The organism is Alteripontixanthobacter muriae, from assembly GCF_013336795.1.
Lineage (GTDB): Bacteria > Pseudomonadota > Alphaproteobacteria > Sphingomonadales > Sphingomonadaceae > Pseudopontixanthobacter > Pseudopontixanthobacter muriae.
The window spans coordinates 168664-224636 of record NZ_JAAFZT010000035.1 but is presented as its reverse complement, the minus strand read 5'-3'; the positions used below and the strand labels follow the sequence as shown (position 1 = coordinate 224636).

The window sequence follows — 55973 nt, the reverse complement described above, 5'->3', positions numbered from 1 at the left end:
AGCAGCGAAGACTGACGTGGCGTGCACTTTTGCGGAGATTGACGCCGAGGAGATCGACATAACTACGAAGAAGGTCCTTGGTGTGTTTCTTAAAAGCGCTGTGTTCGATAGCCGATCAGGCCATGTGGTCCTTTCATCAGCTTACGTTGGGCCCGACAATGACGCTAAGTGATGAGGCCCGTGCGGTGGCCAGCCGACTACTCGCTGCCAAAGGCTCGAGTTTTACAGAGCTTGTCCGGCTCTCTGGCCTAAACCCGGCGAAGGACTTCCGTGAGGCAGATCTCGCAGGTGTTGATTTCGGCACCTGTAATCTTGCTGGCTTCGATTTCACGGGCGCGGATCTCCGTTACGCTCGGCTCGACGCTGCGGATGTTCGAGGCGCAATCCTGGACGAGGCCAATCTGGAGGGCGCCATATTCGCTGCAAAGACGAGGTCGACGCGCCGCATTAGAGGTCCACTTTCCACTCGTCGTGAGAAACTCGCGCGGCACCAGACCGCAGCGCTTGAGGTTCTTCGGGCTCGGCTGCGCGAGCCACATGGGAGGGCTTTAATAAGCATGGCCGCCGGGACAGGAAAATTGGTGGTGGTTCTCGAGCTATTGGCAGATTTGCTGCAGAGCAAAGAGGTGGGGGTGGCACTCGTTCTCGCAGGCACAGCGGCAGAGCGAGAACAGATATTTGCAGCGCTATCTCGCGAATTTGGCGACGTGGTTGCTCAGCGCACTCAGGGTAATGAGATCTCCCTTGAGCGGCCACGCATTGTTGTGGGATCCGTAAGCCAGCTCTCGAAGATACGACACGGCTACGGACAGGATTTTTTGGTTCCGAGGGAAGCTGTAAGTCACCTCATTTTTTCCAACTTCGGTCCGCGATCCGCACCGTCTCTGAGACCAATCAGCGAGGCATTCTATGATGCCCGCATCGCAGCGATCACATCTATCTCTCCGAACATGGGCGTCGGAGCGGGTCGTTCTCTTAAGAAATTGATGGAAGTCTTCGAAGAATTTCACTTTATCTATGGGGCTGACTATGCAGTCGAAGATGGGTGGCTCCGCCCCTCACGCATTGTAAGGCGTTCGACGGATGATGTGATCCCTTCGAACAGGAATCTAACGACCCGCGGTGGTTTTAACATCGAAGGTGTCACTAGCGCAGTGCGCCAGTTTTCCGACGATATTTCAGAGTCGGAAACCGCCAACGGGTCTCGCGTGCTTATCTGCAAAGACTTGGAAACTGCCACTTTCAGCTCGGAGCTGGTGGACAGATGGCTAGAAGACGAGGAATTTGCGACGCGCACAGGCCTCGCGAGAACTTTGGCAATCAGCTCGTACAGCTACGACAGGAACATGGCGAATGCTCTTCTAGACGCCCCAGGAACACTGCTTTGCATGACTCCTGGAATCGCTAGCTCCGCGGATTGGTCGCGCGTGGGAATCGTCGGCCTGCTTGCGGCGGTTGAAGATACTCTCGCTCAGGACCTACAGTTCACACCGCAGTACGGACACTCGGCCCGAGACCCTCTCGTCGTGCTCGACTATGTGGATTCCTTGCAGCCTCGTGGCGGAGGTTTCCTGAAGCGGTAAGCGGCACCGGCGTCCCGGGTGACTTTACCGTCATGGCTGTGTTCCCTTCGCTCAATCCTATGAAAGACGAACGCAAGGCGCATGAAAAACTCTCTCGCTCTAACATGGCGAAGGAGCACTTTGAACTCGATGCGGTAACCGCAGTGATCCGAGTAAGGTCGATCCTGAAACGTGAACCCGCTTTCATCCACAAGAGTATCGAGGCAGCCGTTGCAGAGCGCAGGGAAGAGCTGCGTCAGAAAGCACGCAAACGGTTTGGTGTGGATCCCGAACCCGTGAAAACTGAGCAGTCGGCACCGGGCGCAGACCGCGATCTATTCGCACCCTTGGAGCCGAAAGCTGAGGCTCAAAAGCGCGAGACCTCGGAAGTCCGTAAGAAAGGGTTTCTAGCAAACCTATTCCCTTGAACGGGCTTTTGAGGCCATAAAGTCTCACGCTTTTACAGGGTGAATTCTCCAACGGGGAAGGTAATTGCGTGCCGACAAGCCGCCTTTCGCCATGCTGGAGAGATGACGGCATCAATTACCGCAACTCTTCCAATTAGCCCCTGAATGTAATTCTGTCCGGTGAAGGCTCCGCAATGAATGCACTCATTGCAAAGGTAGCGTTCTCCTCGCTTGGTCGTTCGATATGCGAAGCGGATAGGCTCTTTGGCGCTTATCAGCAGTGCATTAAATTCAGGCCACACAGCTTCGACTTTCCCGAGTTCCCGGAGTGAGAACCAGCATCGGTCATGTTCGGTTACAAGGTTTACGTATGAAACAACGGTGCCCTCAGCGCCGCAGCGATAGCAGTAGTGCAGACCTCCCAGCAGGTGGACGCTCGCCGGGGTTCCTATGGCCGGGCCAAACCAAAAGCGACCGCCAAAGAGAGCATTGAGAAACTCGTCGATGGGGAGAACCTGGAGCCAATGCTCCGGCTCACTCCGGTGGCGCGCCGAGGCTTCTTCGTCGGCTGGCAGCAAAGCGGTCAGTTCCGGTAGCTTGCCGCCTAAAACGACCGCTGGAAGATCGCGGGAAATTGGAAATCCCGGCTGCCTTATCAGCCATACTCCCTCCACCCCGCCAGCTCGATAGCGCTCTTGCCGCTCTAGTGTCATCGTTGCGGTCTGAGAGGACCACTGTACTTCAACGGCAACCTTACGCGCATCTTTGATAGCGAGCACATCTGCCCGCCAATCGCCTATTGGTGAGGTGCCTTGAACTTCCGGAACTGCGTTCCACCCATCCCGGCGGGCTGATTCCACGATCAAGCGCTTCAGAAGCATATGCTCTTCAGTCTCGGGTGCGGTGGTACACTCGCCCCGCCGCACGTGGGCAAAGAAAGGAGTGCCGCGACGAGACCTTTTCAGCGAAACAGCTGCATTACAGCATGGCATGTGCAGGTGCCGCCGGAATTTATTCTCTGTCGCGAGAGCATCCCACTCCGGTCTGCTCAGATCGAAGGAATAGATGGAAGCTCCGGCATTGTCGCTGCACCTAACCGGCACGTCGTCATCCTCAATATTGTTGCTTGTCTGGTATCACCCCTCGAACGCCTCCTCTCGGATCTGCGACATCTCCGGACTGTCGCGGGATGAGGTGCACTTGACAGTGAAAGACTGTCTGACCGGCGGACGCACCTGCGTTCATGCCAATGTTGAACCCGCTGACAGCGGCATCACTTAGCTCGATCGACCTTCTCTGCTCCTGGAGCAGCAACTGGATGGCATTTCGCTCTGGCTGAAATAGATCGAAGTAATCGGCGACATGTCGGCGCGGGACGATCAAGGTGTGCTGATCGGTGACCGGAAAGCCATCCCTAAAGGCAATCGCTAAGGCGTTCTCAGCTACAATGCGCTTGGCAGGGAGTTCACAAAAAGGGCAGCCCTCCGAACGGTCTTCATATTTTGCGGCCACATCGCGAAAGTCCGTGTCGTCGCGGTCCCTCTTCGAAGCGTTGCATGAGTAGCAGAGCGCTTGGAGGTTGATGAGATCATCCGTTCCGCCGCAGTTCCGCGGCACAATGTGGTCTACCTCCAGAGCTCTTTCGTCGGCTCGCACACCACAGAGCTCACAGTGAAACTTCGCTCGCTTCAGCACCTCATATCGCGCTGTGCCAGGAACATAGCCGACTGATTTGCGGCGATGAGCCCAAATTGCTGCCCCTCGCTTAGCAATGTAATCTCCGATCTTTCCGGCGCAGAGCGCCGCCAATGAAGCAATCTGCTCGTCGGTAAGCTCCTCGAACCCTCTCAGCCGAAAAGTGTCGCCCTCACGCTCAGTGACCTTCCGATTTCTGGTCAGAACTTTGCCGACCGTGTTCTTGGTGACTTGCTCATAATATTCGACTTGAGAGGAATCGTGAGCGAGCAGCGCTTTCGCAATCTGCTCTACTGAAGCCGTGCCTCGCGACCTCAACAGTTCCAAAAGCATGACGGGCTGGTACACGTGCGACATCCGCATGTCGTCGCGTATGAAGCGCTCAAGTGTTGCAAATGAGTTAGTCAATTGGCCCCTCATCCCAAACGCAGGATACTACTCTGAGTTATTTTCTATAACAGACAAAAGAGCAGTCATGCTCACGACGCAATCCGTCAACAACGATAAAGCTATTATGGCCTCTTTATGTTGTCGAAAATTGGCGGGATGTTTCTCGGCTGGTCAAACTGCCCGATTTTATCGTAGGTAAAGCAGGAAAACCAGGGAGGTGGGTGGCTTGAGCATAAACGAACTGACCAGCCGGGAAGCCGTGCTTGAAGCAATGTCTGAACACGATCGGCTTGGGCGAGCAGAGTTCCTGCGGAAGTACGGATACGGCGAAGCGAAGTCATATTTCGTCGAGCACGAAGGCAGGTATTACGACTCCAAAGCGATAGCGGGCGTGGCGGTTGGTAAGCAGTTTCCCGAACAAGGGCCAATGAAGAACTCGGAGTTTTCAGGTGGCGAGAGCATAAAGAGAAAGCTTGAAAGCCTAAGTTTCCGATTTGCTGACGGGGCGCATGTCACCTCAAGGGACATCGCTCTCCTCCGAAGCTCAAGGCAGAAGAGCAAATATGCGGATCTGAGCAACGAAGAGCGCGGCGCATACATAAGAGTAACGAGCGCTCTCAAAGCCTACGGAGAAGCTCTATTATATACTTTAGGTGCTGAGGATTATCGCCTCGCTCTGACATCCGGTTTTCATCTTCGAAGTGGCGTCCGTGGTTATGTACCCAAAGACCTTTGGTTTGGCATTTATGCAACCGAGAACGCAGAGCCGTTTGTAGGAAATCCTCAGCTGTTCATGATAGTATCAGAGCGAGGTGTGGAGTTCGGGTTTTCTCCCGCAACCCATCCAAGCGGATTCTCCGACAGCAAGATAAAAGCCAAAATGAGAGCGGCAGCTCCGGAGATTTTTGAGCTCATGCCCGGCGCAGAAAGTGAGCAAGTAGAAACAATTTCGAATAAGCTCGAAGCTTCGGGGGGATGGCACTTTAGGAACCAAACTCGTCTAGATCCTAACCAAGATGATCGACCCGACCTTCCAAGCTGGATCCGGTTCCTTAAGAGTAGTGAGGGCGCCCGAAATGCGGGTGGGAGCATATCAAAATACGTATTGGAGCCAGATCTCGACCACTACGACCTTATGGCGGATGCGGTAGGGATGGCACAGATTTTTGGTGAATTTCTGGACGAAGTCCGGGCTTCAAAAACTGGGTCCGTGAACCTTGGAGCTGATGAGACCAAGACTACCTTTGCAGACGCCTTCGCTGCATCACTCACAGAGTTCGAGCAAGCTAGAAGCGGCCCTTACGGCCGTGTGGAGCCACTTTGGTCGTTGATCAGCGATACTACCAACGCCCTGCAAAACCTGGCTCCGATAGGATCGCGACCACACATCAAAGTTTCATCAAGCCTTGGCAGTGGAAACTGGGCACGGGTGCCCTGGATTGGCCTACTCAATCGAAACGTGACCACCACCACAGAAAAAGGCCTCTATTGCGTCTTCTTGATCGCAGCTGACTTGTCACGTGTTTATCTCACCTTAGCACAAGGCGTGACGGAGCTCGTGAATTCGCTCGGACCGGCCGAAGGCGCGAAGGAGCTTGCCAGCCGATCTTCGACCTATAGGCAGATGATCCCTGAGCTAGGGGCCGCCGGCTTCACTCTCACCAATGATATCGACCTTGCGAGCGAGGGCAGGCTTCCTACGAATTACGAACGAAGCACCATTGCGTTTGTAGAGTTCGCAAGAGATCAGCTGCCGCCTGACGCCCAGCTTTCAAATCTCTTGGAGCCCCTTCTCGCTGCTTATGATCGGTTAGCCGAGGAAGAGGCTGTCGAGCACGTTCTCGAGCCTGACGTGGAGACATTCGAGGTGGAGAATCTTCTCCCGTACTCAATCGATGACGCCATGGACGGCCTATTCATTGAGCGGGAAGAATTCCAACGGATCCTAGCCACCTGGAGGCTGAAGAAAAATTTGGTCCTCCAAGGAGCACCTGGCGTAGGGAAATCGTACATAGCTCATCGGCTCGCTTATGCGCTAATCGGATCTAAGGATCGCAATCGTGTGGAAGCGGTGCAGTTCCATCAGTCCTATGGCTACGAAGATTTCGTTCAAGGATACAGACCTGACGGATCCGGCGGATTTGCTCGCTTTGATGGAAGTTTTTTCCGCTTCTGCATCGAAGCAATCGAGCACCCGGACAAAGATTTCGTATTTATCATTGATGAGATCAACCGCGGAAATTTGTCCAAAATTTTCGGCGAGTTAATGTTGCTGATAGAGAGCGACAAGCGGTCTCCGGATTGGGGGGTCCAGCTATCATACGCTGTGGAGGGCGAGCCACGGTTCCATATCCCTCCGAACGTATTCATTATTGGTATGATGAATACGGCCGATCGATCACTTTCGATGGTCGATTACGCCCTTCGCAGACGCTTTGCGTTCATTACGATGGACCCTCTGTTCGAGAGTGCGGGTTTCCGTAGTCACCTGCAAAAATTTGGCATTCCCTTAGATCTTGTTGGGCAGGTCATTCAGCGAATGGGAACCCTCAATGAGGCGATAACGGACGACCGTCTGAGTTTAGGAAGGGGCTACCAGATCGGGCACAGCTATTTCGTTCCGAGTTCCGAGATCTCCAATCCAGTTGATTGGTTCGAGCAGACGGTGGAAACCGAGATTCGGCCTCTGTTGGAAGAGTACTGGTTCGACGAGCCTGACAAAGCCGAGCAATGGGTAAGCAGCTTGCTGAGAGGCGGATAATGTCAATTCCGATCAGGAACTTATATTATATCTTTTGCTACGCTTGGGCGCATTTTCCTGGCGGAGAAGCGCTCGAAGTGGGCGACGATGAAGCACCTGATCTGCAGAATCTCTTCGCAAAACTTTTGATAGAAGGCTTGCACAAAATTATCAGACGCGGCCTGGCGCGCGGCTATGTTGAATTGAACGAGGACCTTCGCACTCCGCGTGGCAGGATTTTATTGAATGAGGTCATAAAGCGCCAAACACTTTTACGCGGCCAAGCTGCTTGTCGCTATGATGAATTACAAACTGACATTCTGCACAATCAGATCGTCAAGGCCACCGTTCGGCTGCTCGAACGTTCGGAGACATTGCTTTCCGAATATCGGCACGAGCTGGGAATCTTAGCTCGTCAGCTGGAGGCTGTTAGCGATATTCGTCTCTCGCCGGGCGTTTTTAGGCGAGTGCAGATTTCGCGCCACAATCGCACTTATTCCATGCTCATGAAGCTATGTGAGTTCGTATTTCAGTCAGCTCTTCCGGAAGATGGGGGCACAAATGCGCGCTTTGCGGATGTCCTGGAGGACGAGATCCGCATGTCTGCAGTTTTCGAAGATTTCCTCCGCAACTTCTATGCACACGAGCAAAGAGAATATTCGGTCAAAAGAAACAATTTTCTCTGGGATGCTGTTAGCCTCACAGAAACCGGCTCTGCTTTGTTGCCCATTATGCAAACTGACATCATGCTCAGATCCGAAGTCCGCACTATCGTAGCTGACGCAAAATTCTACAAAGAGACCCTCAGGGGACACCAGAATTCATCCCCTAAGATCCGGTCAAATCATTTGTACCAATTGTTCACTTATCTTCATCACGCGAGGATCAAAGAGCCAAAAAAAATAATCGGAGGGATGCTGATCTACCCCAGCGCTGGCTACCATGTGCAGGAGGACTACGAGATATCAGGTAGCCATGTTCGGATAGCAACTATCAATTTGGACCTAAGATGGCGTGAAATACACGCAGGGTTGCTGGACTTGCTTCAGAAAAACCCGTCTCCCGCAAAGATGGTAGCAACAGAGGGCCGAAGTTAAACGCCAGAAAAATTTTTGGAACTTTGACGTGACCCCCAGCTTTCCCCCAGCTGGTATTAGAGCCGGGCGGTTGTTTTGCGCATCTGCGCGGTTGAAGCAATGGTCTGCGTAGCGGAGCCCGTAGGGTGTAGCGAAGCAGGCCATTGCTTATCCAGTTCGGCGGCGAACGCCGCCGGGGTTGCGTAGCCAAGGGACGAGTGTGGTCTCTCCCGGTTGTAGTCCTCGACCCAAGCAGCGATCTCGACCCTTGCATGGGCAAGGCTCATGAACAGGGTCTCGTTCAGCAGTTCGTCGCGCATGCGGCCGTTGAAGCTCTCGACGTAGCCGTTCTGCATCGGCTTGCCCGGAGCGATGTAATGCCACTCCACGCCGATCTGACCGCACCATGCGAGCACGGCATTGCTGGTGAGCTCGGTGCCATTATCGCTGACGATCATGCCGGGCTTGCCCCGCTGGGCGATCAGCCGGGTCAGCTCGCGCACGACGCGGTGTCCGGAGATCGAGGTGTCCGGCACCGCTGCCAGGCACTCTCTGGTCACATCATCGACCACGTTGAGAACCCGGAACCGTCTGCCCGACGCCATCTGGTCATGAACGAAGTCCAGGCTCCAGCGCTGGTTCGGTAGGGCCAGCACCGGAGCCGGCGCTCTGATGCCCACAGCACGCTTGCGGCTGCGTCGCCGCCTCACCGCTAGACCTTCCTCCTTGTAGAGCCGCTGGGTCTTCTTGCGGTTGATCATCACGCCCTCCCGGCGCAGCAAGATATGCAGGCGGCGGTAGCCGAACCGGCGACGCTGGTTGGCCAGCTCACGCAGCTTCTCGCGCAGCGCACCATCGCCGTCCCGGATGGAACGGTAACGCACGCTCTTGCGATCGGCATCAATGACACGGCACGCCCGCCGCTCGCTCATCCCATGACATGCCTGGAGATGAGCGACCGCTTCCCGCTTCGCGACGGGCGTCACCACTTTTTTGAAAGAAGATCCTTCAACGCGACGTTGTCCAGCATCGTGTCGGCCAGCAGCCGCTTGAGCTTCGCGTTCTCGCTCTCAAGCTCCCGCAGTCGCCGGGCTTCGGATACCTCCAGCCCGCCATACTTGGCCTTCCAGTTGTAGATCGTCGCTTCAGACACCCCGTGCCGCCGGGCCAGATCAGCGGTCTTCGCGCCCGCCTCCGCTTCCTTCAGCACGCCAATGATCTGCTCTTCCGAAAACCTCTTGCGCTTCATCGTCTGTCCTTCCTTCAGGCCAGACTCTAATCGCTCGTGGAGGAAAATCAGGGGGTCACGTCAACTTGAGCGCATTCACAGGCCTCAATAATACTTGCGACGCTGTACTTGGACCCGCCGGATTTCTGTCAGATTAAAAGACCGGACGGCGTGCCATGGGCGCTTCACGCACTGGTATTGATAGACCCAGCCCACCGACAGCACTCTCAACAACATGAAGGAACCAGGGTGGGGCGGTGGGAGAAACATAAATGTCCGTCAGACATCCGTCCGGGTGAAAATTGATTTCCCAACCCCTAATGTCAGAGTCGGCATGCAACGGTGGGCCCACATCATCGACAGAACTGTTAAACAGAAAACGAACCTCCTTCTCGTGCTGAAAGCATGTCCGTTTACGGAAAAAAGGGACGTAGACGTTTGGGTTATCTAACCAATGATCGTCGTAGTTAACGTATTCTACTCGCCCCACGCTAACATAGTCGGGAAGCTGAGGGGCAATTCGGCTTACTGTCGTCCTTATGCACACTGAGCCATCCTTCTCAGCGCCGTAAAGCCGCCACATGGCGTCGTTGTCGCTTGAACCAGAGTGCCAGCAGGATACAAAAGTGCACTCCCTCTGTTCTTTGAATGTTTTAAAGAACATGTGTCGCATCTTTGACAATGAGCCGGCAGCCATCCGCCTCTCTCGCTCGGCGGCGGCATCCTTTGGCGTTGCCTCGCCTGGTTGCAGGCTAAAAGGGAGACTCCCTTCGTAAGGGTCAGCATCTAGGAGCTGATCTACCCTTGAGAACCAGATGGTGCCGCTTTGAAGCATCTGTAGCAACTTGCTCAGGCTCATGTATCGCCAAAGGGTTGTGGACGGACCTGCTACGGCTACGCCCTCCAAGTCATGTTGGACCATCAGGCCTCCCTAAGCGCATGAACGACGTCGGGCGCTCTGCCACCACAAATCGTTCCAATCAAGCTGCCCACTCTTCGGACAGGTTTAACCAGTAAAAATGAAATTGCCTTTTTGGAAAATAGGGCCTTCTCGGTCCACAAAAGAAGTGGATGCGAAGGTCCACTTTGCGCCGTCATTCCGGTCGTTTTAGCGTGCGAGACATTCCCCGAAAGCTGTAGTTCGGTGACCTTACACTCCGGGGGCAGGGCCACTGGCTCGGTTCCAGTCGGGTAATCCCAGTTTGTCACGCATACGGTGGTAGAGATTTGACCAGCGCACAAAGTCAGCTTTAATTCTGACGGTTAGATTGCGTAGGAAAGAAGCCAAAACGCCCTCTGCCCTCTTCCCCAGTAAACACAATACGATGTATATCTTCGGCTTCTGGTGGATCTGTGTTCTCCAAAATGATGATCTGGGCCTTTCCCTTCAGTGAGATCAGATGTCTGTAGAAGCTCTCTTGTAGTGTTGTTGCTTTGAGCATCTTCTCATCATCATCAAGTTCGCCATACTTTGGATTGTGCATTGGCTCGCGATAAGTGAGCAATGGTGTGTCAACAACAAGCAGTCCCGGATGCGGCAGACCCTTTTCTTGACAGAAAAGGAGCAAGGCGAGCTTCGATGCAGTGTGCAAGATAGCTCTAACGCCCTTGCCGTTCGCCGACCGAGCCTTCCCATTGATTTGGATATCCTGGCGCTCGGGATCGAAGGAAACAATCGGAGCATTCGGGAAATTCCATGCTTCTAAGACCTCTTGAACCTTCTGGGCAAACGCGTGCCCAGTCGGCCCATCTATGCCGGTTTTCAACTTATCATCGCCACGACCACGCGGAACTCTCTCAGAGAATTCGGATAGCCTTACGGCCAGCCTATCCCTTTGCTCATACAATCGCAGCTTTTCGACAACGTCATCCCTAGCGGAGGTGAGTTCGTCATACTCTTCTCGAAACTTCGCTTCTTTTGGCAATTCAGCATCAATCTTTTGCTGAAGTTCCAGAAATTTCTGGCTCAGGTGTTCGATCTCTTGGTCGCAAATTGACTGCTCTACCTTCAACTCGGCTACAGTCTCCAGGAGTTGTCCCCGTTCATTGCGAATCTTCTTCTGTTCAGCAAGGGCCGCTGTTCTGGCTAGCTCAATTTCATCTTGACCATGAGAGTGCGAGTTGGCGTCGATCTCAGACCCACAGAGCGGGCACGGACGACCGACTCGCGCGAGCAGAATGCTGCCTCCCTCATCAACCGCCTCCAATCGTTCCAGGTCGGACAGATAGACGCGATCCAGCTGAAGAAATCGCGCAATGGTCAGGCCGACTTCTTTACCTCGATCACGCGACTGAAAAATAGCGTCGCTGATTTCTCGCCTCGCGCTCGTCATCTCGTCGAGCTGTTCTTGACGTTGACGGATTTGGGTTTGAAACTGGCTCAGTCGGCTTTCGAGCTTGCCAAGCTGATTATTCAAATTTTCTCTATTGGGGGCATTCTCGCCGAGGCCTTCATCAATCTCGGCAATCATCTCCTCGATCAGATCATATTTGCCTTCTTGCTGCGCCTTCCGAATCTTCTGCGGCTGCACTGGGACAACCGCGCTATCGTCGTGGCCAGTCAGCATCAACCGCAACCCGTTCTTCTCTGCGGTTGCCTGGTTTCTATCGCCCGTGAGGAATGGACTCAACTCAGCAATGATCGCCTCTTCGTCAGCGAAGAGATAGGGCGCGAGAACTCGGACAGTGAAACTCAGGTGCGCTCCATCTTCATTCCTAACGACCTTTTTTCCGTCCAACCCAATCTCCCCCAAAAGAAGAGTCGAAATGTTCGACGAATTACGAGCATCATATGTCGGCTGGATTCTCACTCCGGGTTCGTCTGAGGGTCTTGTGAAGTGAAGGCCGTCAAAAAGCTGAAAGGCGCCACCAGCGGCGGCACGATAAAGGGTGCAATCGCCCCGCTCCGGCAGCGTCAGGCCCATCAAGACTGAATCATATTCTCGCCGTTCCTCAATTTCGGGCAACGGGCTTTGTCCCCCGAACATGAAGTTCAACAACTTTGCGGTGAAAGACTTGCCAGTATTTGATGCGCCAAAAACGACGTTTACCCCGTCGTCAAAGTTCACGCGGGCAGGCTCAAGCGATGGTCCTGTGAGTCCAATAAACCGAATGATTATACGCGAATCCGTCACAGCGCAGCACTCGTCGCCTGTTCACTCTCACGGAATTCGGCCGTCCACCTTCCGATACGGTCAGCGAAGATTTCTTCCACCTCAGCTGAGCCGAATTTTTGAAAGGTGTTCGCCACCCAATTCGCCCTCATCTTCAACTTTTGATTGTATGTCGAAGTCAGTAGGTCGATAACCGCAGGTGCTTCATCACCCGGCAGATAGTTCAATCCATCATGATAGTCCGCGATAACGAGGTGTAGCTTTCTCAGGAGCGCAATACTCTCTTCAACTAAGCGTCGACGAACAAGCATTTCTCCAACACTAGCTTCAAAATCTGGATGGAGGCTTTCTGGACCCTCCATATCGCTGGTGTGAACCACTAGGTAGTCGAACCAGGTCAGCTCATCCAAACTGCACTTTCGAGGGTGCATTGCTTCCAGCACAATCAGGGCGCGCAAGCCGGCTTCAACGGTCGAGTTGAAGGGGCTGCTCAGGTCTGCCTTTGTCACTTCCATACCAGCACCCCGTCGTTTGCAAAATGGTGGCAAGTCCCCTGCCGAACCGGGACGCGAGCATATTTGTTCAAGACACCGGTAACTGAGACCAAGGCGGCTCGCTCCATCACCGCATCCACCTTTGCCAAAGCATCCGCGTGCGCCGCGTTGTAGGTTTCGATCACTGAGTGATAAACGTCCTCTTCGAAGGACCGAAGAACGTTTTCTGGCGTGTTATCTCGATAGTATCGCTTGAAGCGAGCGGCCTCAAAAAACCTTGTGCGCTGATCCTTCAAACGCCTACCATACTCGCTGCATTTCAGTGCTGCGGATGAATCCGCGTAAAACGTTCCTCGCCGTTGACCATACGCTGCAACCAACTGCTCCAGGTATTGCGCCTCCTCAGGTTGAATTTCCTCAGGGGTGGAGCCCATCGGTGGAGCGCCTGGGTCAGCTCCAAACCAATCCACTAATACGGGCGTCATGGATGCGTCACTCGCCAACCTATTGGCGTCCAAACTACCAACGTGCGTGAAATCAAAGTCGTCAATCTCGGACACCAAACCAGGGTCCAACTTGACAACTACGCCATCAGTGATGTGGTTGGCACACACCGTATCCCAATCCTCCTTAAGTGCTGCGGCAAGCTCCGTGGGATGCGTAAGCAGACTATTGGCTGGACGCGTGATGCCTCGAGGCGCCACGAACGTGTAATTTGCAGGGAGGCTAAAGTGGCCTTGACCACTGTGGTAAAAGATCTTGGCCAGTTCGCGAAGCATACCAGGCCTTGTGAGAGAACTCTTCAGCTGCTTGCACTGGAAGTTGTCCCAAGGCCCCTCCAGCTTTGAGGCCGTTTGGTAGCCGACAACATCCCTGCCCATGTCTCCCGCACCGGCGAATATCTCGCTACTATGATACTTGGATTGCTTATGCCCGACCCAATCATCGATCAACCGCTCGAGATCGTCGTCATCGAGCGTGTAAATCTTCCTTGCGTAATTGGGTTTCATGTTTCCATTCGGCCGAAAGGATGTCCGTGGATCCAGCTTTAGCCGATATTCAACTCGAAGCAATTCCGCAAAGAAATTAGATAATTGAGTAAATCCCCGAGTGGAAAGCGGCAATTACTCGCAGGCCAGACGCCCTCCGACACAGCTTTCCCCACGAATTGCCGCATAGCTGCCTCGCAACTAGAAGGATCTGTCGGCTGATGGGACGGTCACCCGTTCGCTCTGGTCACATCGCGCTGCCGGCTTGAGAACCGAAAATCCGCTTTGCCGCAATTTTTGACGAAAGCGGTCAGCTCGATTTCGACCCAGAAACGCATCCGCCCCCGGCACTGAGATTGCCGAATATCCCCTCGCAGAACCATTAGTGAAAAGCTTGGGCCCACCCCCTGTGGGGGAGTGTGTGATGCCCCGGTGCTGCCCGGGGGCATTACAAAGCAGCTCGCGCTATACCAAGTTACTGAGAAATATGGTGCACCCGACAGGATTCGAACCTGTGACCTCTGCCTTCGGAGGGCAGCGCTCTATCCAGCTGAGCTACGGGTGCATCGGAGGGGCGTTTAGCAAAGCGCCGTGCGGCTTGCCAGCCTATAAAACAGGATCGTGGCAATTCCCTGCCCGGCGTGCACCGCGCGTGAAGATCGTTAGCACATTTGTAAGCTCATCAGCGGTATGACGCTTGCCATGAACGCCATGTCGCATAGTTTCGCCATAGCGGAAGCTCTTGCCAGAGCCAATCCCGTGTCCGGTCCGGCGCTATCATCCCTGCCCGTCGCCTTGTCCGTGCGATGGGCTGCCCTGCAGGATGCGGGTGCTGCCGTCGCCGCGCTTGCCGGGCAGGAGCCAGAAAAAGTGGATGCGAGGATGCGCAATTTTCCGGCACAGCTTCGCAATTCGAACGAATGGCAGCAGGATCTTGCCGAACAGGGCATAGCCGACCTGTCCGCGATCATGCGGCCGGGCCTCACCGCCTTGCTGGCGGTGAGCGCGCGCGGGCAGGATCCTTCCGCTGCGGCGCACCGACTTTGGAGCGAATTCACCGCCGCACGTGACGCTATCCTCGCGCTTGCTCCGGAAAGCGGTGCCATGGGACCGAGGCGCAGCGCCTGAACAAATAGTGCAAGGCTCGACAGGAGCCGCACTGGCGCTGCCAGCATCTTGACCGGGTTCTTGCTATGTTCCAATCAGGGGCATGGTTGATTCGCACATTCTCGACGCCGCGCCAGTCCCGCCGCCGCAGCTGGATGCTGCATCGGTTGCCAGAGGCATCTGCCGTCTTTTCGCGCGCAACGATATCTGGTGCCTGACGGAAATGCCGCTACGCAACGGCAGGCGGGCCGATCTGATGGGCATCGATCCCAAGGGGCGGATCATCATCGTGGAAATCAAGGTGAGCCGGTCGGACTTGCTCGGTGACGGGAAGTGGCCCGATTATCTCGAATTCTGCGATCGGTTCTACTGGGGTCTGCCGCCCATCATCGACCGGTCTCCGCTGGAGAGCGAGGATTACCGGCCCGAATGCTGCGGCGTGATCGTGGCGGATTCCTACGATGCGGAAATCGTGCGGCCAGCACCCTCCCATCCGCTGGCCGCTGCGCGCCGCAAGGTTGAAATCGAGCGATTGGCCCGAACCGCCCTGCGGCGCAATCTGGTCGGCGGCGATCCGCATTGTGCGCCCTGGGCGAACCGGGAAGGCGCAGCCTAACAGAAATTCTGCCTTCTTCTGACCACCAGCGGGCCGCATCCGAAAGCGCTGTCATAATTTAACCGTTCTCGGCATAAGACAGTGCCCATGGTCCAAGCCATAATCCTATCTGCCATCGCCATGACAGCGATCGTCGCATTACGCTATCTCGCTGCGAGCGGATTGTTCGCGATGGCAACTGCGCGCGTGCGGCCGGGGCTTTACGACAGTCTGGCCCCGCAAATCAGGCGCGAAATCCGCTGGTCGCTGATCTCTGCCGCGATTTTTGGCGTTCCGGCAGGCGTAATCGCGTGGGGATGGCGCGAGCATGGATGGACGCTCGTCTATACCGAATGGAATGCCTGGCCGCTCTGGTATCTGCCGGTGTCGCTTTTCATCTTCCTATTCCTGCACGATACCTGGTTTTACTGGACGCATCGCTGGATGCATCGGCCCAGAATCTTCCGAGCATTGCATGCCGTGCACCACGCCAGCCGCCCGCCAACGGCTTGGGCGGCGATGAGCTTCCATCCCGGCGAGGCGCTGACCGGAGCCGTCGTGATCCCCGTGCTGGTTTTCCTCGTCCCTGTCCACGTCGCGGTGCTCGGCCTCGTGCTTGCCATCATGACTGTGATGGGCGTCACGAATCATATGGGCTGGGAGATGTTTCCTCGCCGTCTCGTTCATTCAAGGTTGGGTGGCTGGTTGATAACCGCCACGCACCATCAACGACATCACGAGCGTTATACATGCAATTACGGCCTCTATTTCCGGTTCTGGGATCGCCTCTGCAAGACCGACCGGGGGCTGTCGGACAGTTTTGCGCGTTGATGGTTTCTGCAGCATGAGCTTTGCAAAGGGTACGAAGCCTCTTGCGCTGCTGGCGGCAGCCGCGATGCTGGGCGGCGGCGCCCCGATCACGCTTCATCTTCCGGGCAGCGACGTGGTGGTGCGCGTGACCGATCTTCGTTCGCATGACGGGGTGGTCCGCGCCTGCATGACGTCCGATCACAGCAAGTTTCCTCGCTGCACCAAGGGCGGCGCCTCCTACAAGACGGTCGTTCCGGCAGCAGACACCGTGACCCTGACCTTCCACGATGTCGCGCCGGGCCGCTATGCCATTGCCCTGCTCCATGACGAGAATGGCAACGGCAAGGCGGACCGCGCCCTGACGATGATCCCGCGCGAAGGGTTCGGCTTCTCACGCGATGCACCTGTGCAGATGGGTCCGCCTGCGTTCGATGCAGCGGCTTTCCACGTGCGTGAGCAGAACGTGAGGCAGACGATCCGAATGCGCTACATGCTGTAAGGCGCCCAAAGCCAAGCACTTAACATTATGTTTACCATGCTGCTTCAGAACCCGTGATGAAAGTATTACGGGGGCCTTGAAGACAGATGGATACCTTGCGCGGACATTTCGGATCGGTCGAATACGACCTTGCCGAAACCGACAGCGACTATGATCCGGCCGAGGACGATGCAGTGCTCGAAGCGCCGCCCTCGCCCGTCGGGCAGGACGAGCGCCGAATGCAGGTGCGGGCCTATAATTACTGGGCCGGGCTGCTGGAGGATGCGCCCTACCCCTCAATCGACAGCCTCGATCCCGACGATCTGCCGGATTTCGGCCCCTATAGCGTGCTGCTGGATTTCAGCACCGGAATCGAAGACCCCGCAGTCCCTTTTCTGGGCGCGAAACTGGCGCTGGAATGCGGGACGGATGGCGAGATCAACCGTCTGTCCGACGTGCCGAGCCGTTCCCTGCTGAGCCGCATTACCGACCATTACATGCAGATCCTGGCGAATCAGGCGCCAATCGGTTTCGAAGCCGAATTCGTGAACCAGCGCGGGTCCACCATTCTGTATCGCGGAATATTGCTGCCGTTTTCCAGCGATAACGATAATATCGACTTCATTCACGGCGTTATCAACTGGAAGGAAATGGCCGACCAGGCGACAACCGACGAATTGCTGCTCGAGATGGACCAGGCGCTCGAGCCGTCGCCGGAAGCCTCGGTACGCATGCACGATCCGGTAACCGAATGGGCGGATGGACCGATCGGCAATCAGGACCATGCTGCAGATGAGGCAGATGAAGATGGACTCGACGAAGCTGCTGTCGCAGCTGCGGCCTCCGCTGCCGCAAGTGAGACAGATGAGGATGAAAGCGTGGCCCCAACCGCCATGCCGCGCCCTCGCTTCGGCAGCCTCGCACTGACCGGAGATGATGCGGACGGTGACGAATATGACGATTACGGCGAGTATGATGAGGAAGAAGAGGATTTCGGCGACGAAGCCGGATATGCCTCCCTGCTGTCCTCCATGGGTGGGAGCGACGCGCCCGATGGCAGCGATGAAGCTGGCGAAGAGGCAGAAGGCACCCCATCCGTAACCGCATCGGGCGCAGCCATTCCGGCGAATTACGAACCGCCAGCGCCAACACTGGCACCATCACCGAAGATGCCGATCGACCTGTCGGCCGCGCCGTTGATCGAACCGGTTAACGCAGGCAGCGACGAAGATCACGATGCTGTGGATGCCGAAGAAGGTGCAGGCGAAGGCGGCCTTTACGATGTGCTCGCCGCCGCGCGTGAACTCGCCCTGGCTGCACGCACTACCGAAGACCGCAGCCGCAGCGCGCTCTATGCAGCAGTCGGCCGTGCCTATGACGTAAGTCTCGCCGCAGAAGATGCGCCGGAAGATTTCGCCGAACTGATGGAGGAAAACGGCCTCCAGGCACAGGACCGCGCGCGCATGACGCCGGTGGTGAAACTCGTCTTCGGAGCGGATTACGACAAGACCCGCCTGACCGAATATGCCGCCGTGCTGGGCCATGCCCACCGCATCGGTATCGCACGCGGAACTCTGGCCGGTTTTCTCATCGAGGCGGAAGGCGGGCTGAAAGGCGTCGTCCAGGCCGAACGCAAGCTGCGGCGGGAAGAAGCCGGCAAGCTGGCCGAGCCGGCGAAGCACATTCGCGAAAACCTGGCCGAGGAACTGCGCCAGATCGAAGGTATGAATTTCGACGCCCTTTCACCGGAAGGCGACGAATTCGCCGTGGTGATGATCCGCCGCGACGCCGATGGCCGCATCGTGTTGCTGGGAGAAATAAGCGACGACGTGCCTCTGATGGAACGCGTAGGGCGCAAGCTGGTTGGCTGACGCGGAGCGGCAATTGGCCGCAGGACTATTCAGCCCGGCGCATGCTCGCTAGCAGGGCGCTCATGGAATTCCTGCGCCCCCGCCCCATCCGCGTTCAACCCTATTTCGGCTATCGCAGCCAGCACCGTCTGACCATTTCCGTCCGCGCCTTGCGTTCCAAACAGGCGACCTTCGCCGGCAAGGGCCGCTGGCAGGCGTTGCGCACCATGATGGCGCAATTCGCTTCTCCGGAAGTTCCGGAGCTTCCCATTACCCTGGAAATTCGCAGCCCCTCGGGTGAGACCACACGGCACGAGGCGCATACGAATTCAGAGGGCTTTGCTCATTTCGACCTGGATCTTTCCGGAGGCTGGCCGCTGCCACGACACACGTCATGGGAGAAGGTTTCGCTCGAGTGGGATAATCGCGACGGTTCTCAGAAGGTGGACGGTAATGTGCTGGTGCCGGGATCGGAAGAAAGCCTTGGCATCATTTCCGACATTGACGACACGATCATCGAAACTGGCATCACCGGCGGCTTGCGCTCGGTGTTGCGCAATCTCAACCGGGTGCTGGCGCAATTGCCCGATGACCGGATCGCCGTTCCGGGCGCGGACGTGTTCTACGGCGCACTCGGCGGCGGGGCGGTGGCGACCGGATCGCAGAGCGCGCCGGGCACGCGAATCGACGCTACGCACCGGCCTTTCTTCTATGTCTCGTCTTCGCCGTGGAACCTGTTCTCCTATCTTGTCGCCTTTCAGCGCACGCGAAAACTCCCCCTCGGGCCTTTGCTGCTGCGCGACTGGGGACTGGATCGTGAGACACTCGGTAAATCGAGCCACGGCACGCACAAGCGCGCCGCCATCGACGATATTCTCGCGACCTTTCCGGACATGCGCTTTGCCCTGATCGGCGACGATACGCAGGGCGACCTGACGGCCTATGGCGCCGTGGTGGCCGACCACCCCGGCAGAATCGCAGCCGTATTCATCCGCACCGCCGGCGAAGAGATGACGGCTGAGGAAGTAGCGGCGGTGCAAGTGATCGAGGAAAGCGGCACGCATCTCTGGCTGGGGAATACCTATGAGATCGGGCAGGATTTCCTTGCCGATGTCGGGCTGGCGCATGACGAGGATGCCGCACATATTGTCGAGACGATCGAGAAACTGGATGTGTCCGCCGAACAGGACGCCACAGGCAGCGCAGAAGCCAGGCGGGCTTGATGGCCCGCTCGGCACGAAAGGTCGGATGCATGGGCTGGCTGCTTGGCGTTTTCCTGCTCGTTGCGCTGGTCTGTGCCGGAATCTGGTTCTGGGCGGTCAAGAACCAGTCCGTGGCGACTCTGGATACGCTGGACCGGCTGTTCGGGGGCGCAAGTGTCGATCGAATCGCCGGACCTGTCTTCTACGGCGGCGCGGAGGCGCAGAAACTGTATGTCTTTCGCGCGGAAACGCCGAGCGTCGAGGTTGATGCCGACCTGCAACCGGTCCTGGTCTTCATTCACGGCGGCAGCTGGGCGTTCGGCGACCCTGCGGATTACACCTTCGTCGCGCGGACCTTCGCGCCCGAGGGCTTCATCGTCGTCAATGCCGGCTACCGTCTTGGCGAGGAAGGCAGGTTCCCGGCCATGCTGCAGGACAGCGCCGCAGCCCTGCGCTGGGTGCATGACAATGTCGCCCGCTATGGCGGCGACCCGCAGCGCATCTACCTGATGGGCCATTCGGCGGGCGCTTACAATGTCGCGATGCTGGGGCTGGACCCGCAATGGCTTGCGGCAGAGGGGCTGGAGACAGGCGCTGTTCAGGGCATCGTCGGACTGGCAGGTCCTTACGATTTCTATCCCTTCGACAGCGATTCCAGCCGCGCCGCCTTCGGCTCCGCTCCCGATCCGCTTGCGACACAGCCCGTGCACTTTGCCCGTGCCGATCCCCCGCCGATGTTGCTTGCGACAGGCAGCGCCGATGACAGGGTCAAGCCGCGCAACAGCCGTGCGCTGGCCGCCGCCCTGACTGCCGAAGGCATGCCGACCGAGGCGGTCGTGTTTGACGGAATGACCCATTCGGGGATCATCATGGCGCTCGCCAGCCCGTTCGACCGGGACGGGACGGTAAAGGATCGTATCCTGCGTTTCATCGGGCAGAGGGAAACGGGCGCAAGCACCTCCCTCGGCCGCACAGGCGAATAGTCGCTTTCAGTTCCGGTTCAGCGGAAAGGCCGGTATAGCCAGTTCCCATGCGAAAGCCCGCCCCCATGCTTGCTGCCTTTGTGCCCCGGTTGTTCGCCATTGCCGCTGCATTCGCGCTGCTGGCCCAGCCTGCCGCCGCACAGTCCATATTGCGGGATGCGGAGACCGAGGCCCTGCTGAACGAGATGGCCGCGCCGCTGATCGAAGCCGCTGGACTCGCGCCGGGTAATGTCTCCATCGTCCTTATCAACGATCCGTCCATCAACGCCTTCGTCGCCGGCGGTCAGGCGGTTTATATCCATAGCGGCCTTATCGATGCCGCCGACACGGCGAATGAGGTGCAGGGCGTCATCGCGCATGAGCTGGGCCATATCACCGGCGGGCACATCATTCGCGGCGGCGAGGCGGTGGGCACTGCCACCAGCATTTCGCTGGTCTCCATGCTTCTCGGGGTTGCTGCGGCGGTGGCGGGTGCGGGCGATGCAGCCATGGGCGTCATCATGGCGGGCCAGCAGGCGGCAATGGGCAAGTTCCTTGCTTTTACGAGGGTACAGGAATCCAGCGCCGACGCAGCCGGTGCAGCCTATCTTTCGAAGGCTGGCATTTCGGGCCGCGGTTCGCTCGCTTTCTTCGGCAAGTTGCAGAACCAGGAATTCCGCTATGGCTACAGTCAGAAGGACGAGGCGACGTTCGGGCGGACGCACCCGCTTTCCGGAGACCGGATCGCGACCCTGCGCGAAGATTACATCGACGACCCCGCCTGGGACAAACCCGACGATCCGGTACTGCAAGGGCGCTTCGAACGGGTGAAGGCCAAGCTTTTCGGCTATCTGGCGCGGCCCGAACGCACCTTGCGCGATTACCCTGAGAGCATGACCGGCGTGCCGGCGCGCTATGCCCGCGCCTACGCCTATCACAAGAACGCCATGATCCCGCAGGCCCTGGCGGAAACCGATGCCTTGCTCGCGATGAATCCTGCCGACCCTTATTTCCTGGAGCTGAAAGGGCAGGTCCTGCTGGAATCCGGCCGGCCGAACGAGGCGCTGGAACCGCTGCGCAAGGCTGCGGCAATGACCAATAACGAGCCGCTGATTGCAGCCGTCTTCGGTCACGCCCTGATCGCGACGGAAGACAAGAGCCATTTCGAAGAGGCGGAAGGGGTGCTGAGAGCCGCCGTGGCGCGCGACCGGCTTAACCCTTTCGCATGGTATCAGCTTGGCGTCGTCTACGCAGCGCGCGGCGATATGCCGCGGGCGCGACTCGCCAGCGCGGAACAGCAGGTGATGAGCCGCCAGTACGAAACCGCGCTGCGTAGCGCGCAGGCTGCCGAGGCCGGGCTTCCGCACGGCTCGCCGGATTGGCTGCGGGCGCAGGACATTGCGATGCAGGCCCGCGCCATGCTGGAGCAGGACGTTAAGAACCGCTAAGGGCCGTCAGATGAAGCGACAGTTCGGAACATGGATCGTGGCGGCGCTGCTCGGCGTCCTTGGCGGATTCGCCGGAGCGGCAATCTGGTCGTCCACCGGCATGGGGCAGGCGGATACGCGGGCCTATCTGGTCGCCAATCCCGATATCCTGCCGGAAATGGCTGAAGCCTACGAACGACAGCGCAGCGAGGATCGGCTCGCTGGCGTGTCGGAGGATGTGAAGGCGCCGTTCGAAGGGGCGGTTCTGGGCAACCCGAATGGTTCGGTCACGCTGGTGGAATTCACCGATTACGCTTGCGGCTATTGCCGTGCCAGTGCCGAAGATGTCCGCGCCCTGATCGCGAGTAATCCCGATCTGCGGGTGGTGGTGAGGGAATGGCCGATCTTCGAAGGCAGCGACGCTGCAGCGCGCATGGCTCTGGCGGCGGCCAAGCAGGACCGATATGCCGCATTTCACGATGCCCTGTTCGCTGCGGGTAACCCGACGGAAGCCAATATAGCCGCCGCGGCGCAGCAGGCAGGCCTCGACATGGAACGTGCGCAGGCCTTTGCCGCATCTGATGCTGCCGAATACGAATTGACCAAGAACATGGCCCTGGCCCGGCAACTCGGCTTTACCGGCACGCCGAGCTGGATTGTAGGCGACGAAGTGATCGAGGGCGCCGTGGGGCAGGAAGCGCTTGCCGCAGCTATCGCTCGGGCCGCGAAGTCGTGATGCTGCGCCGTTTTGCCGCCTGCCTGCTGGTGCTTGGTCCGATGCTGGCACCGGTTGCAGCCGCGCATGCTGCCACCGGCAGCGAATTAGCCGAAACCCGCGCCGCGCTTGCAGCACTGCAGGCTGATGACCTGCGGCTGCAGTCGGTCGGATGGCGGCTCGCCAGCGGGAATGCCCCGTTCTGCCGCGATGCGCCCATGGCTATCGGGCTGCTGATGCAGGATATGGCCGGATATGGCCGGCCCGATGCGATCCGCAGCGCCGCTGGTATCGCCGGTGACGTTGCAGTGCAGGCAAGCGCGGCGGGTTCTCCTGCTGCCCTCGCGAGATTGCAGGCAAACACCGAGATCCTTGCGATCGGCGATTTTGAGGTCGCCAATCTGCCCCGGGCCGACTCCAGGAACTGGCAGCGACTGCTGACGCTGAACGAGCATCTGGACAGGGCCCTGAGCCTCGGGCCCGCAACCCTCACCCTGCGCGAAAACGGCGTTGCGATCACCCGGGAGATCACGGGTGTTCCGGCCTGTCGCAGCCGCTTCGAACTGCTGGATAACGGCGGCCGTGCTGCTGCCGATGGCCATCGCGTGGTAATCGGGCGCGAATTCGCCGGGATCGAATATGCGGAACAGGAATTTGCCGCTGCCGTCGCCCATGAACTGGCCCACAATGTGCTTTATCACCGCCTCTGGCTGGAAGAAAACGGGCGCAAGCGCCGCAATATACGCCTGACCGAGCGCGAAGCGGACCGGCTGATGCCTTGGCTGCTGGCGAATGCGGGTTACGATCCCGCCGCCGCTGCCGACTTCATGCGGCGATGGGGGCCCCGGCACGATGGCGGGCTGTTCCGCGCCCGCAGCCACGATGGCTGGGACGAACGCGTCGATTATATCGAGGCCGAGCTGCCCGCCATCCGCGCTGCCATGACAGCGGACGGCCAGGCCGACTGGGCAACGCTGTTCAGGCGCGAAATCGCCGGCCCGCGCTAGACACGCCGTTCAGGCGTCCGCGTACAAAGATTTCAGCGGCTTCGCCATAATTCGGCGCACCATGGGTTCGAAGAATTCCAGGCGCTCGCTCTCGTAATCGGGGTCGAAGGCAGACTGGTCGTATTTTTCGCAGAATTCCGCGCAGGCTTCGAAATGCGGATGGCCGCGGAACTGTTCGCGCACGTCCTTGTCCATGCCCAAGTGGTGGAAGTAGTAATAGCCCTGAAACGCGCCGTGGTTCTGGCAAATCCAGTGCTCTTCCTCTGTTACGAAGGGCTTGACGATGCTGGCTGCGACTTCGGGATGATTAAAGGTGCCGAGCGTATCGCCGATGTCATGCAGCAGCGCCATGACGACATAGCTCTCGCCTCGCCCGTCGCGATGGGCGCGGGTCGCCGTCTGCAGGCAATGTTCGAGGCGGCAGATCGGAAATCCGCCGAAATCGCCCTCCAGCAGGGTGAGGTGCTTCAGCACCCGGTCAGGCAGACCACGGGCGAATTCACGAAAATTCCCGCCGATCAGCGCCCAGTCCTCGGCAGTGCCTTCCTTCATCTCGCGAAACTTGGCCCGTTCGGCCATGCCGTGCCGCGTCTGTTCCTTGACTTCCATCGTCACTCTCCTTGGCGGTCAGTCTATCGCACTTGCCGGGCGCGAACAAATTATCTGACGCAAGGCTCGCTTATGGGCTAGAGGAGCGAAATGGCCGTCCTGCCCGCCCTGCCTTTTCAGCCCTCGCCCTTCTTCGCGGACAAGAACCGGGCATTCTGGAACCTGCAGTTCGCCGGCTGGGGCGGTGCGATGCTGCTGCGCGCGATGTCGGCGCTGGCCGGGCAGCAGGATTTCGACTTCCTGATACTGGTGGTGATCGCCACCGTCACGGGCTTTTCCATCAGCCTGATCCTGTCGGTCATCTACCGCCAGCTCATCAACCGCAGGCCGCTGGTGACATGGGGCGTAACGGCCGCCGCGCTGGCGGCTGCCGTCGCGCTCTACGCCTTCGTCGACGGCTGGGTGCTGTCGCTGTACCGGCCCGACAACACGACTCCGCTGGTCCAGAGGCTGCTCGGCTATTTCTACCTCGACCTGACGCTGCTGGGAGCGTGGTCGGCGCTTTACTACGCCATCAACTACTTTCTTCAGGTGGAGGAGCAGGCCGACCGGCTGGAGCGGCTGGAGGCGCAGGCAACAAGCGCGCAACTGGCCATGCTGCGCTACCAGCTGAACCCGCATTTCCTGTTCAACACTCTCAATTCCATCAGCACGCTGGTGCTGCTGAAGCAGACCGCACCCGCCAATGCGATGCTGACGCGGCTGTCGTCCTTCCTCCGTCACACTCTGGTCGCGCAACCGGGCGGCAAGGTGACGCTGGCGCAGGAGGTGGAAACGCTGAAGCTGTATCTCGACATCGAACTGATGCGGTTCGAGGAGCGGCTGCGCACCGAATTTCGCATCGAGGAAGATGCCAGCATCGCCTGCCTGCCTTCCATGCTGCTGCAGCCTCTGGTCGAGAACGCAATTAAATATGCGGTCTCGGTGCAGGAGGAAGGGGCGAAAATCATTGTCGCCGCGCAGGTTCTGGGCCAGCGCTTGCGCCTGACCGTATCCGATACCGGACCCGGCATGGGAAATTCGGGTCTCGATCCCGCGCTTCAGCTTTCGCGGCCGCCCGATCGGCCCGAATCGACGGGGGTCGGGCTTGCCAACATTCGCGACCGGCTGGCACAAGCCTATGGTAACGATCACCGGTTCGAAATCCGCTCCCCCCGCGACAAGGGCTTCACCGTCGTGATCGAAATCCCTTACGAGCCGGAACAAGCACCGGAAAAGCTGCCGTTTGCTTCACCTGCCAGACAGGGAACGGCTTCCACACGTAACGCGTCTGACCAACACGCGCCTGCCGGGCGCCCCATCGGAACAAAGACATGACCATTCGCACAATCATCGTCGATGACGAAAAACTTGCCATCCAGGGGCTGCAGTTGCGGCTGGAGCCGTTCGAAGATGTGGAGATCATCGAAACCTGCTCCAACGGGCGGGAAGCCATTCGCAAGATCAAGACGGAAAAGCCCGACCTCGTCTTCCTCGACATCCAAATGCCCGGCTTCGACGGGTTCTCCGTCGTCAAGGGCGTGATGGAGATCGAACCGCCGCTGTTCGTCTTCGTCACCGCCTACCAGGAACACGCCATCCGCGCCTTTGAGGCCAATGCCGTCAATTATCTGATGAAGCCGGTGGACGAGGACAAGCTGGCCGACACGCTGGAACGCGTCCGCATTCGCCTGAGCGAAAAGCGCAGCGCCGAAGAGGCTGAAAAGCTGAAGAACGTGCTTTCCGAGGTGGCCCCCGGCGCGGCCGAGGAATATGCCGAGGGCGAGGGCGAAAGCGCCGATCGTTTCGAAAAGCTCATCAACATCAAGGATCGCGGGCAGATCTTCCGGGTCGAGGTCGAATCCATCGAATATATCGAGGCCGCCGGCGATTACATGTGCATCTATACCGGCGACAATTCGCTGATCCTTCGCGAAACGATGAAGGATCTGGAACGCAGACTCGACCCGCGCAGGTTCCAGCGCGTGCACCGTTCCGCCATCGTCAATCTCAACCAGGTGCGGCAGGTGAAGCCGCATACGAATGGCGAATGTTTCCTGGTTCTCGATTCCGGCGCCGAGGTGAAGGTCTCACGCTCCTACCGCGACGTGGTGGCGCGGTTCGTTCACTGACGGTACGCCCTTCGAGCCGCCGCGCCCTGATCCTTTCCGCCGGAGACTGCCGACTTGTCCTTTACCCTTGCCGGATTCGATCTGGATAGCTTCATAGACCGCACCCTTGCCGAAGATCTGGGCGAAGGGATCGAGGGCGGTGGACGCGACGTTACGGCTGAAAGCGTGATACCGGCAGATGCGCGCTTTTCCGGCGTGATGGACAGCCGGGATGCGATCGTGCTGGCCGGCCTTCCGGTGGCCGCCGCGTTCTTCAGGCGGCTGGACCCTGACGCCAAGGTCGAGATGCTGGCGCAGGACGGGGACGAAGTTGAAGCCGGAAGCGATCTGATGCGAATCGTCGGCAACGCCCGCGCCCTGCTGACCGCCGAACGGAGCGCGCTCAACACCGTGCAGCACCTGTCGGGCATCGCGACGATGACCCGCGCCTATGTCACGGCGATGCGTCGGGGCGGCGCAGCCGACACGGTGCTGCTCGATACGCGCAAGACCATCCCTGGACTCCGGCGGCTGGAGAAATATGCGACCCGCACAGGCGGCGCACAGAACCACCGCATGGGACTGTGGGATGCGGCGATGATCAAGGACAATCACATTGCGGTCGCCGGCAACGTGCACGAGGCCGTGCGCCGGGCGCGCGACGCGGGCGTGCGGGATATCATCTGCGAGGCCGACCGGATCGACCAGATAGAACCCGCTCTTTCCGCTGGCGCCACCCATATCCTCCTCGACAATATGGATGCCGCTACTCTGCGCCATGCTGTCGCGCTGATCGGCGGGCGGGCGAAGACTGAGGCTTCTGGCGGGATCGACCTCGATACCATTGCCGCAAAGGCAGCGACAGGCGTGGACTACGTATCGGTCGGACGCCTGACCCAGAGTGCGCCTGCCGCAGATATCGGCCTGGATTTCACGCCTCTTTGATCTGCTGCGCGCATGACGCTTGCGATTCGCCGCAAAGGCGGTCAGAAAAGTGAAAGTCCCATGATTGAAGGCAGGAGGCGCGTATGACCGGCAGACCCCGCTCGATCCTTATCTTCGAAAGGCTCTTCCTCGCTTCCATGATCGGGAGCATCATCGGCTTCGTCCTGTCCTATGACGCCATCGCGGATGCCATCGGCGCGGAACCCGATCTCGTCAGGGTCGGAATCAGCCCTGCCTCGGCCATCGCTTTCTTCGCTCTTACTACGGCGATCTGGCTGCTTCTGTACTGGCTGGTGGCGCACCGGGCGAGCAATGCGGCGAAATGGGTGCTTACCGTGCTCACCGGGCTGGGTCTGCTGATGGTCCCGCTGACGCTGGCTTCGGAAGCGAACTTCGCGATGTTCTTCTCGCTGATGGTCACGGCTCTTGGCGTCGGAGCGGTCCTCGCCCTGTTTCGCCCGGATGCGCGTGACTGGCTGGAAGGCGGTTCGGGCGTCGAGGACGCCGACACCTACTGACTCACCCCGTTCAGCGACGGGCGCGGAAGAAATTGCGGAGCAAGGCAGCGCAGCGCGCTTCTTCTATGCCGGCATAGATTTCGGGACGATGCAGGCAATTGGGCGCGGCGAACACATGGGCGCCATGCTCGACAGCCCCGCCTTTCGGATCCGCCGCACCGTAGCAGAGCTTGGCCAGACGCGCATGGACGATGGCGCCAGCGCACATGGCGCAAGGCTCGAGGGTGACCCACAACTCGCAGCCTTCCAGCCTTTCCGACCCGGTGAAAAGGGCTGCCTCCCGGATCGCGACTATTTCGGCATGCAGGCTGGGATCGCGCATCTCGCGGGTGCGGTTCCGGCCTTCGCCGACGATCTCCCCGCGTCGGCTGATCACCGCACCCACCGGCACTTCGCCGGCCGCGGCGGCCTCTGCCGCCAGTTCCATGGCTCGCAACATGAAAGGGGCCGGAAAGGGTGAAGGTTGCGTCATCGCATCCCTGCTCCTGTCCAGCCCCTCGGCATTCAGATCGACCCGTCGCTCAGGCGACGAGCGCAGCAAAATCACTCGCTCCGATCGGTGACCGGCTCGCCAGCTGCGTCGTCCTGGTTCACTTCGACATCCATGGTCGGGACTTCGATGGTTTCGGTACCTGTGGTTACGTCCACGTCGGCGGGTTCGACATCATATTCGGGCAGGTTGCCACCTTCCACTTCGGGCAGGCTGCCTTCTTCGGTCTGGTCCACGTCGCAAGCGGCAAGCGAAAGTGCGAGGCCGGTAGCGGCGAGAATCGCGAAAGACTTTTTCATGTGAACACCCTCTTGTTGGTTCATGCGACGGGATATAGGCGGTTCGCATCTTTGGCAATCGCCATGGCAGGCGCCGTTCCGGCACCGGAATGAGAGCGGATCGGGCTCAGTGTCCTTGACTGGTGGGCCGGCAGGCGGTAAGCGGCCCCCTTCCCGGACATACCCGGTAAAACATTCATCATGTAAGAGATTGATCATGTCGCGCATCTGCGAACTGACCGGCAAGGGCCGCCAGGTAGGCAACAACGTTAGCCACGCCAACAATAAGACCAAGCGGGTATTCCTGCCCAATCTGCAGAACGTCACGCTGCTTAGCGAGATGCTGGACCGCGGCTTCAAGTTCCGCGTGTCGACCAACGGTCTGCGTTCGGTCGAGCATAATGGCGGCCTCGACAACTGGCTCCTGAAGACCAAGGACGAAAAGCTCAGCGCCCGCGCCCTCCGGGTAAAGCGCGATCTGAAGAAGGCGAAGAAAGCCGCCGACTCCGATCAGAAGGCCGCCGCCTGACGCGGGTTTGACGGCGCGGTTCGCCGCCCTGGTTCAATTCAGTCAATGTGAAGGCGCGTGGCTTGTTCACGCGCCCTTCTTGCTGCCCTTATTCGGCGGGGCGGTTCGGCAGTTCCCATAGCAGCTGCAGCAGCAGCGTACGCTGAAACATGCCGCCATTATCGTCGGATATCAGCCAGATCGCGACCTTTCCGCCTTCGAGATCCTCGATCGCCATTCCTTCGTAATTGTCAGTCGGCAGGTCGCCCGCGATCATGGCGATGGTCCTGCCCCGCCAGATGCGGCCCGACGCAATATCCTGGGGTTCGGCAAGCACCAGCTTCGTTTCGAAATCTGGCGGCAGATCCAGCACGAGCTTGCGCATGAGGATGAGCACCTGCCCGTCCGGCAATTGCGCCATGTCGACAGGGCGAAAGCCGTCGGGACCCTGAAAGCGAAATTGGATTGCAGCGGTTCCGCTCACCGGATCGCCGCCGAAGAGCAACGCCGGGAAGCTATCCGCGAACCAGCTCCTGCTTCCCTCGGCAATGGTGATGAACGACCCGTCAGACAGCAGTACGAGCGATTCGGGCCCGGCGTTCGACGGCCAGCCAGCCATGGCTTCGGGTCGGCTGCGGCCCAGCAAACGCATATCGGCATCAAGGGCGATGATGGCATTACGCCCTTCGTAGGCAGCCCAGATTCTCCCAGTTGCGGGATCGCGAGTGAGCGCCTCGAGGTCCGACAGGCTCTTGCTGCCATCGTCATCGGCGAAGATACGACGCAAATCAGGATCGGTCCCGCCCAATCCGAACTCCAGCAAGGCGCCGCGGTCGCTGCCCGCCAGGAAGCGCGCCTCCGGCAGCAGCAGCAGTGCACTGTAACTGCCGAATACGCTGTTGGGGCTGGTCAACTGCCACGCCGCATTCAGCACGGGAGCGCCTGTCGCTCGCTCCCCGCCCTCTGCCGAATTCAGGCGGATGCGCGGTATTTCCAGCTTGCGAATGGTCAGCTGCTGCGGATAATCAGGCGGCGGCGGAGCGCTGCGCAACCATGTGCCGGGGGCAAGTCCGGCCGCCACCAGCCCTAAAAGCGCGAGCCGCAGCAGGTGGCTCTTCCGGCGCTCGCCTATGGCATCGGTCCTGTGAAAAGCAGCGGGTCGAGCCGGGCGTCACGCCATTTGAGACTCCAGTGCAGATGCGGCCCCGTGGCCCGGCCGCTTGAACCGATGTTGCCGATATATTGCCCCTGCCTCACCCGGTCACCTTCGCGGACCGCTATATCGGACATGTGCAGGAAGGCGCTGTTCAGCCCCATGCCGTGGTCGATGATGAGCAGATACCCTTCCAGTGAGAACGGCCTGTCCGTGGCCAGCGTGACGACTCCGTCGGCGGGAGCGACGAAGGGCGTCCCCGATTCGCCGGTCGCTATGTCGATGCCGGAGTGATAACTTCCGGGTTCGCCGCGATAGATGCGCTGGCTGCCGAAACGCCCGGAGATCCGGCCCGCTACCGGCCAGATGAAATTCTGCCGCCAACCGTCGCTCGGCGCATCGACTGCGCGGGCCGCGACGATCTGCGCCAGTTCGGGGCGGCGAATCCGCATGAAGCTTTCGCTGGCCCCGCCAGCGCGCCGGGCGACATTCACCCTCTCGATGTTCCAGTCGCGCGGGGCGACCGTGAGCGGGCTTTCGATGGTTCGCCCGTCGGCAAGCGTGGCAGAGAGGGTCGCCACCGGCCCGCTGTCCCGGTCAAAAGCCGCGAAGAAGCGCCCTTCCCGATCCAGAACCAGTTCCTGATCATCAAGCCGCGCGGACACCGCACCTCCCGGTGCCTCGCCCCGTAGCCAGCCGCCCTGTTCAAGCGCACCATCGAAAACAAACGCTTCCGGACGCGCGGGTGTGGCCGGCACCGCAAGGCGGATTTCCGGAACGGGCGGCTGCGAGCGTGCCGGCTGCATGTCTGCCGTATTGCGCACCGTTTCAGGCGGAGCCTGCCCTGCCGGAACTACGCTGCACCCGATAAGGGCAATGGCCACTGCGCTTGCCAGTGCCGCCTGCGTGGCGGCGGATTGGCCGGTCACGCCTGCTCCATCAGTCGCCGCGTCGCGATCTCGGGGCTGGCATAGGCCTCCTGCCGCTCCACACTCCAGTAACGCAGTTCTTCCAGCGGAATCGGCTCGCCGGTAACGGCGCAGAGTACGAAATGTCCCGGCCGCATGACGCGGAAATCGTTGGGACCGAAGGCGAGTTTGGCAGGTTCGCTGCCCGATGACATCAACATGGGAATGCTTCTAGCAAAGCTGCTTCATCCGAACAAATCATCCTGCGCCGCTGCGGACGCTGATTTGGCACGTTTTGCCTTGCGCGATGGAGGCAGGGGCGCGCTCGGCTGAGGCGGATCGGCATGGGCTTGCGGAACCACCGCCAGCGTACCGTCGGCGAACTTGACCTCGAGCAGCGGCTGCGTGGCTCCGACCGTGCGGGATCGAACCAGACGACCGTCCGCATCCTTCACCAGCACGAAGCCGCGCTGCAGCGGCGCTTCGGGGTCGAGTGAGGCGTAAAGTCTCGCCAGCGCATCGAAGCGTTGCCGGTCGCCGGCAAGGCGGCGCTGCGGAAGCGTGGGCACCAGACGTGCCGCCGCCAGCCGGTCCCGCGCACTGGTCCAGCGCGCACGCAGCAGCGGTCCACTGAGCTTGGCGCTGTCGCCCTGCAGCCTTTCGCGTGCCTGCACGGCACGGTCCTTCAACCCGCGCTTCAGCCGCTCGGCCATCTCGTCCAGACGTTGTGTCTGCGCCTGCAACAGCGATTCGGGCCGGGGCAACCGACCGGCGCGAGCCTCCAGCCGCTCACGCCCCAAGGTGACCGGACGCGATGCGCAGCGCTTCTTGCGATGCGCCAGATCGTCAATGGCGGCCTGCAGTTCACTTCGGACGGGCACCGCGATTTCGGCTGCAGCCGTCGGCGTCGGTGCGCGGCGGTCGGCGGCGTAGTCGCATAGAGTCGTGTCGGTTTCATGGCCGACCGCGCTGATGATCGGAATGGTGCTTTCCGCGATGGCGCGGACGACCATCTCGTCATTAAAACCCCAGAGATCCTCTACCGAGCCACCGCCTCGGGCGACGATGACGAGGTCTGGTCGCGGCACCTTCCCTCCCCGCTCGATAGACGAAAAGCCGCGCACAGCATTCGCCACCTGCTCCGCTGCGCCCTGCCCCTGCACCAGTACCGGCCAGACGATCACATGGCTTGGGAAGCGATCCGCCAGCCGGTGCAGAATGTCACGAATTACGGCGCCGGTGGGCGAAGTGACCACGCCGATGGTCTGGGGCAGGAACGGCAGCGCACGCTTTCGCGCAGGATCGAACAGCCCTTCCGCTTCCAGCCGCAACCGTGTCTTTTCCAGCAGGGCCAGCAAGGCGCCCTCGCCCGCGATCTCCATGCTGTCGATCACGATCTGGTATTTCGAACGGCCCGCATAGGTCGTGACCTTGCCGGTCGCGACCACCTCGATGCCGTCCTCGGGCACGAACGGCAGCGCCCCGGCGGCACCCTTCCACATGACCCCGTCGATGACGGCCTTGTCGTCCTTCAACGCGCAATAAAGGTGACCCGATGCCGCGCGCTTCACGCCCGACAGTTCGCCGCGCAGGCGCACATGGCCAAATCTGTCCTCCACCGTGCGTTTCAGCGAGGCGGAAATCTGGGTGATGGTCAGCGGCTCGGCGTTGTCGCCCCGGCGCGAGCGCGCTACCAGCCCTGACTGTTCGGGTTCACCCTTGGACTCGAAAAGCGGAGGCTGAGGCATGAATATCCTGTTGCTGGGATCGGGCGGGCGCGAACATGCGCTGGCATGGAAGCTGGCGCAATCCCGTTTGCTGTCGGAAACCGGCGATAGGCTTTATGCCGCGCCGGGCAACCCCGGCATCGCCGATCATGCTGAACTGGTGAAGATCGACGCAGGCGATCATGCCGATGTGGTTCGTTTCTGTGACGAAAAGCAGATCGGCATGGTGGTCGTCGGGCCGGAAGCGCCGCTGGTGGACGGCCTGGCCGATAGCCTGCGCGCGGCAGGAGTTCGCGTGTTCGGCCCCACCGCAGCGGCAGCCCAGCTGGAGGGCAGCAAGGGCTTCACCAAGGATCTGTGTGCCAGAGCAGGTATCCCGACTGCGAAATATGTTCGCGCCAGTACCCTGCAGGATGCATTGGCGGCACTGGGCGGCTTCGAAGCGCCTTACGTTCTCAAAGCCGATGGCCTCGCCGCTGGCAAGGGCGTCATCATCGCAGAGACCCGTGCCGATGCCGAAGCCGCGCTTGCCGACATGTTCGATGGCAAATTCGTCGATTCGGCCTCAGACACAGGCGCGGAAGTGGTCGTCGAGGAATTCCTGAAGGGCGAGGAAGCGAGCTTCTTCGCGCTTACGGACGGGGCAAGCATCATGGCCTTCGGCACGGCTCAGGATCACAAGCGGGTCGGGGAAGGGGACACCGGCCCGAATACCGGCGGTATGGGAGCCTACAGCCCCGCACCGGTTCTGGATGCCATGCGCCGGGGGGAGGCGCTGGAGCGGATCATCGCCCCGACGGTGCGCGCCATGGCCGATGCCGGAATGCCCTATTCAGGCGTGCTCTATGCCGGATTGATGCTGACGGACGAAGGGCCGAAGCTGATCGAATACAACTGCCGTTTCGGGGATCCCGAATGCCAGGTGCTGATGATGCGCCTGCAATCGGACCTCGGCGAATTGATGCTGGCTTGTGCGGAAAACCGCCTCTCGCGCAGCGAAGCCGCGCGCTTTTCCGCCGAAACGGCGCTGACCGTGGTGATGGCGGCCGACGGCTATCCCGGAACCCCGAAAAAAGGCGGCAGTATCCGTCTTGACGGAGCGGGTGGCGAGGAGGTGAAGATCTTTCACGCCGGCATCGCTCGTGATGAACATGGCGGTCTCGTTGCAAATGGCGGGCGGGTTCTGAACGTCAGCGCAAGGGGCGCGAATGTCACCGCCGCTCGGCAGAAAGCCTATGAGGCGGTCGACGCGATCCATTTCCCCAGTGGCTTCTGCCGCCGCGACATCGGCTGGCGGGAAATCGCGCGCGAGGCGGAATGAAGCACCATTCCCCGCCGCACCTGGCGGCGGGGAATGGCCCAATATGTCAGGCGAGCCGCTTGGCGACCAGTTTCTTCAGATCGGCTTCGGGCCGCGCCCCGTAGTGCGAAATGATTTCCGCGGCCGCCACGGCTCCCATGGTCAGGCACTCTTCCGGGCTGCGCCCCTTGGCGTGGCCGGCCAGGAAACCGGCTGCGAAAAGATCACCCGCTCCGGTCGTGTCCACGACCTCGCCAACAGCTTCGGCATCCACGCGGCAGGTCTTCCCTTCGGTCACGACTACCGCACCGTTAGGCCCGCGCGTGGCGACCAGAACCGGCACCTTGCCCGCCAGGTTCGCGAGTCCGTCGTCGAAGCTTGCCTTGCCGGTCAGAGTCGCCAACTCGCTCTCGTTGACAAACAGGATGTCGATCAGCCCGTCTTCGATGAGATTGCGGAAGTCATCGCCATGCCGTTCGATCACGAAGCTTTCGCTGGCGGTGAAGGCGACCTTGCGTCCGGCGTCCCGCGCCACACCAATGGCCCGGCGCATGGCGGCGCGCGGTTCTTCCGGATCCCAAAGATAGCCTTCGAGATAGAGGATACCAGCGCCGCGAATGGCATCTTCGTCAAGCGCGCTGGCCGGCAGATATTGCGATGCGCCGAGAAAGGTGTTCATCGTACGCTCGCCATCGGGCGTCACGAAGATGAGGCAGCGGCCCGTCGGCGGATCGCCTGCGCACGTATCGGTGCCAAAAGCGATCCCGGCAGCACGGATGTCGTGACTGAACACTTCCCCGAGCTGATCGTCGGCCACCTGGCCGATGAACTGGCACTTCATGCCCAGCGCGGCGAGGCCGGCGAGGGTATTCGCGGCAGAACCGCCCGAAATTTCGCGGGCCGGGCCCATCGCTGCATAGAGCTGCGTCGCGCCATCGGCATCGATCAGGGTCATGCCGCCGCGGTTCAGGCCCAGTTTCGCGATCAATGCATCCTCGCAAGGCGCCATGACGTCGACGATGGCATTGCCGATCGCGATGACGTCATATTCGGGCGCGCTGGTATCCTGCTGGTTCATGGAAATTCCTCGGGTTGATCTGAAATATGCGCCCGCCTAGCCGCTTGGCCGATCATCGCCAAGGGGCTGCGGAACGGATGCATCCGGTCAGCGCGATTGACTTGGCAGGGCGGGCGCTGGAATGGATTGCTTTAGCATGATGTCGCTTCCTTCATCCTTCGGCCTGGCCCTGTCGCAACTGGGCGATCCCCGTATTCTCCGGGTGCTGGCGAAAAGCGTGGTGGTAACGCTGATCGTCTTCGTCCTGCTGGGCATTGGCGGCTATTATGCCCTGGCAGCCTTGTTGGCGAGCTGGGGTATCAGCAGCAGCAGCGCCATCGGTGCATTGGCCGCGCTGCTGCTGACCATCATCGGCGGCTGGTTGCTGTTCCGACTGGTCGCCCTGGCCGTGCTGCAATTCTTCGCGGACGAGGTCGTCCTCGCCGTGGAGCAGCGCCATTATCCGGAGCATGGCCGGACTGCTCGCGCGATCGGCCTTTCAGAAGAACTCGGCCACTCTGCCCGGGCAACCCTGCGGGCCGTGCTGGTCAATGCTGCGGCTCTGCCCTTTGCGCTGGTCCTGCTTGCCACCGGCATCGGCACTGCGATCCTGTTTCTGCTTGTAAACGGCTGGCTTCTCGGCCGCGAACTGCAGGACATGGTCTGGTTGCGCCATCGCCGCCACGAGGGCGAGACTGAACCGATACCGGCGATTACCCGTTTTATGCTGGGAATTACAGTGGCAGGGTTGCTTGCGGTTCCGTTCGTCAATCTGCTCGCGCCGATCCTAGGTGCGGCCGCCGCTACCCATCTCGTCCATCGCCGCAAGAAGGTTACAGATGCTTAAAGTTGCCGCCCGATCCAAATTCCTTGTCGCAGCCTTGTTGCCAGCGCTTGCCGCCTGCGCAACCGCGGTGCCGCAAGCCGGGCGGCCTCAGGGTGCCATGCGGCCCGTGGTGCGGACACCTGCGGTGCGTATACCCCCGACCCAGCCCGCCCCTTCGGCAACCGGTTTCCGGCCTGCGAGGGTCATGAATCTGCCCGGCCTCGACGGGATCATCGGTGCCGAGCGCAGCGGCTTGCTGGCGCGGTTCGGTCAGCCGCGCCTTGATGTAGTGGAAGGCGATGTTCGCAAGCTGCAATTCGTTGGCACGGCCTGCGTGCTGGACGTGTTCCTCTACCCGCCTGCACCGGGTGCGGAGCCGCGCGCGACCTATGTGGATGCCCGCCGGTCAAGCGACGGGCTCGATGTCGATCGGGCAGCCTGCGCTGCTGCTCTTCAGCGCTGAACCTACTGAAATTCGAACAGGTTGCGGCCATCGGCAGCGACCGTCTGCTGCGTCCGCCGTTTGGCTTTAAGTTCTGCTTTTCCCCTCACGATTCGCAGCCTCGCGCCTCGAGTAACCTTCACCACTGCTCGAGATGCCGACAGCCGGGGGCTCGCCTTCGCGACTTTCTTCACCTTGCTCGCCTTGCCCTTGCCCCCGCGAACATTCTCGGACGTATTTGCGGCGTGAGCCTGCGGGGAAAACAGGGCGACAGCGCAGGCGGCGACGGACAGGAGAAAGGCTCTCATGCCCGACAAACGCGCCAATCGGTCAAGGTTTCCAGATAGTTAGAGTAAATAGCGCGTTAACCATGCGCAATTGCGGAGCCGCTGGTCAGACCATGAAGCTTTCGCCGCAACCGCAGGCACCTTTGGCATTGGGGTTTTCGAAAGTGAAACCCGCGGTGAAATCATCTTCGACCCAGTCCATGACCGATCCGACAAGATAAAGGACGCTGGCACCGTCGATGTAGAATGTGCCGCCGGGTGTGACGATCTTCTCGTCGAAAGCGGCTTCCTCGGTGATGTAATCGACCGAATAGGCGAGACCGGAACAGCCCCGGCGAGGCGTCGACAACCTGACGCCCACCGCATCATCGGGAGCCTTCGCCATCAGATCGGCCACGCGCTGTTCCGCTGCCGGAGTCAGAGTTACCGCTGCAGGAATGGATCGAGTCTTTGTAGCCATTTCGGTTAACTCCTTCTGCTCATTCTGCGCCGTATCGGTGATAATCACAGCATCCCAAGTTCGAGCCGAGCCTCGTCGCTCATCTTCTGCGGATCCCATGGCGGATCCCAGACCAGCACGACTTCGGCGTCGCGTACTCCCGGCACGCTGCCGGCGCGCAATTCCACTTCTGCCGGCATGGATTCGGCCACGGGGCAATTGGGTGTAGTCAGGGTCATCGAGACGACCACATCGCTATCCGGCGACACATCGACGCCATAGATCAGGCCGAGATCGTAAATATTGACCGGAATTTCAGGATCGTAGATTTCCTTCAGCGCATCGATCACCGCGTCATAAAGCGGGCCGCCCGGCTCGCCCGCGGGCGTGGTGTCCGGCTTTTTCTGAAGAAATCCTTTGAGGTAATCGCGCTTGCGCTCCATCGTCTCGCGCGGGCTTTCCACATCATCGTCGATAACGTCCGAAACCCGGGCGCGGGGCGGCTTGGGAGGCGCAACGACCTGCTCGTTCGGAGCAGGCGCCGCGATGTATTCTCTCTTCTCGTCGTCAGACTGGTCCATCAGCCGAAAATCCTCTTGGTCCGTTCGATGCCGCGCAGCAGGGCCTCGACATCGTCTTCGTCGCTGTAAAGGCCGAAGCTGGCCCGCGCCGTAGCAGGGATGCCCAGATGATCCATCAGCGGCTGCGCGCAGTGATGCCCGGCGCGAATGGCGACATCCTCTTCATCCAATATGGTGCCGAGATCGTGCGGGTGAACCCCGTTGATGAGAAAACTGACGATCCCGGCGCTGTCCTCGGGGCCGAACAGGCGAATGTCGTTCATCGCGCGCAATCCGTCGCGCAATTGTCTGACGAGGGCATGCTCATGCGCCGCGATCTCTTCCACACCGATCGCTTCGACATAATCGACCGCTGCGGCAAAGCCGATTGCTTCGGCGATAGCAGGGGTGCCAGCCTCGAAACGTTGCGGTGGCGGGGCGTAGGTACTGCCGCCGAATGTGACCTTCTCGATCATCGCGCCGCCGCCTTCCCACGGCGGCATCGATTCGAGCAGCTCGCGCCGGCCCCAGAGCGCGCCGATGCCCGTCGGGCCATAGAGCTTGTGCGAGGAAAAGGCGTAGTAGTCGCAATCCAATGCTGCGACATCGACAGCCATGCGCGGCACCGCCTGGCACCCGTCGAGCAGCAGCTTCGCGCCGACCGCATGGGCCAGATCCGCAGCGCGGCGGGCGTCGAGCGTCGAGCCCAGCACATTGGAGACATGGGCGAAGCTGACAAGCTTGTGCTCGCCCGTCAGCATCGCTTTCGCTGCGTCCAGATCGATGCGGCCGTCTTCGGTGATCGGGCAGACATCGATGGCGAAGCCGGTGCGTGCCGCCAGCAATTGCCACGGCACGATGTTGGAATGATGCTCCAGTTGTGACAGCAAGATGCGGTCGCCTGCGCGCAGATTGGCCGCGCCCCAGCTTTGCACCACAAGGTTGATCGCTTCGGTCGCGCCGCGCGTGAAGATGAGTTCGTCCTCCGCTCCGCCTACGAATTCCGCCACACGGCGGCGAGCGGCTTCGTAGCCCAGCGTCATCTGCGCGCTGCGGGAATAGACGCCGCGATGCACGGTCGCATAGTCACGGCCCAGCACGCGAGCGACCGTGTCGATCACCGCCTGCGGCTTCTGGCTGGTCGCCGCCGTGTCGAGATAATGCCACGGCTTGCCATCATTGGTGACGAGGCCGGGGAAGTCCTGCTTCCGGCTGATCGTACGCGGCTTGATTGCGGCTGCCTGGATCATGCCCGGTCGCCAAGTGCAGCCAGCGCCGTTTCAAGCAAGCGGTCCCGCTCTGCTTCATTTTCCAGCGTCACGAATGCATCCGCCAGAAAGGCGCGAATGAGCAATTTCTGCGAAAGCTCAGGCGGGATGCCCCTCGCGGCCATATAGAAACGCGCCGCTTCGTCCAACTGCCCCACGGTCGCGCCGTGATTGCACTTCACGTCGTCGGCAAAGATTTCCAGCTGCGGCACGGCATTGGCGCTGGCACCCTTGTTGAGCAAAAGAGCCTTGAAGTCCTGTCCTGCATTCGTCTTCTGCGCATCGCGAACCACATCGATCCGGCCGAGGAAATTGCCCGTGCCGCTGTCCCAATGCACGCTCCGTACAGTCTGGTTCGACGTCGCGCCGGGTTCGTCATGAGCGACGCGGGTCACGAATTCCCGAGTCGTGTTTCCGCCGCCCAGCGTCACGCCGCCGAATTCGAAATGCGCGCCCTGTGCAAGTCGCACAACCACCTCCACACGGCCCAGCCGACCGCCGGCATTCACGGCGAACAGTTCGCAGCGTGCGCCCTCGCCGATTTTCACGCGCAGGCGTCGCAGGTCCGTTCCGCTATCGCCCTCAATGACGATGCACTCGCAGAAGCTTTCGCCGGCAGCGACATCGATGTCGCGCCAGTTCTCGAACGTGCCGTGATCGAGATCGACGAGCGCATTCACATCGGAATAGCGCCAGTCCTCGTCGCGGCGGGTCGGGGCCAGGGCTGGTTCCATCAGGCCGCCACCGCTTCGTAGCCTTCGCTCTCCAGCGTTACCGCCAGATCGGCACCGCCGGTCTTCACGATACGGCCCTTGGCCAGGACATGCACGAAATCGGGCTTCACCACGTCCAGCAGGCGCTGATAATGGGTGATCAGCAGGACCGCCTTGTCGGGCGCACGCTGCATGGAATTGATACCGTCACCAACGATGCGCAGTGCATCGATATCAAGGCCGCTGTCGGTCTCGTCCAGAACGGCCATCTTCGGCCCCAAAATGCCCATCTGAACCATCTCGGCGCGCTTCTTCTCGCCGCCGGAGAAGCCGACATTCACGTTCCGCTTGAGCATCTCCATGTCCATCTGCAGCAGCGCAGCCTTCTCGCGCGCCAGCTTCAGGAAATCGCCGGCGGACAGCGGTTCCTCGCCCCGGCTCTTGCGCTGGGCGTTCAGCGCCTCGCGCAGGAATTGTACGTTCGAAACGCCGGGGATCTCGACCGGATATTGGAAGCCCAGGAACAAGCCCAGCGCAGCGCGTTCATGGGGATCCATGTCGAGCAAATCCTTGCCCATGAAGCTCACCGAGCCATCCGTCACTTCGTATCCGGGGCGCCCGCCAAGCACATAGGCCAGCGTGGACTTGCCCGCGCCGTTCGGGCCCATGATGGCGTGGACCTCGCCCGCATTCACTTCCAGGTCCAAGCCGTTCAGGATCTGCGTTCCGCCCACTTCGGCGTGAAGATTGTCGATTTTCAACATGTCGTTTTCCGAATTACCTGTTCTGATTCGCCGGGCCCTCGTTCCGCAATCAGCGGATGGAGCCCTGGCGATTGAAGTCGCGGCGCGGTGCGTTCTGGCTGCGCTCTCCGCCGCTAGCCGGACCGGCGATCTGCGGCCGTTCGAACGGTGCGCGAAGTTCGGTCAGGATCTCTTCGCAGACGGCGTCGATCTCCTCCATCACCCGCTGTTCGGCGAAGCGCATCACGCGCACGCCAACGGCAGTCAGCTTGCGGTCGCTCAAGGCCTCGATCGCGGCCTGCGCCTCATCTGCGGAGGTGATCTCCACCACCAGCCAGCGCGGCCGGCAGGCGAAATCGACGATGGCCGATCCCATCACCACCTGCGGGCGGAAGTTGAAACTGCCGAGCTTCGAATCCTTCAGCCGTTCCCACAGTTTCGCCTGCGCGTCGGTAGGATTGCGGCGCATGTCGCGGGCCCGTTCCTTCAGCGCCTTCGCCCGCGCATCCGAGATTTTCCAGGCGCGGATCGCATCCTGCGGCGACATGGGGGCGTCGGATTTGGCCGCGCCGAGTGTCAGGGTCGATTTCATCCGACGCTCCCTTCGAGGCTGATGGCGAGCAGTTTCTGCGCTTCCACGGCAAATTCCATCGGCAATTGACGCATGACGTCCTTTGCGAAGCCGTTGACGATCAGTGCCACGGCCTCTTCCTCGTCCAGCCCGCGCTGCATGGCGTAGAACAACTGATCGTCCGAGATCTTGCTGGTGGTCGCCTCATGCTCGATCTGGGCCGAGGGGTTCTTCACCTCGATATAGGGCACGGTATGCGCCCCGCAGCGGTCGCCCAGCAGCAGCGAATCGCATTGCGTGAAATTTCGCACATTGTCGGCATTCGGACCCACGCGGACCAGCCCGCGATAGGTATTATCGCTCTGCCCTGCGCTGATGCCCTTGGATATGATCGTCGAGCGCGAACCCTTGCCATTATGGATCATCTTGGTGCCGGTATCGGCCTGCTGGTGATTGTTCGTCAGCGCGACGGAGTAGAATTCGCCCACGCTGTCCTCGCCGTTCAGCACGCAGGACGGGTATTTCCAGGTAATCGCGCTGCCGGTCTCCACCTGAGTCCAGGAAATCTTGGACCGGTCGCCCTGGCAAAGACCGCGCTTCGTCACGAAATTGAAGATCCCACCCTTGCCGTCCTTGTCGCCGGGATACCAGTTCTGGACGGTGCTGTACTTGATCTCGGCATCTTCCATCGCGACCAGTTCGACCACGGCGGCATGCAGCTGGTTTTCATCGCGCATCGGCGCGGTGCAGCCTTCCAGATAGCTGACATAGCTGCCTTTTTCGGCGACGATCAGCGTGCGTTCGAACTGGCCGGTATTTTCCGCATTGATACGGAAATAGGTCGACAGTTCCATCGGGCAGCGCACGCCTTCGGGGATGTAGACGAAGGTGCCGTCGGAAAAGACCGCGCTGTTCAGCGTCGCGAAGAAATTGTCGCGCTGCGGCACGACCTTGCCCAGCCATTTGCGCACGAGATCGGGATATTCGCGGATCGCCTCGCTGATCGAGCGGAAGATGACGCCCGCTTTCTCGAGTTCCGCGCGGAAGGTGGTGGCAACCGAGACGGAATCGAAGACCGCGTCCACGGCCACTTTCCGTGCGCCTTCGACACCGGCAAGGACTTCCTGTTCGGCAATGGGAATGCCCAGCTTGTCGTATACCGCCTTGATCTCGGGATCGAGTTCGTCGAGGCTTTCGAGCGAAGGCTTCTTGCGCGGTTCGGCGTAATAGAACGCGTCCTGATAGTCGATCGGATCGACCTTCAGCTTGGCCCAGTTCGGCGCTTCCATGGTCTGCCACAGGCGGAATGCCTTCAGGCGCCAATCCAGCATCCATTCCGGTTCGTTCTTCTTGGCCGAAATGAAGCGGACGGTATCTTCGTTCAGGCCCTTGGGCGCGAAATCCTGCTCGATATCGCTGGAGAAGCCGTAGGCGTAGGTTTCCTGCGCCTTGGCGGCATCGCGCGCGGCCTGATCCTGCACGGGCTTCTCCGCCCGTTCGTCAAGGACAGTGGTGCCGTTCTCGGCATCGAGCAGAGTGGTATGTTCGTTCATCGTGTCATTTCCATCCTGGCGGGCGAACCACCATGGCTTCTTGCTTCAATCGCAGGTGCCTGAAGATCGGCGAGGCGGGTAAGCGGGATACCGGCCAGGGCATCGCGCATAACGGCATTCACCATCGGCCAGTGCGGACGCACGGCGCAGCTGTCCTCCATCCCGCAATCGCGCTTGCCGCCTGTCGCCGTGCCGCTTTCCACACATGCGGTAAGGGCAATCGGCCCTTCCACGGCCTCGACGATATCGACAAGGGTAATGGCAGCGGCGGGGCGCGCGAGTTGTAACCCGCCCTTTGCGCCGCGCAGCGACCTCAGCAAACCTGCTGAGACCAGCCGGCTGACCAGTTTCTGCACCGTAGGGGCTGGAAGGCCGGTTTCCTGTGCCAGTTCCGCCGCGGAGATGCGCGCAGAACCGCAATGGCGCGCGGCGGCGCTCATCACGACAACGGCATAATCCGCAAGATTGGAAAGACGCATGAAGCCCTCTCTGTGAATTCAGAGCAAATCGCTCCGAATTCACCTAAGAAGGGGTCGCCAGCCTTTCAACGCTAAACCGCTTGTTGCGAGTCGTTAGCATTTCTGCGGGTTTGCGGGTCTGTGGCTAACGTTCAAGCCTGCTCGGCAGCGATATAGGCTTCGACATTTTCCTCGAGAATATCGAGCGGCACCGGTCCTGTTTTCAACACGGCATCGTGGAATTCGCGGATGTCGAACCGGTCGCCCAATTCGGTGCGGGCGCGTTCGCGCAGTTCCATGATCTTCAACTTGCCGATCATGTAGGCCGTCGCCTGACCCGGATAGACGATGTAGCGTTCGATGGCCTTGCGAATATCGCCATCGGGATTGGGCGTATTGGTCTTCAAATAGTCGATCGCCCGCTCCCGGCTCCAGCGCTTGGAATGGATGCCGGTGTCGACCACCAGCCGCGCCGCGCGCCACAATTCCATGCCGAGGCGACCGAAATCGGAATAGGGATCGGTGTAGAACCCCATGTCCTTGCCCAGTTCCTCGGAATAAAGACCCCAGCCTTCGGTATAGGCGGTGACGCCACCGAACCGGCGGAAGGCCGGCACATCGCCCAGCTGCGTCTGGATGGATAGCTGCAGGTGATGGCCGGGAAGGCCTTCGTGATAATACAGCGCTTCCAGCTCGTTCCTGGACATGTCCTCAAGCCGGTAAAGATTGACGTAATAGGTGCCGGGGCGCGAACCGTCGGGTGCCGGGCGCTGGTAGAATGCCTTGCCCGCGCTCTGTTCGCGGAATGCTTCCACGGCTTTCACCTGCAGCGGATCGGTCGGCAATACGCCGAAATAGCGCGGCAGAACGGCGGCCATGGCCTCATCCTTTTCCTTCACCGCGGCAAGGTAGTCCTCGCGATTATCGTAGAAGAACTGCGGATCGGTGCGCACATATTCGAAGAATTCCTGCAACGTGCCTTCGAAGCCGACCTGCTGCATGATAGCGCGCATCTCGCCGTGTATCCGGTCGATCTCGCGCAGACCGATGTTATGGATCTGATCCGCCGTCAGGTCGGTCGTGGTGTAGTTGGACAGCAGTGCGTCGTAATATTGCGCACCCTGCGGGAAGCGCCAGACGCCGTCATCGGTGCCCGCCATGCCCTGCTGTCGCTGCATTTCGGCCAGGAGACGAGTGTAGGCAGGCGCGGCCGAGCCGGTCCATGCCGCAGTCGCCTGTGCGATCAGATCGGCCTTGGTCGCATCCGCGATCGACAGCTTTCCGACCTTGCCTGCGAAATCTTCCAGAACGGCATTGTCCGTGCCGGCGCTCAACAGATTGTTTACGTCGGAAATTACATAGGGATAGACCCACTTCGGCGGCATGACGCCAGCGGCGGCGCGTTCCCGCGATTCGGCAATCAGCGTGTCGAGACCGGGGCCGATGCCCTGAATGCGGCTGATGTAATCACGCGCCTGGCTTTCGTCTGCAACCGAGTGGATGTTGATCAGAAAAGCCGGAAGCTGGCTCTGCGCCCCATTCATCTGGTCGAAAACATAGCCATATTCGCGATAGGGGAAGGTGGCGGCGCTCCGCTGCGCCATGGCGTTGAACAGGCGATAGCTGAGAGCATCCTGCTGGGGCAGTTCGCCAAGCTCGTAAGCTGCCTGCATGGCGTCGGCAGAGTTCTGCAGCAGGCGTTCCTCGCGCAGTTCGGCGGCATCGCTGAAATCACCCCAGCGGCCGTAATCCTCGTCACGGATCCCGCGATAGGCCTTGCTGAGCGGCGAAAGTTCGAGCTGCGCCGAATCGTAATTTTCGAAAAAGGTGCCGATGTCGGCTGTGGGGCGGACGACCGGCGTGCCGGTGTCGGTCGCGGCCACGGGGGTGACGAGCGGAGCACTGCCTGTGGACGGCGTCGTCGCGCAGCCCGCCAGGGCAAAGGCCAGGACGATGCCGGAAGCGGCAGGAAATTTCGCGGAAAAGGTGGATTTAAGAGGCAAGACACTCTCCAGAGTAATTTTATCTTGCGTCCTATCTGCCAAAGCGACGGGTGTTTGGCCAGCCACCCCGTTCCTACCTGCTCTCCTGACCATCGCCCGACGCCTTGCCCTCGGCGATCAGATCATCCGGCAACCCCACCTGCACCTCACGCAAATTCCGGCGATGCAGCACTTCGCGCAGAATTTCTGTGTCCGACCCGGCGAACCGCGTCGGCGTTCGCCCGGTAAAGTGGCGAATTTCGCGAATCATGTGCGACTGATCGTAGAAACTGTCGGCAATATGCGTAGCCGCAGCCTCGGGCAGGTCGGGGGAATTGAGCAACATGGCAGCGCGCAGCGCGCGATATTTTCGTGCCAGTGCTTGCGGGCACAGGCCGAAGTAGCGTTCGCAAAGACGTTGCGTCTGCCTTCGAGAGTACGAGGTCAGCGCATAAAGCTGCTCCACAGGCGGATGAAGCGAGGTGCCGAGCCACTTTGTGACCTGATCGATCAGTTCCATGTGGCGCCTGTTCGGGGGCGACATTCTGTCGGCAGCATAGGCCGCCAGTTCCTGCCCGCATTCCTCGCCCGAAATCTCGCCTTTGCGGTATTTCTCGGCAAGTTCGGCGCCGATCTGTTCCGCCCCATCCAGCCAGTCAGATGCAGGCAGCAGCCGATTGGAATATTCGCAGGCGGACAGATCGGTCAAAGCTGCCCAACCCAAAGGCAGCAGCGCAAGGCCGATCGCGTGGAACGGCCCGTCAACGGTGAAGCTGGCCGCTTGCGAGGTGGGCGTGAGCAGGTTCAACTCATGCGATTGATCCTCGATGCCTTCGGCAAATCGCATCGTCCCCCTGCCCCAGGGGAACAGTGTCAATTGGCCGATCGCGGCGGGTTGCATGTCGCGGATCTCCGCATCGTCGCAGCGAAAATGATATAATGTTGTCACATAGGAAAGTAAAGATTGCGGCGGCGCGTAATAATCGAGCTTTATGCGAGAGGAATCGGTAAGCGGCAGAGAATGGTCGTCTCCGTGCGAGCTTACATTTCCGGTTCCGTTCGACGCCATTTACGTGACCGACCTGTCCATGAACAAAAAAAGACGGTCCTCGGATTAACGAGAACCGTCCTTCAAGTCGAGGAACTCTTCACATTACTGTGCCGAGCCCTTCGGGTCGCAAGGTCCTGATAGCGGGATTCGCTCAGCAACGATTGTATGGAATCGACAAAACTTGCCGGTTGCATCCATTTTCGACCTTTCATGACGGAAATTTGTCAGGCGGATCTGCAGGTGGCGCTCCGGCCATATCGACATCGCGCGGCTCAGGCCGCATAGGCCAAGCGATGTTCTATGGCTTGCTGCGCCCCGCATTGTTCAGGCTCGACCCCGAACGGGCCCATACCCTCGCCCTGCGCGCGCTGCGCCTGCGTCCGCCCGGTCCCCGTGCTCCTGTGGGGAAGCTCGCGACGAAGGTTGCGGGGCTGTCCTTCCCCAATCCGGTGGGAATGGCGGCGGGGTTCGACAAGGATGCGCTCGTCCCCGACGAACTGCTGGGGTTGGGATTCGGCTTCGCCGAAGTGGGTTCGATCACGCCCCTGCCCCAATCCGGCAATTCGCTGCCTCGCCTGTTCCGGCTGACGCAGGACAGGGCGGTGATCAACCGCATGGGGTTCAACAATGGCGGAGCCGAACCGGCGGCGGAACGGTTGCGCGCGCGGGCCGCACTTGCCGAGTCCGGGTCGCGTTCTCGGGGCGGCGGCATCGTCGGCGTGAATATCGGCGCCAACAAGGATTCTCCCGACCGCATTGCCGACTACGCGCGTATGGCCGGGATCATGGCGCCGCTGGCATCCTATCTGGCGGTCAATATCTCCAGCCCCAATACGCCAGGATTGCGGGCGTTGCAGGACGAGAGCGCGCTGGTCGGCCTGCTGGATGCCGTCATCGCCGCCCGTGACGAACACACTGATGATGGCACCAGGCCGCCGATCTTCCTGAAGGTCGCTCCGGACCTCGCGCCGGCCGATATCGACGCGATTGCCCGTATCGCGATGGACAAGCAACTCGGCGCGCTGATCGTCGCCAATACCACGTTATCGCGCGATGGGCTCACCAGTCCGCGCAGGGAAGAGGCCGGTGGGTTGTCGGGTGCTCCGCTGCGGCAGATGGCGCTGGACCGGCTGCGCGACTTTCGCAAGGCGACCGGGGGTGCGCTACCACTCGTCGGCGTAGGCGGGATCGCCAGTGCGGAAGATGCCTGGGAGCGAATTTGCGCCGGTGCCAGTCTGGTCCAGATATACAGCGCCATGGTGTATGAGGGGCCGGGGATCGCCCGCCGCATCGCCAGAGGACTTGAGCGGCTGATGGAACGCGACGGCTTCGACACGATTGAAGCCGCGGTGGCAAGCGAGTAGCAGGCGCGGCATGTTTCGCCTTTCCGCTTTCGCACTCGCCATTCCGCTGGCACTGTCCGCCTGCACCACCAGCCCGCCAGGAACCCTCGCTCCGCGGACCGGAGCCATCGACTCTGCCGTTGCGCCCTTGGGTACGGTCAGCGCGGCCGACCCGCGCGCGGAGGATGCCGGGTTCGCCATACTGGCACAGGGCGGCAGCGCGAGTGATGCCGCCATCGCGGTCATGCTGGCCCTGACGGTCGTGGAACCGCAGAGCAGCGGGATCGGTGGCGGTGGATTCATGCTGCATGGAACGCAGCAAGGTGCTGTAACCAGCTTCGATGGACGCGAAACCGCGCCTTCTGCTGCATCCCCCGACTGGTTTCTGGGGGCGGATGGCGAACCCCTGCCGTTCCGCGAGGCCGTGCTGAGCGGCTTGAGCGTAGGTGTGCCCGGCAACATCGCGCTGGCCGCGAAAGCGCATGCCCGCTTTGGCAGGCTCGAATGGGCGGAGCTGTTCGCGCCCGCGATAGCGCTTGCGCGCGATGGCTGGGTCGTAAACCGCCGGCTTGAAAGCTCGCTGCGGGACAGCGCGACCCGCGGCAGTGCCGATCCCGCCGGACGCGCCCTGTTCTACGATGCGGCCGGAGAGCCGGTCGCCACTGGCACGCGTGTGACCAATCCCGCGCTTGCGACAACGCTGGAAAGAATCGCTCGGCTGGGGCCGCAAGCCTTCTACGAGGGCGAGCTCCCCATGGCGTTGGCAGCGAAAGTGTCCGCAGCGACGCCGCGCTCTGGCGGCATGACCGCCGAGGATATCGAAGGCTATGCGGCCAAGGAGCGAGAGCCTATCTGCGGATACTACCGCTCATATCGCATCTGCGGCATGGGGCCGCCCTCGTCAGGGGGCATCGCCGTGCTGGCCATGCTCGAGCAGCTCGAGCAATTCGACCTTGGGATGCTTGGACCCGATTCACCCACTGCCTGGCACCTGTTCCTTGAATCGCAGCGCCTCGCCTATGCCGACCGGGAGCTCTACCTCGCCGATCCGGACTTCGTGCCGGTTCCGACCGCGGGGCTGATCGACCCTGCCTATCTGGAGGCGCGGGGGCGGCTGATTGATCGTGATACGGCGCTTGAAGAAGCCCTTCCCGGCGTTCCTCCATCCGCACCGCTGGCCCAGGCCGATGGCGACGAACCGGTGGAGAATGGCACGTCTCATTTCGTCGTGGCCGATGCGGACGGAAATGTCGTTAGTTACACCTCGACCGTGGAGGGCGCTTTCGGTTCGGGTCTGCTGTTCGGCGGTTTCTACCTCAACAATGAACTGACGGATTTCAGCTTTTCGCCAGACATCGACGGTGTTCCCGTCGCCAACCGGGTAGAGGGCGGAAAGCGCCCGAGATCGTCCATGGCGCCGACGCTGGTCTACGATCCGCAAGGCGCGCCATTCCTGCTGATCGGGGCAGCGGGCGGATCGACCATTCCGGTTCAGGTCGCCCGTTCGATCATCGGCGTCATCGATTTCGGCCTGCCGCTGGACGAAGCGCTCGGCCTGCCGCTGATCATGGCCTATGGCGATTCCGTGATAGTCGAGGACAATACCGTCTTACTGGCGATGATCCCCGCCCTTCAAGCGTTGGGCCATGAAACGATCGCCGCCCGCACTCCGCCGTTGAAGGCGAATGCTGCGCTGCGAACCGCGCAAGGCTGGCGATCGGCCCGCGATCCGCGCCTGGAAGCGATGCTCTCGACAGAGCCAGCAGCACCAGTGGAAGGCGCTACCGCCGACTGAACCTTGCCGCAAACCGGTGCTGTGGCTAACACCCGCCGGTTCAAGCCGCGCTAGACGGCGGGATGGAGCAGGAGATTCCAGTGCAGCTGGCCGATTTCGACACATTTCCCAACCTTGTATCGCTGTTCCTCGACCGCGCGGAACTGCGCGGAGACGCACCCTTCCTGGTGGCGAAGAAGGATGGCGTTTGGGTTCCACTCAGTTGGAACCAGGTTGCGGATCAGGTCTGCCTGCTGGCGCAAGGCCTGCGCGACATGGGGCTGGTCGACGGCGACCGCGTAGCGTTGGTTTCGGAGAACCGGCCGGAGTGGTGCATCGCCGACCTCGCCATCATGGCGGCGGGTTGCGTCACCGTCCCCGCCTACACCACCAACACCGAACGCGATCATGTGCATATCCTCGACAATTCGAGTGCGCGGGCGGTCATCGTTTCGGGCGCGAAGCTGGCCAAGCCCCTGCTGCCGGCGATCATGCGGACCGGCATTGCCGAAGACCTCATCCCGATGGAAGGTTTGCGCCAATATCAGTCGGGCGGGCTGCGGTTCCACGATTGGGCAGCGCTCACTTCAGGCGATGCCGCGCGCGCGCGCGCAGCGGTGCGGGCGCGGATGGCGACGATCGGGCGCGGAGATACCGCCTGCATCATCTATACCAGCGGCACGGGCGGTGCCCCGCGCGGGGTGATGCAGCATCATGGCGCCATCATGTGCAATGTGCATGGCGCTGCCGAAGTGATCGCGCAGGATTTCAAGTGGGAGAAGGAACGCTTTCTCAGCTTCCTGCCCCTGTCCCACGCCTATGAACATACCGGCGGGCAATATCTGCCGCTCGGCCTGGGTGCCGAAATCTATTATGCCGAAGGTCTCGACAAGCTGGCCAGCAATATCGAGGAAGTGCAACCGACCATCATGGTTGTGGTGCCGCGCCTGTTCGAAGTGCTGCGAACGCGCATTCTCAAACAGGTGAAGCAGCAGGGCAAGGCTGCCAATGTCCTGATGAACCATGCGCTGCGGATCGGAGGTAACCGCGCGCGGACCGGTCGGACACCGCTGCTGGACAGGCCGATGGATGCGGTGGTTGGCGCCATGCTCCGCCCCAAGATCCGCAAGAAGTTCGGCGGCAGGTTGAAGGCCATGGTGTCGGGCGGCGCGCCGCTCAATCCCGAGGTGGGCACCTTTTTCGATGCGATGGGCCTGACGCTCCTGCAAGGTTACGGCCAGACCGAGGCTGGCCCCATCATCAGCTGCAATCGCCCTTCTGCCGGGATCGCGATGGACACGGTTGGGCCGCCCTTGCGCGGCGTGGAAGTGCGGATTGCCGAGGATGGGGAAATCCTCTGCCGCGGCGAGTTGGTGATGCATGGTTACTGGCAGAACCCTGCCGAAACCGCGCGCGTCCTGCAAATCGACCCCGCCACGCCGGGCGATGCGCCGTGGCTCCACACGGGTGATATCGGCCATTTCGACAAGCGCGGCCGCATCAAGATCACCGATCGCAAGAAGGACATGATCGTCAACGACAAGGGCGACAATGTCGCGCCGCAAAAGATCGAAGGCATGCTGACGCTGCAGCCCGAGATTGGACAGGCGATGGTTGCAGGCGACAGGCGCCCCTATCTGGTCGGCCTGATCGTGCCAGATGCCGAGTGGGCGCAGGATTGGGCGGCTGCTAACGGGCAACCGGCCGATTTGGCCACGCTGAAGGAACTGTCTGAGTTCAGGGCTGCGGTTCGAGCCGGCATCGACCGGGTGAACGAAGAATTGTCCGTGATCGAACGGGTGCGGCAGTTCGCCTTCGCGGATGAGGAATTCGCGATAGAAAACGAACAGATGACGCCCAGCCTGAAGATTCGCCGCCACAAGATACGCGACATCTACGGCGACCGGCTGAACGCACTCTACAAGCGTTAGACCGTCTGGGGCGCGGTAGCTTGCTTCACCTCGGTGGTTTTCGCGGAGCCCGCTGCCAATTTCCTGTTCCGGCAATCAGCTCGGACCTGACCAAGCTGGCTCCGCAGGTCATTCTGCAGCTTTTCAAGCTCTCCCAGCTGCGAAAGCATGTCCTGCCAGCCCAGCGGTCCGTAGCTGCGCGCCTTCTCTTTTCCGCCCGTGAAATCAGTATGCCGCAGGACCGCCTTGCCCTGAGTGAATTCGAAAACCCCGTGCGCTAGCGCGCAGCGTTGATCCATTAGTTTCTCCCACTCCGCAAGGCGCCCCCGCACTGCCTTCCCACCCCCGTTCAGTTCGTGCTGTTCGATCAGGTTGGACAGGACATTGAGGCGTGCTCTCGCACCCACATGGCGTGCATTTTTTGGAAGGGTCACTCCGGCACTCTCGATCGCCAGCAAGGCTTCGTGAACAAGAACCTCGCAACGGGCGAAAAGATTGAGCATTGCTCCGCGCCAGATTGTGGCAACGTGGATCAGTTCGGCGGGGCTCGGGGGCTTGCCAAGCGGCAAAAGGAGAGGCGCGTTCATCCAGCAGGACTGACATACGACCGGTTAAAGAGCGGTTGCTGCCAAACGGCCTCGGCTTACACTTCTTCCAACGCAATGAATTCGGGAAAGAAGCCCGGTTCGCGGCTCGACCAGCCCGGTGCGGTTGCCGCGGTTTCGCTGATGGACTGGAGCAGTTCCCGCCGCCAGGCCGGGCGGATCTGCGGCAGTGCGGCGGCGCCGCAGAAGGCCGCCGGCAACCACGGGCGCGCCTCTGCGCCGAGTAGCCTCTCATACAGGAAGCGGAAGGCGGAGAAGCAGGTCAGGCGTTCCTGCGCCAGGTCTCTTGCGGCTAGGGCGATCAGGCGACCCAGGAAGCTCTCCACGCCTTCGATCTCTCCGCCGAAAGGAATGGCGTCCCGCAGGTTTTCCAACCCGCGATAGGCGAGATGCTGGCGGCGAATGTCGCGGTTCTCGTCTGCATCGCGTGCCCAGCGCCTGAAGGCGTCGTTCCGGCAGAGGGCAACGTCCAGACTGCGGCGAATAAAGCGTTGCTCCGCAGGCGCAAAGCTTGCGAATTCACGCATTTCAGCGATCGTCAGCGAGTAATTACCGGTCGTCTCCATGATCCCGCTCCATTGTGCAGAATCAGTTTCGCCGAATAAGGTTAAGGGCCGGTAACCACGATCCAGCGCTGGATGCCTAAAGGTTGAAGACGCTTTCTAGATCAGTCCGGCGAGCGGACTGCTCGGGTCGGCATAACGGCGCGTGGCCATCCTTCCCGACCGGTATGCCTCACGCCCGCTTTCTACCGCCAACCGCATCGCGCGGGCCATGCGGATCGGGTCTTTCGCTTCGGCAATGGCCGTGTTCATCAACACGCCGTCGCAGCCGAGTTCCATCGCTACCGCCGCATCGCTGGCGGTTCCGACCCCTGCATCCACCAGCACGGGAACGCTGGCTCCTTCTACTATCAGGCGGATCGTCACTCGGTTCTGAATGCCGAGGCCCGACCCGATGGGCGCGCCCAATGGCATGATCGCGACCGCGCCAGCGTCTTCCAGCTGTTTCGCGGCAATCGGATCATCGGCGCAATAGACCATGGGCAGGAAGCCTTCGCCGGCGAGGATTTCAGTCGCTTTCAGCGTCTCGCGCATGTCGGGATACAGCGTGCGGGCCTCGCCCAGCACCTCCAGCTTCACCAGATCCCATCCGCCCGCTTCGCGCGCGAGGCGCAATGTGCGGATTGCATCCTCTGCATTGAAGCATCCCGCCGTGTTCGGCAGATAGGTGATCTTCGCCGGATCAATAAAATCGGTCAGCATCGGTGCCTTGGGATCGGAGACGTTCACGCGGCGCACAGCGACGGTCACGATCTCTGCGCCGCTCGCCTCCACGGCAGCGGCGTTCTGCTGAAAATCGCGGTATTTGCCCGTGCCGACGATCAGCCGGGAGCGGAAGGTGCGGCCAGCGACGGTCCAGCTATCGTCATCCTCGGTGGAAGACTCCCCGCCGCCCACGAAGTGCACGATCTCCAGCACATCGCCGTCGGAGAGCGCAGCCGTGCCTAGAGTGGATCGCGGTGCAATCTGTCCATTATGCTCCACGGCCACCTTGGCCGGATCGAGCTCCAGTTCCTGTGCCAGTTCCGCAACAGTCGCGGCGGCCGTGCGGCGGACGTCGCCATTGACGGTGACGGATATCACGCGCTGGGCATGATCGGCGGAGGTCTGTGGCGAGGCTGGTTCGGGGGCGTTCATGCCCTGCGAAATAGCGTTCAATGCGCCGCGCGCAAGTTCAGTATGTGGCCCAATGACACGAGCAGCACGCCGATAATCGTCAGGACCGCTTCCTCCACGCCATGAGGCACGGCCAGTGCTCCGCCCATGAAGGAAAGACCGGTCATGGCCGTGACGAAAGGTGCCGCCCGGCGATGGCGCAGCGCTCCCCAGCCGATTGCCACGGCGGCGATGACCAGCGCCACCGCAAGGCCGAAGCGGTGGATCCAGGGGGCAAAGAAAAACTGCCCCCCCAGGCCCAAGGCCGAAACGATGAAAATGCTGGCAACGCAATGCACTGCGCAGAGGCCGGACAACCAGATGCCGGCACGGTCCATGTGTCCCTTGGCCCGATCAGGACGCTGGGCAGTATTGCCGGTATCACTCATGCCCTCTTTGTATGTAACATTATCACATTGCGCAAGTGCTGAAATATGTAAGCTGGCACTTTCGTTGCGAGCTGAACAACGTGGGCGAAGGGTCTTGCGCTTGGGCGCGACCGGCCGCATTTAGGCTGCATGGCTGCAACCCACGTCATGGACGAACGCGACGTGCCGTCCGGTCAGACGACCGGCACATCCGTTCTGCGGCCCATCGCGATCGCGAACTGGCTGCTTACCGTCGCTGCGCTGGTCGTTGTCATGGTCGTGATCGGCGGCATCACGCGCCTGACCGAGTCCGGCCTTTCCATTACCGAGTGGAAGCCCGTCACCGGAGCCCTGCCGCCATTGAGCGAAGCAGCCTGGCAGGCGGAATTCGCCGCCTATCGGCAGATCGGCGAATATCAGCAGGTGACCGGCCCCGCGGGCATGACGCTGGCGGACTATAAATTCATCTATTTCTGGGAATGGGCGCACCGCTTCATTGGGCGGCTGATCGGCCTCGCCTTCGCTCTGCCGCTGGCTTGGTTCTGGATTCGCGGTGCCATTCCTGCAGGATATCGGTCGCGCCTGGTGGCCCTGCTGGCGCTCGGAGGGCTGCAGGGCGTTTTCGGCTGGTTCATGGTGCGGTCGGGCCTTTCGACACAGATGACGGATGTCAGCCATTTCTGGCTCTCGATCCATCTGCTGACGGCGCTGTTTACCCTCGCCGGGCTGGTCTGGACGGCGCTGGATCTGCGCCTGCTGGCAAGGGGCCGGCCCCGCGCCTCGCTGACCGGCTTTTCCCTTGCGGTAAGCCTTATATTTTTCCTGCAGTTGCTGCTGGGCGCCTGGGTTGCGGGCCTGAATGCCGGGCTGGCTTCGGACAGCTGGCCGCTGATGCAGGGGGGCATCGTCCCCGAATACGATACTTCGCGCGGCTTCTTTCACGCGCTGACGCACGATCCTTTCCTGCTGCACTTTGCGCATCGCTGGTGGGCCTTCGTCGCTGCGATTGCCCTCTTCATGCTGGCGCGCCGCACGAAAGCAGGCGGCGAGGCAAGCGGGCGATCGGCATCCATCGCGATAAATGCTCTGCTTGGAACGCAGATCCTGCTGGGCATCGCCACGGTGACGTCAGGTGTGGCTCTATGGCTCGCCGTGGCGCACCAGATGGTGGGCGCACTGCTGGTGGCAGCGGCCGCCTGGGGCGCGCACATCGCCGGAAGGCAGAGTCGCAAAGCAGCCGATCACAAGAGCCTCCCACCAGCGCCTGCAACATAGAGGTATCATTATACCTCCTCGCAAAAGCCCGCTCTGCTTGACTTTACGGGTCCAAGCGCACAGATCGCGGCCACTTCGCGAAAGGCCGCTGGCCGAGTCGCAAGCGTAAATTCGCAAATCAGGGAATATTGGCCCATGAAGGCTCTCAGCAAGACCACCCGGTCGATCAAACCGGCAGAGGTCGAAAAGAAATGGCACATCATCGACGCGGAAAACCTCGTCGTCGGCCGCCTGGCCGTGGTGATCGCCAACCATCTGCGCGGCAAGCACAAGCCGAGCTTCACGCCGCATGTCGATTGCGGTGACCATGTCATCGTCATCAATGCCGACAAGGTGCGTTTTACCGGCAACAAGACGACCGACAAGGTCTATTACAAGCACACCGGCTATGTCGGCGGGATCAAGGAAACCACACCGCAGAAGGTGCTGGAAGGCCGTTTTCCCGAACGCGTGCTGGAAAAGGCCGTGACGCGGATGATCCCGCGCGGTCCGCTTGGCCGTGCGCAGCTGAAGGCCCTGCATCTCTATGCCGGGACCGAGCATCCGCATGATGGCCAGCAGCCCGAAACCCTCGATGTTGCCTCGATGAATCGCAAGAACAAGGTGTCCGCATAATGGCCGACGAAAACACCACCACGGACACGCCCGAAACCAAGG

General features: G+C 60.7%; 58 protein-coding genes and 1 tRNA gene (2 of these 59 only partly in view). 29 read left to right on the top strand and 30 right to left on the bottom strand.

Annotated elements, in window-relative coordinates:
* The 3 genes in view from G7A66_RS11060 to G7A66_RS11050 are tightly spaced (at most 32 nt apart) and all read left to right on the top strand, a layout consistent with a single transcriptional unit that may run on beyond the window.
* A protein-coding gene (locus G7A66_RS11060; RefSeq protein WP_174295717.1) for a glycosyltransferase crosses the window boundary here: on the top strand, positions 1 to 172 show its 3' portion. Its footprint begins 1670 nt before the window's first position; the window shows 172 of its 1842 coding nt (coding positions 1671-1842); its start codon lies beyond the left edge, outside the window; its stop codon occupies positions 170 to 172.
* Entirely contained in the window at positions 123 to 1583 is a 1461-nt protein-coding gene (locus G7A66_RS11055; protein WP_174295716.1) for a pentapeptide repeat-containing protein, read from the top strand. The genes G7A66_RS11060 and G7A66_RS11055 overlap by 50 nt, the downstream gene beginning before the upstream one ends.
* A gap of 32 nt (positions 1584 to 1615) precedes the next feature.
* Complete coding sequence (locus tag G7A66_RS11050) at positions 1616 to 1990, top strand: hypothetical protein (RefSeq protein WP_206675171.1); 375 nt, start codon at positions 1616 to 1618, stop codon at positions 1988 to 1990.
* Between the two features lie 32 nt (positions 1991 to 2022).
* Here G7A66_RS11050 and G7A66_RS11045 read toward each other — a convergent pair whose 3' ends face one another.
* A complete protein-coding gene (locus G7A66_RS11045; protein ID WP_232366862.1) occupies positions 2023 to 2961 on the bottom strand; it encodes a competence protein CoiA family protein in 939 nt (312 codons plus the stop codon).
* A 121-nt stretch (positions 2962 to 3082) separates the two neighbouring features.
* Positions 3083 to 4084, bottom strand: coding sequence for an HIT domain-containing protein (locus G7A66_RS14265; protein WP_232366817.1), 1002 nt, complete (start codon positions 4082 to 4084; stop codon positions 3083 to 3085).
* Between the two features lie 196 nt (positions 4085 to 4280).
* Between G7A66_RS14265 and G7A66_RS11035 the strand changes: the two genes are divergently transcribed.
* A complete protein-coding gene (locus tag G7A66_RS11035) occupies positions 4281 to 6815 on the top strand; it encodes an MrcB family domain-containing protein (RefSeq protein WP_174295713.1) in 2535 nt (844 codons plus the stop codon).
* Complete coding sequence (locus G7A66_RS11030) at positions 6785 to 7891, top strand: 5-methylcytosine restriction system specificity protein McrC (RefSeq protein WP_206675170.1); 1107 nt, start codon at positions 6785 to 6787, stop codon at positions 7889 to 7891. The genes G7A66_RS11035 and G7A66_RS11030 overlap by 31 nt, the downstream gene beginning before the upstream one ends.
* Positions 7892 to 7947: 56 nt before the next feature.
* On the opposite strand, the gene G7A66_RS11025 is transcribed toward G7A66_RS11030, so the two are convergent.
* The 5 genes from G7A66_RS11025 to G7A66_RS11005 all read right to left on the bottom strand — a co-directional run bounded on the left by G7A66_RS11025 (position 7948) and on the right by G7A66_RS11005 (position 14259).
* Positions 7948 to 9119, bottom strand: a protein-coding gene (locus G7A66_RS11025; RefSeq protein WP_174295711.1) for an IS3 family transposase whose coding sequence is annotated in 2 segments (ribosomal slippage) — positions 7948 to 8867 and positions 8867 to 9119 — 1173 coding nt in all. Because the reading frame shifts where the segments join, the coding sequence is not laid out codon by codon here.
* 1229 nt (positions 9120 to 10348) lie between these two features.
* Positions 10349 to 12166, bottom strand: coding sequence for a hypothetical protein (locus G7A66_RS11020; RefSeq protein ID WP_174295710.1), 1818 nt, complete (start codon positions 12164 to 12166; stop codon positions 10349 to 10351).
* A gap of 62 nt (positions 12167 to 12228) precedes the next feature.
* The gene (locus G7A66_RS11015; protein WP_174295709.1) at positions 12229 to 12726 is read right to left on the bottom strand and encodes an ABC-three component system middle component 2; all 498 of its coding nucleotides are present in this window, start codon (positions 12724 to 12726) and stop codon (positions 12229 to 12231) included.
* A complete protein-coding gene (locus G7A66_RS11010; protein ID WP_174295708.1) occupies positions 12717 to 13715 on the bottom strand; it encodes an ABC-three component system protein in 999 nt (332 codons plus the stop codon). The genes G7A66_RS11015 and G7A66_RS11010 overlap by 10 nt, the downstream gene beginning before the upstream one ends.
* A 467-nt stretch (positions 13716 to 14182) precedes the next feature.
* Positions 14183 to 14259: transfer RNA gene (locus tag G7A66_RS11005), tRNA-Arg, on the bottom strand.
* A gap of 146 nt (positions 14260 to 14405) precedes the next feature.
* Here G7A66_RS11005 and G7A66_RS11000 point away from each other — a divergent pair.
* The 10 genes from G7A66_RS11000 (at position 14406) to G7A66_RS10955 (ending at position 23847) form a co-directional block, all read left to right on the top strand.
* Positions 14406 to 14822: a hypothetical protein gene (locus G7A66_RS11000; RefSeq protein WP_232366816.1), complete on the top strand. Its 417-nt coding sequence runs from the start codon at positions 14406 to 14408 to the stop codon at positions 14820 to 14822.
* Between the two features lie 82 nt (positions 14823 to 14904).
* Positions 14905 to 15417 (top strand): MmcB family DNA repair protein, encoded by a 513-nt coding sequence (locus tag G7A66_RS10995; RefSeq protein ID WP_174295707.1) that lies wholly within the window; start codon positions 14905 to 14907, stop codon positions 15415 to 15417.
* An 87-nt stretch (positions 15418 to 15504) separates the two neighbouring features.
* Complete coding sequence (locus tag G7A66_RS10990; protein ID WP_174295706.1) at positions 15505 to 16227, top strand: sterol desaturase family protein; 723 nt, start codon at positions 15505 to 15507, stop codon at positions 16225 to 16227.
* A gap of 13 nt (positions 16228 to 16240) precedes the next feature.
* Positions 16241 to 16705 carry a DUF2141 domain-containing protein gene (locus G7A66_RS10985; RefSeq protein WP_174295705.1) on the top strand — a complete coding sequence of 155 codons (465 nt, stop codon included), beginning with the start codon at positions 16241 to 16243 and terminating at the stop codon, positions 16703 to 16705.
* Between the two features lie 86 nt (positions 16706 to 16791).
* A complete protein-coding gene (locus G7A66_RS14650; protein ID WP_174295704.1) occupies positions 16792 to 18555 on the top strand; it encodes a PAS domain-containing protein in 1764 nt (587 codons plus the stop codon).
* A 41-nt stretch (positions 18556 to 18596) separates the two neighbouring features.
* The gene (locus G7A66_RS10975; protein WP_232366815.1) at positions 18597 to 19757 is read left to right on the top strand and encodes a phosphatase domain-containing protein; all 1161 of its coding nucleotides are present in this window, start codon (positions 18597 to 18599) and stop codon (positions 19755 to 19757) included.
* A gap of 29 nt (positions 19758 to 19786) precedes the next feature.
* Complete coding sequence (locus G7A66_RS10970) at positions 19787 to 20719, top strand: alpha/beta hydrolase (protein WP_232366814.1); 933 nt, start codon at positions 19787 to 19789, stop codon at positions 20717 to 20719.
* Between the two features lie 65 nt (positions 20720 to 20784).
* Positions 20785 to 22146, top strand: coding sequence for a M48 family metalloprotease (locus G7A66_RS10965; RefSeq protein ID WP_232366861.1), 1362 nt, complete (start codon positions 20785 to 20787; stop codon positions 22144 to 22146).
* Between the two features lie 10 nt (positions 22147 to 22156).
* Complete coding sequence (locus G7A66_RS10960) at positions 22157 to 22861, top strand: DsbA family protein (RefSeq protein WP_174295700.1); 705 nt, start codon at positions 22157 to 22159, stop codon at positions 22859 to 22861.
* A complete protein-coding gene (locus tag G7A66_RS10955) occupies positions 22861 to 23847 on the top strand; it encodes a hypothetical protein (protein ID WP_174295699.1) in 987 nt (328 codons plus the stop codon). The genes G7A66_RS10960 and G7A66_RS10955 overlap by 1 nt, the downstream gene beginning before the upstream one ends.
* Before the next feature lie 9 nt (positions 23848 to 23856).
* Here G7A66_RS10955 and G7A66_RS10950 read toward each other — a convergent pair whose 3' ends face one another.
* Positions 23857 to 24456, bottom strand: coding sequence for an HD domain-containing protein (locus G7A66_RS10950; RefSeq protein WP_232366813.1), 600 nt, complete (start codon positions 24454 to 24456; stop codon positions 23857 to 23859).
* A 99-nt stretch (positions 24457 to 24555) separates the two neighbouring features.
* Here G7A66_RS10950 and G7A66_RS10945 point away from each other — a divergent pair, with 99 nt between their 5' ends.
* From G7A66_RS10945 to G7A66_RS10930, 4 genes are all read left to right on the top strand, one after another.
* Positions 24556 to 25773: a sensor histidine kinase gene (locus G7A66_RS10945; protein ID WP_174296009.1), complete on the top strand. Its 1218-nt coding sequence runs from the start codon at positions 24556 to 24558 to the stop codon at positions 25771 to 25773.
* Positions 25770 to 26567 (top strand): LytR/AlgR family response regulator transcription factor, encoded by a 798-nt coding sequence (locus G7A66_RS10940; protein ID WP_174295698.1) that lies wholly within the window; start codon positions 25770 to 25772, stop codon positions 26565 to 26567. The genes G7A66_RS10945 and G7A66_RS10940 overlap by 4 nt, the downstream gene beginning before the upstream one ends.
* A gap of 54 nt (positions 26568 to 26621) precedes the next feature.
* A complete protein-coding gene (gene nadC / locus G7A66_RS10935) occupies positions 26622 to 27491 on the top strand; it encodes a carboxylating nicotinate-nucleotide diphosphorylase (protein ID WP_174295697.1) in 870 nt (289 codons plus the stop codon).
* Positions 27492 to 27574: 83 nt separating this feature from the next.
* Positions 27575 to 28009 (top strand): hypothetical protein, encoded by a 435-nt coding sequence (locus G7A66_RS10930; protein WP_174295696.1) that lies wholly within the window; start codon positions 27575 to 27577, stop codon positions 28007 to 28009.
* A gap of 10 nt (positions 28010 to 28019) precedes the next feature.
* On the opposite strand, the gene G7A66_RS10925 is transcribed toward G7A66_RS10930, so the two are convergent.
* Together G7A66_RS10925 and G7A66_RS10920 are read right to left on the bottom strand one after the other, a co-directional pair.
* Positions 28020 to 28481: a nucleoside deaminase gene (locus tag G7A66_RS10925; RefSeq protein WP_174295695.1), complete on the bottom strand. Its 462-nt coding sequence runs from the start codon at positions 28479 to 28481 to the stop codon at positions 28020 to 28022.
* Positions 28482 to 28552: 71 nt separating this feature from the next.
* Positions 28553 to 28798 (bottom strand): hypothetical protein, encoded by a 246-nt coding sequence (locus G7A66_RS10920; RefSeq protein ID WP_174295694.1) that lies wholly within the window; start codon positions 28796 to 28798, stop codon positions 28553 to 28555.
* A gap of 196 nt (positions 28799 to 28994) precedes the next feature.
* Between G7A66_RS10920 and rpmB the strand changes: the two genes are divergently transcribed.
* On the top strand, positions 28995 to 29306 hold the full coding sequence (gene rpmB, locus G7A66_RS10915) for a 50S ribosomal protein L28 (protein WP_174295693.1): 312 nt from the start codon (positions 28995 to 28997) through the stop codon (positions 29304 to 29306).
* A gap of 88 nt (positions 29307 to 29394) precedes the next feature.
* Here rpmB and G7A66_RS10910 read toward each other — a convergent pair whose 3' ends face one another.
* The 4 genes from G7A66_RS10910 to xseA are packed head-to-tail and all read right to left on the bottom strand — an operon-like array spanning position 29395 to position 33094.
* The gene (locus tag G7A66_RS10910) at positions 29395 to 30366 is read right to left on the bottom strand and encodes an esterase-like activity of phytase family protein (protein WP_174295692.1); all 972 of its coding nucleotides are present in this window, start codon (positions 30364 to 30366) and stop codon (positions 29395 to 29397) included.
* 47 nt (positions 30367 to 30413) lie between these two features.
* The gene (locus G7A66_RS10905) at positions 30414 to 31367 is read right to left on the bottom strand and encodes a M23 family metallopeptidase (RefSeq protein WP_332310540.1); all 954 of its coding nucleotides are present in this window, start codon (positions 31365 to 31367) and stop codon (positions 30414 to 30416) included.
* Complete coding sequence (locus G7A66_RS10900) at positions 31364 to 31567, bottom strand: DUF2093 domain-containing protein (RefSeq protein WP_174295691.1); 204 nt, start codon at positions 31565 to 31567, stop codon at positions 31364 to 31366. Before G7A66_RS10900 ends, G7A66_RS10905 begins: the two co-directional genes overlap by 4 nt.
* Before the next feature lie 24 nt (positions 31568 to 31591).
* Entirely contained in the window at positions 31592 to 33094 is a 1503-nt protein-coding gene (xseA, locus tag G7A66_RS10895) for an exodeoxyribonuclease VII large subunit (protein WP_174295690.1), read from the bottom strand.
* On the opposite strand from xseA, the gene purD reads away from it, so the two are divergent.
* Positions 33093 to 34394: a phosphoribosylamine--glycine ligase gene (gene purD, locus G7A66_RS10890; protein WP_174295689.1), complete on the top strand. Its 1302-nt coding sequence runs from the start codon at positions 33093 to 33095 to the stop codon at positions 34392 to 34394. The genes xseA and purD overlap by 2 nt on opposite strands.
* Before the next feature lie 46 nt (positions 34395 to 34440).
* Here the strand turns inward: purD and G7A66_RS10885 are convergent, their stop codons facing one another.
* Entirely contained in the window at positions 34441 to 35451 is a 1011-nt protein-coding gene (locus G7A66_RS10885; RefSeq protein WP_174295688.1) for an adenosine kinase, read from the bottom strand.
* 136 nt (positions 35452 to 35587) lie between these two features.
* On the opposite strand from G7A66_RS10885, the gene G7A66_RS10880 reads away from it, so the two are divergent.
* Positions 35588 to 36277, top strand: coding sequence for an EI24 domain-containing protein (locus G7A66_RS10880; RefSeq protein WP_174295687.1), 690 nt, complete (start codon positions 35588 to 35590; stop codon positions 36275 to 36277).
* A gap of 184 nt (positions 36278 to 36461) precedes the next feature.
* The gene (locus G7A66_RS14645; protein ID WP_408609260.1) at positions 36462 to 36719 is read left to right on the top strand and encodes a hypothetical protein; all 258 of its coding nucleotides are present in this window, start codon (positions 36462 to 36464) and stop codon (positions 36717 to 36719) included.
* A 2-nt stretch (positions 36720 to 36721) separates the two neighbouring features.
* On the opposite strand, the gene G7A66_RS10870 is transcribed toward G7A66_RS14645, so the two are convergent.
* The 11 genes from G7A66_RS10870 to G7A66_RS10820 form a co-directional block, all read right to left on the bottom strand.
* Positions 36722 to 37006, bottom strand: coding sequence for a hypothetical protein (locus tag G7A66_RS10870; protein ID WP_174295685.1), 285 nt, complete (start codon positions 37004 to 37006; stop codon positions 36722 to 36724).
* A gap of 85 nt (positions 37007 to 37091) precedes the next feature.
* A complete protein-coding gene (locus G7A66_RS10865) occupies positions 37092 to 37445 on the bottom strand; it encodes a HesB/IscA family protein (protein WP_174295684.1) in 354 nt (117 codons plus the stop codon).
* Positions 37446 to 37489: 44 nt separating this feature from the next.
* Positions 37490 to 38005 (bottom strand): SUF system Fe-S cluster assembly protein, encoded by a 516-nt coding sequence (locus tag G7A66_RS10860; RefSeq protein WP_174295683.1) that lies wholly within the window; start codon positions 38003 to 38005, stop codon positions 37490 to 37492.
* Positions 38005 to 39234 (bottom strand): aminotransferase class V-fold PLP-dependent enzyme, encoded by a 1230-nt coding sequence (locus tag G7A66_RS10855; protein ID WP_174295682.1) that lies wholly within the window; start codon positions 39232 to 39234, stop codon positions 38005 to 38007. Before G7A66_RS10855 ends, G7A66_RS10860 begins: the two co-directional genes overlap by 1 nt.
* Positions 39231 to 39989, bottom strand: a complete 759-nt coding sequence (locus G7A66_RS10850) for a SufD family Fe-S cluster assembly protein (protein WP_408609266.1) — start codon at positions 39987 to 39989, stop codon at positions 39231 to 39233. Before G7A66_RS10850 ends, G7A66_RS10855 begins: the two co-directional genes overlap by 4 nt.
* Complete coding sequence (gene sufC / locus G7A66_RS10845) at positions 39986 to 40729, bottom strand: Fe-S cluster assembly ATPase SufC (protein ID WP_174295680.1); 744 nt, start codon at positions 40727 to 40729, stop codon at positions 39986 to 39988. Before sufC ends, G7A66_RS10850 begins: the two co-directional genes overlap by 4 nt.
* Before the next feature lie 49 nt (positions 40730 to 40778).
* Positions 40779 to 41300 (bottom strand): endonuclease domain-containing protein, encoded by a 522-nt coding sequence (locus G7A66_RS10840; protein WP_174295679.1) that lies wholly within the window; start codon positions 41298 to 41300, stop codon positions 40779 to 40781.
* The gene (gene sufB, locus G7A66_RS10835; RefSeq protein WP_174295678.1) at positions 41297 to 42832 is read right to left on the bottom strand and encodes a Fe-S cluster assembly protein SufB; all 1536 of its coding nucleotides are present in this window, start codon (positions 42830 to 42832) and stop codon (positions 41297 to 41299) included. The genes G7A66_RS10840 and sufB overlap by 4 nt, the downstream gene beginning before the upstream one ends.
* The gene (locus tag G7A66_RS10830) at positions 42829 to 43311 is read right to left on the bottom strand and encodes an SUF system Fe-S cluster assembly regulator (RefSeq protein ID WP_174295677.1); all 483 of its coding nucleotides are present in this window, start codon (positions 43309 to 43311) and stop codon (positions 42829 to 42831) included. Before G7A66_RS10830 ends, sufB begins: the two co-directional genes overlap by 4 nt.
* Before the next feature lie 131 nt (positions 43312 to 43442).
* Positions 43443 to 45293: a DUF885 domain-containing protein gene (locus tag G7A66_RS10825; RefSeq protein ID WP_232366812.1), complete on the bottom strand. Its 1851-nt coding sequence runs from the start codon at positions 45291 to 45293 to the stop codon at positions 43443 to 43445.
* Between the two features lie 73 nt (positions 45294 to 45366).
* A complete protein-coding gene (locus G7A66_RS10820) occupies positions 45367 to 46341 on the bottom strand; it encodes an AraC family transcriptional regulator (protein WP_206675169.1) in 975 nt (324 codons plus the stop codon).
* Between the two features lie 275 nt (positions 46342 to 46616).
* Here G7A66_RS10820 and G7A66_RS10815 point away from each other — a divergent pair, with 275 nt between their 5' ends.
* The 3 genes from G7A66_RS10815 to G7A66_RS10805 all read left to right on the top strand — a co-directional run bounded on the left by G7A66_RS10815 (position 46617) and on the right by G7A66_RS10805 (position 51371).
* Positions 46617 to 47687, top strand: a complete 1071-nt coding sequence (locus G7A66_RS10815) for a quinone-dependent dihydroorotate dehydrogenase (RefSeq protein WP_174295674.1) — start codon at positions 46617 to 46619, stop codon at positions 47685 to 47687.
* A 10-nt stretch (positions 47688 to 47697) separates the two neighbouring features.
* Positions 47698 to 49461, top strand: a complete 1764-nt coding sequence (ggt, locus tag G7A66_RS10810) for a gamma-glutamyltransferase (RefSeq protein WP_174295673.1) — start codon at positions 47698 to 47700, stop codon at positions 49459 to 49461.
* 62 nt (positions 49462 to 49523) lie between these two features.
* A complete protein-coding gene (locus G7A66_RS10805) occupies positions 49524 to 51371 on the top strand; it encodes an AMP-dependent synthetase/ligase (protein ID WP_174295672.1) in 1848 nt (615 codons plus the stop codon).
* Here G7A66_RS10805 and G7A66_RS10800 read toward each other — a convergent pair.
* The 4 genes from G7A66_RS10800 to G7A66_RS10785 form a co-directional block, all read right to left on the bottom strand.
* Complete coding sequence (locus tag G7A66_RS10800) at positions 51368 to 51937, bottom strand: hypothetical protein (protein WP_174295671.1); 570 nt, start codon at positions 51935 to 51937, stop codon at positions 51368 to 51370. The two genes, G7A66_RS10805 and G7A66_RS10800, sit on opposite strands and share 4 nt — an antisense overlap.
* Positions 51938 to 51993: 56 nt before the next feature.
* A complete protein-coding gene (locus tag G7A66_RS10795; RefSeq protein WP_174295670.1) occupies positions 51994 to 52521 on the bottom strand; it encodes a hypothetical protein in 528 nt (175 codons plus the stop codon).
* A 96-nt stretch (positions 52522 to 52617) separates the two neighbouring features.
* A complete protein-coding gene (gene thiS / locus G7A66_RS10790; protein WP_174295669.1) occupies positions 52618 to 53655 on the bottom strand; it encodes a sulfur carrier protein ThiS in 1038 nt (345 codons plus the stop codon).
* Positions 53656 to 53672: 17 nt separating this feature from the next.
* A complete protein-coding gene (locus G7A66_RS10785) occupies positions 53673 to 54062 on the bottom strand; it encodes a MerC domain-containing protein (RefSeq protein WP_174295668.1) in 390 nt (129 codons plus the stop codon).
* Positions 54063 to 54191: 129 nt separating this feature from the next.
* On the opposite strand from G7A66_RS10785, the gene G7A66_RS10780 reads away from it, so the two are divergent.
* The 3 genes from G7A66_RS10780 to rpsI all read left to right on the top strand — a co-directional run.
* Positions 54192 to 55316, top strand: coding sequence for a COX15/CtaA family protein (locus G7A66_RS10780; RefSeq protein ID WP_232366811.1), 1125 nt, complete (start codon positions 54192 to 54194; stop codon positions 55314 to 55316).
* A 135-nt stretch (positions 55317 to 55451) separates the two neighbouring features.
* A complete protein-coding gene (rplM, locus tag G7A66_RS10775; RefSeq protein WP_174295667.1) occupies positions 55452 to 55931 on the top strand; it encodes a 50S ribosomal protein L13 in 480 nt (159 codons plus the stop codon).
* Positions 55931 to 55973: the 5' portion of a 30S ribosomal protein S9 gene (rpsI, locus tag G7A66_RS14255; RefSeq protein WP_232366810.1), read on the top strand. The gene runs 608 nt beyond the window's last position; 43 of the gene's 651 nt are visible here — the first part of the coding sequence; the start codon lies at positions 55931 to 55933; its stop codon lies off the right edge, out of view. The genes rplM and rpsI overlap by 1 nt, the downstream gene beginning before the upstream one ends.

Bases quoted from the DNA above. Each gene is read 5' to 3' on its own strand.
- G7A66_RS10940 (WP_174295698.1), top strand. From the start codon at position 25,770: ATGACCATTCGCACAATCATCGTCGATGACGAAAAACTTGCCATCCAG.
- G7A66_RS10870 (WP_174295685.1), bottom strand. From the start codon at position 37,006: ATGAGAGCCTTTCTCCTGTCCGTCGCCGCCTGCGCTGTCGCCCTGTTT.
- G7A66_RS10815 (WP_174295674.1), top strand. From the start codon at position 46,617: ATGTTCTATGGCTTGCTGCGCCCCGCATTGTTCAGGCTCGACCCCGAA.
- xseA (WP_174295690.1), bottom strand. From the start codon at position 33,094: ATGCCTCAGCCTCCGCTTTTCGAGTCCAAGGGTGAACCCGAACAGTCA.
- G7A66_RS10880 (WP_174295687.1), top strand. From the start codon at position 35,588: ATGATGTCGCTTCCTTCATCCTTCGGCCTGGCCCTGTCGCAACTGGGC.
- G7A66_RS10830 (WP_174295677.1), bottom strand. From the start codon at position 43,311: ATGCGTCTTTCCAATCTTGCGGATTATGCCGTTGTCGTGATGAGCGCC.
- G7A66_RS10820 (WP_206675169.1), bottom strand. From the start codon at position 46,341: ATGGCGTCGAACGGAACCGGAAATGTAAGCTCGCACGGAGACGACCAT.
- G7A66_RS10920 (WP_174295694.1), bottom strand. From the start codon at position 28,798: ATGAAAAAGTCTTTCGCGATTCTCGCCGCTACCGGCCTCGCACTTTCG.
- G7A66_RS10840 (WP_174295679.1), bottom strand. From the start codon at position 41,300: ATGAAATCGACCCTGACACTCGGCGCGGCCAAATCCGACGCCCCCATG.
- G7A66_RS10975 (WP_232366815.1), top strand. From the start codon at position 18,597: ATGCTCGCTAGCAGGGCGCTCATGGAATTCCTGCGCCCCCGCCCCATC.
- G7A66_RS14650 (WP_174295704.1), top strand. From the start codon at position 16,792: ATGGATACCTTGCGCGGACATTTCGGATCGGTCGAATACGACCTTGCC.
- G7A66_RS11055 (WP_174295716.1), top strand. From the start codon at position 123: ATGTGGTCCTTTCATCAGCTTACGTTGGGCCCGACAATGACGCTAAGT.
- G7A66_RS10950 (WP_232366813.1), bottom strand. From the start codon at position 24,456: ATGGAAGTCAAGGAACAGACGCGGCACGGCATGGCCGAACGGGCCAAG.
- sufC (WP_174295680.1), bottom strand. From the start codon at position 40,729: ATGTTGAAAATCGACAATCTTCACGCCGAAGTGGGCGGAACGCAGATC.
- G7A66_RS14645 (WP_408609260.1), top strand. From the start codon at position 36,462: ATGAATCTGCCCGGCCTCGACGGGATCATCGGTGCCGAGCGCAGCGGC.
- G7A66_RS10970 (WP_232366814.1), top strand. From the start codon at position 19,787: ATGGGCTGGCTGCTTGGCGTTTTCCTGCTCGTTGCGCTGGTCTGTGCC.
- G7A66_RS10960 (WP_174295700.1), top strand. From the start codon at position 22,157: ATGAAGCGACAGTTCGGAACATGGATCGTGGCGGCGCTGCTCGGCGTC.
- G7A66_RS10965 (WP_232366861.1), top strand. From the start codon at position 20,785: ATGCTTGCTGCCTTTGTGCCCCGGTTGTTCGCCATTGCCGCTGCATTC.
- G7A66_RS10865 (WP_174295684.1), bottom strand. From the start codon at position 37,445: ATGGCTACAAAGACTCGATCCATTCCTGCAGCGGTAACTCTGACTCCG.
- G7A66_RS11010 (WP_174295708.1), bottom strand. From the start codon at position 13,715: ATGAAACCCAATTACGCAAGGAAGATTTACACGCTCGATGACGACGAT.
- sufB (WP_174295678.1), bottom strand. From the start codon at position 42,832: ATGAACGAACATACCACTCTGCTCGATGCCGAGAACGGCACCACTGTC.
- purD (WP_174295689.1), top strand. From the start codon at position 33,093: ATGAATATCCTGTTGCTGGGATCGGGCGGGCGCGAACATGCGCTGGCA.
- G7A66_RS10900 (WP_174295691.1), bottom strand. From the start codon at position 31,567: ATGTTGATGTCATCGGGCAGCGAACCTGCCAAACTCGCCTTCGGTCCC.
- G7A66_RS10990 (WP_174295706.1), top strand. From the start codon at position 15,505: ATGGTCCAAGCCATAATCCTATCTGCCATCGCCATGACAGCGATCGTC.
- G7A66_RS10955 (WP_174295699.1), top strand. From the start codon at position 22,861: ATGCTGCGCCGTTTTGCCGCCTGCCTGCTGGTGCTTGGTCCGATGCTG.
- G7A66_RS11015 (WP_174295709.1), bottom strand. From the start codon at position 12,726: ATGGAAGTGACAAAGGCAGACCTGAGCAGCCCCTTCAACTCGACCGTT.
- G7A66_RS10855 (WP_174295682.1), bottom strand. From the start codon at position 39,234: ATGATCCAGGCAGCCGCAATCAAGCCGCGTACGATCAGCCGGAAGCAG.
- G7A66_RS11000 (WP_232366816.1), top strand. From the start codon at position 14,406: ATGTCGCATAGTTTCGCCATAGCGGAAGCTCTTGCCAGAGCCAATCCC.
- G7A66_RS14265 (WP_232366817.1), bottom strand. From the start codon at position 4,084: ATGAGGGGCCAATTGACTAACTCATTTGCAACACTTGAGCGCTTCATA.
- rplM (WP_174295667.1), top strand. From the start codon at position 55,452: ATGAAGGCTCTCAGCAAGACCACCCGGTCGATCAAACCGGCAGAGGTC.
- G7A66_RS10805 (WP_174295672.1), top strand. From the start codon at position 49,524: ATGGAGCAGGAGATTCCAGTGCAGCTGGCCGATTTCGACACATTTCCC.
- rpmB (WP_174295693.1), top strand. From the start codon at position 28,995: ATGTCGCGCATCTGCGAACTGACCGGCAAGGGCCGCCAGGTAGGCAAC.
- G7A66_RS10995 (WP_174295707.1), top strand. From the start codon at position 14,905: ATGGTTGATTCGCACATTCTCGACGCCGCGCCAGTCCCGCCGCCGCAG.
- G7A66_RS10930 (WP_174295696.1), top strand. From the start codon at position 27,575: ATGACCGGCAGACCCCGCTCGATCCTTATCTTCGAAAGGCTCTTCCTC.
- G7A66_RS10885 (WP_174295688.1), bottom strand. From the start codon at position 35,451: ATGAACCAGCAGGATACCAGCGCGCCCGAATATGACGTCATCGCGATC.
- G7A66_RS10860 (WP_174295683.1), bottom strand. From the start codon at position 38,005: ATGGACCAGTCTGACGACGAGAAGAGAGAATACATCGCGGCGCCTGCT.
- G7A66_RS11030 (WP_206675170.1), top strand. From the start codon at position 6,785: ATGGGTAAGCAGCTTGCTGAGAGGCGGATAATGTCAATTCCGATCAGG.
- G7A66_RS10780 (WP_232366811.1), top strand. From the start codon at position 54,192: ATGGCTGCAACCCACGTCATGGACGAACGCGACGTGCCGTCCGGTCAG.
- G7A66_RS10795 (WP_174295670.1), bottom strand. From the start codon at position 52,521: ATGGAGACGACCGGTAATTACTCGCTGACGATCGCTGAAATGCGTGAA.
- thiS (WP_174295669.1), bottom strand. From the start codon at position 53,655: ATGAACGCCCCCGAACCAGCCTCGCCACAGACCTCCGCCGATCATGCC.
- G7A66_RS10800 (WP_174295671.1), bottom strand. From the start codon at position 51,937: ATGAACGCGCCTCTCCTTTTGCCGCTTGGCAAGCCCCCGAGCCCCGCC.
- G7A66_RS11045 (WP_232366862.1), bottom strand. From the start codon at position 2,961: ATGCCATGCTGTAATGCAGCTGTTTCGCTGAAAAGGTCTCGTCGCGGC.
- G7A66_RS10785 (WP_174295668.1), bottom strand. From the start codon at position 54,062: ATGAGTGATACCGGCAATACTGCCCAGCGTCCTGATCGGGCCAAGGGA.
- ggt (WP_174295673.1), top strand. From the start codon at position 47,698: ATGTTTCGCCTTTCCGCTTTCGCACTCGCCATTCCGCTGGCACTGTCC.
- G7A66_RS10925 (WP_174295695.1), bottom strand. From the start codon at position 28,481: ATGACGCAACCTTCACCCTTTCCGGCCCCTTTCATGTTGCGAGCCATG.
- G7A66_RS10985 (WP_174295705.1), top strand. From the start codon at position 16,241: ATGAGCTTTGCAAAGGGTACGAAGCCTCTTGCGCTGCTGGCGGCAGCC.
- G7A66_RS11050 (WP_206675171.1), top strand. From the start codon at position 1,616: ATGGCTGTGTTCCCTTCGCTCAATCCTATGAAAGACGAACGCAAGGCG.